Annotated in this window: 48 protein-coding genes and 2 tRNA genes (1 of these 50 cut by a window edge); 19 read left to right on the top strand and 31 right to left on the bottom strand. The window is 69.0% G+C overall.

Going from position 1 to position 57671, the window contains the following annotated elements:
• Together ACFRIC_RS12345 and pknB are read left to right on the top strand one after the other, a co-directional pair.
• Positions 1 to 130, top strand: partial view of a peptidoglycan D,D-transpeptidase FtsI family protein gene (locus tag ACFRIC_RS12345; RefSeq protein WP_382783370.1) — the end only. 1352 nt of this gene lie to the left of the window's left edge; only the last 130 of its 1482 coding nucleotides appear in the window; its start codon lies beyond the left edge, outside the window; it ends in the stop codon at positions 128 to 130.
• Positions 131 to 300: 170 nt separating this feature from the next.
• Positions 301 to 2295: a Stk1 family PASTA domain-containing Ser/Thr kinase gene (gene pknB, locus ACFRIC_RS12340; RefSeq protein ID WP_382783368.1), complete on the top strand. Its 1995-nt coding sequence runs from the start codon at positions 301 to 303 to the stop codon at positions 2293 to 2295.
• Positions 2296 to 2450: 155 nt separating this feature from the next.
• On the opposite strand, the gene ACFRIC_RS12335 is transcribed toward pknB, so the two are convergent.
• The 5 genes from ACFRIC_RS12335 to ACFRIC_RS12315 form a co-directional block, all read right to left on the bottom strand.
• Positions 2451 to 3212: a class E sortase gene (locus ACFRIC_RS12335; protein ID WP_382783366.1), complete on the bottom strand. Its 762-nt coding sequence runs from the start codon at positions 3210 to 3212 to the stop codon at positions 2451 to 2453.
• Positions 3213 to 3310: 98 nt separating this feature from the next.
• Entirely contained in the window at positions 3311 to 4657 is a 1347-nt protein-coding gene (locus tag ACFRIC_RS12330) for a class E sortase (RefSeq protein WP_382784245.1), read from the bottom strand.
• A 227-nt stretch (positions 4658 to 4884) separates the two neighbouring features.
• A complete protein-coding gene (locus ACFRIC_RS12325) occupies positions 4885 to 5523 on the bottom strand; it encodes an aminodeoxychorismate/anthranilate synthase component II (RefSeq protein ID WP_261703708.1) in 639 nt (212 codons plus the stop codon).
• A gap of 189 nt (positions 5524 to 5712) precedes the next feature.
• Complete coding sequence (locus ACFRIC_RS12320; protein WP_382783361.1) at positions 5713 to 6438, bottom strand: class E sortase; 726 nt, start codon at positions 6436 to 6438, stop codon at positions 5713 to 5715.
• A gap of 68 nt (positions 6439 to 6506) precedes the next feature.
• A complete protein-coding gene (locus ACFRIC_RS12315; protein ID WP_382783359.1) occupies positions 6507 to 7286 on the bottom strand; it encodes a DUF881 domain-containing protein in 780 nt (259 codons plus the stop codon).
• A 142-nt stretch (positions 7287 to 7428) separates the two neighbouring features.
• Here ACFRIC_RS12315 and crgA point away from each other — a divergent pair, with 142 nt between their 5' ends.
• Positions 7429 to 7683, top strand: coding sequence for a cell division protein CrgA (gene crgA / locus ACFRIC_RS12310; RefSeq protein ID WP_326786732.1), 255 nt, complete (start codon positions 7429 to 7431; stop codon positions 7681 to 7683).
• A 290-nt stretch (positions 7684 to 7973) separates the two neighbouring features.
• Here the strand turns inward: crgA and ACFRIC_RS12305 are convergent, their stop codons facing one another.
• The gene (locus ACFRIC_RS12305; protein ID WP_382783355.1) at positions 7974 to 8885 is read right to left on the bottom strand and encodes a rhomboid family intramembrane serine protease; all 912 of its coding nucleotides are present in this window, start codon (positions 8883 to 8885) and stop codon (positions 7974 to 7976) included.
• Between the two features lie 145 nt (positions 8886 to 9030).
• Positions 9031 to 9564, bottom strand: a complete 534-nt coding sequence (locus tag ACFRIC_RS12300) for a peptidylprolyl isomerase (RefSeq protein WP_382783352.1) — start codon at positions 9562 to 9564, stop codon at positions 9031 to 9033.
• 505 nt (positions 9565 to 10069) lie between these two features.
• On the opposite strand from ACFRIC_RS12300, the gene ACFRIC_RS12295 reads away from it, so the two are divergent.
• On the top strand, positions 10070 to 10771 hold the full coding sequence (locus tag ACFRIC_RS12295; RefSeq protein ID WP_382783350.1) for a DUF5324 family protein: 702 nt from the start codon (positions 10070 to 10072) through the stop codon (positions 10769 to 10771).
• Positions 10772 to 11263: 492 nt separating this feature from the next.
• On the opposite strand, the gene ACFRIC_RS12290 is transcribed toward ACFRIC_RS12295, so the two are convergent.
• Positions 11264 to 11336 (bottom strand) — tRNA-Ala (locus ACFRIC_RS12290).
• A gap of 181 nt (positions 11337 to 11517) precedes the next feature.
• On the opposite strand from ACFRIC_RS12290, the gene ACFRIC_RS12285 reads away from it, so the two are divergent.
• Both ACFRIC_RS12285 and ACFRIC_RS12280 read left to right on the top strand, forming a co-directional pair.
• Entirely contained in the window at positions 11518 to 12066 is a 549-nt protein-coding gene (locus ACFRIC_RS12285) for a transcriptional regulator (protein WP_037614940.1), read from the top strand.
• Positions 12067 to 12191: 125 nt separating this feature from the next.
• Positions 12192 to 14228, top strand: coding sequence for a protein kinase (locus ACFRIC_RS12280; RefSeq protein ID WP_382783347.1), 2037 nt, complete (start codon positions 12192 to 12194; stop codon positions 14226 to 14228).
• 29 nt (positions 14229 to 14257) lie between these two features.
• Here ACFRIC_RS12280 and ACFRIC_RS12275 read toward each other — a convergent pair whose 3' ends face one another.
• Both ACFRIC_RS12275 and ACFRIC_RS12270 read right to left on the bottom strand, forming a co-directional pair.
• Complete coding sequence (locus ACFRIC_RS12275; RefSeq protein WP_382783344.1) at positions 14258 to 15910, bottom strand: hypothetical protein; 1653 nt, start codon at positions 15908 to 15910, stop codon at positions 14258 to 14260.
• A gap of 237 nt (positions 15911 to 16147) precedes the next feature.
• Positions 16148 to 16276, bottom strand: a complete 129-nt coding sequence (locus tag ACFRIC_RS12270) for a DLW-39 family protein (RefSeq protein WP_003999697.1) — start codon at positions 16274 to 16276, stop codon at positions 16148 to 16150.
• Positions 16277 to 16603: 327 nt separating this feature from the next.
• Between ACFRIC_RS12270 and ACFRIC_RS12265 the strand changes: the two genes are divergently transcribed.
• Together ACFRIC_RS12265 and ACFRIC_RS12260 are read left to right on the top strand one after the other, a co-directional pair.
• Positions 16604 to 17026: a DUF6344 domain-containing protein gene (locus ACFRIC_RS12265; RefSeq protein ID WP_382783340.1), complete on the top strand. Its 423-nt coding sequence runs from the start codon at positions 16604 to 16606 to the stop codon at positions 17024 to 17026.
• A gap of 338 nt (positions 17027 to 17364) precedes the next feature.
• Positions 17365 to 17703: a hypothetical protein gene (locus ACFRIC_RS12260; RefSeq protein WP_382783337.1), complete on the top strand. Its 339-nt coding sequence runs from the start codon at positions 17365 to 17367 to the stop codon at positions 17701 to 17703.
• Here the strand turns inward: ACFRIC_RS12260 and ACFRIC_RS12255 are convergent.
• From ACFRIC_RS12255 to dnaA, 10 genes are all read right to left on the bottom strand, one after another.
• On the bottom strand, positions 17700 to 17867 hold the full coding sequence (locus tag ACFRIC_RS12255) for a hypothetical protein (protein ID WP_382783335.1): 168 nt from the start codon (positions 17865 to 17867) through the stop codon (positions 17700 to 17702). The two genes, ACFRIC_RS12260 and ACFRIC_RS12255, sit on opposite strands and share 4 nt — an antisense overlap.
• A gap of 71 nt (positions 17868 to 17938) precedes the next feature.
• Positions 17939 to 18015: transfer RNA gene (locus ACFRIC_RS12250), tRNA-Ile, on the bottom strand.
• Between the two features lie 101 nt (positions 18016 to 18116).
• On the bottom strand, positions 18117 to 18839 hold the full coding sequence (locus ACFRIC_RS12245) for a DUF3566 domain-containing protein (protein ID WP_382783333.1): 723 nt from the start codon (positions 18837 to 18839) through the stop codon (positions 18117 to 18119).
• An 18-nt stretch (positions 18840 to 18857) separates the two neighbouring features.
• Complete coding sequence (gene gyrA, locus ACFRIC_RS12240) at positions 18858 to 21449, bottom strand: DNA gyrase subunit A (protein WP_382783330.1); 2592 nt, start codon at positions 21447 to 21449, stop codon at positions 18858 to 18860.
• A 42-nt stretch (positions 21450 to 21491) separates the two neighbouring features.
• The gene (gene gyrB, locus ACFRIC_RS12235; protein WP_382783328.1) at positions 21492 to 23555 is read right to left on the bottom strand and encodes a DNA topoisomerase (ATP-hydrolyzing) subunit B; all 2064 of its coding nucleotides are present in this window, start codon (positions 23553 to 23555) and stop codon (positions 21492 to 21494) included.
• A 981-nt stretch (positions 23556 to 24536) separates the two neighbouring features.
• Positions 24537 to 25103: a DUF721 domain-containing protein gene (locus ACFRIC_RS12230; protein WP_382783326.1), complete on the bottom strand. Its 567-nt coding sequence runs from the start codon at positions 25101 to 25103 to the stop codon at positions 24537 to 24539.
• Entirely contained in the window at positions 25100 to 26224 is a 1125-nt protein-coding gene (gene recF / locus ACFRIC_RS12225; protein ID WP_382783322.1) for a DNA replication/repair protein RecF, read from the bottom strand. The genes ACFRIC_RS12230 and recF overlap by 4 nt, the downstream gene beginning before the upstream one ends.
• A 141-nt stretch (positions 26225 to 26365) precedes the next feature.
• Positions 26366 to 27241: a phosphogluconate dehydrogenase (NAD(+)-dependent, decarboxylating) gene (gene gnd, locus ACFRIC_RS12220; RefSeq protein ID WP_382783318.1), complete on the bottom strand. Its 876-nt coding sequence runs from the start codon at positions 27239 to 27241 to the stop codon at positions 26366 to 26368.
• Positions 27242 to 27431: 190 nt separating this feature from the next.
• Positions 27432 to 28562, bottom strand: coding sequence for a DNA polymerase III subunit beta (dnaN, locus tag ACFRIC_RS12215; RefSeq protein WP_037614956.1), 1131 nt, complete (start codon positions 28560 to 28562; stop codon positions 27432 to 27434).
• Positions 28563 to 29663: 1101 nt separating this feature from the next.
• On the bottom strand, positions 29664 to 31661 hold the full coding sequence (gene dnaA / locus ACFRIC_RS12210; protein WP_382783314.1) for a chromosomal replication initiator protein DnaA: 1998 nt from the start codon (positions 31659 to 31661) through the stop codon (positions 29664 to 29666).
• 398 nt (positions 31662 to 32059) lie between these two features.
• On the opposite strand from dnaA, the gene rpmH reads away from it, so the two are divergent.
• The 9 genes from rpmH (at position 32060) to ACFRIC_RS12165 (ending at position 39136) form a co-directional block, all read left to right on the top strand.
• Positions 32060 to 32197, top strand: a complete 138-nt coding sequence (gene rpmH, locus ACFRIC_RS12205) for a 50S ribosomal protein L34 (RefSeq protein WP_006381191.1) — start codon at positions 32060 to 32062, stop codon at positions 32195 to 32197.
• Positions 32198 to 32218: 21 nt separating this feature from the next.
• Positions 32219 to 32590 (top strand): ribonuclease P protein component, encoded by a 372-nt coding sequence (gene rnpA, locus ACFRIC_RS12200; RefSeq protein WP_382783311.1) that lies wholly within the window; start codon positions 32219 to 32221, stop codon positions 32588 to 32590.
• Entirely contained in the window at positions 32587 to 32940 is a 354-nt protein-coding gene (gene yidD, locus ACFRIC_RS12195; RefSeq protein WP_355768753.1) for a membrane protein insertion efficiency factor YidD, read from the top strand. Before rnpA ends, yidD begins: the two co-directional genes overlap by 4 nt.
• Before the next feature lie 3 nt (positions 32941 to 32943).
• The gene (gene yidC / locus ACFRIC_RS12190) at positions 32944 to 34242 is read left to right on the top strand and encodes a membrane protein insertase YidC (protein WP_382783306.1); all 1299 of its coding nucleotides are present in this window, start codon (positions 32944 to 32946) and stop codon (positions 34240 to 34242) included.
• A gap of 15 nt (positions 34243 to 34257) precedes the next feature.
• Positions 34258 to 34767: a protein jag gene (locus ACFRIC_RS12185; RefSeq protein ID WP_382783303.1), complete on the top strand. Its 510-nt coding sequence runs from the start codon at positions 34258 to 34260 to the stop codon at positions 34765 to 34767.
• 118 nt (positions 34768 to 34885) lie between these two features.
• A complete protein-coding gene (gene rsmG / locus ACFRIC_RS12180; RefSeq protein ID WP_382783300.1) occupies positions 34886 to 35602 on the top strand; it encodes a 16S rRNA (guanine(527)-N(7))-methyltransferase RsmG in 717 nt (238 codons plus the stop codon).
• 426 nt (positions 35603 to 36028) lie between these two features.
• Positions 36029 to 37102 carry a ParA family protein gene (locus ACFRIC_RS12175; protein WP_382784242.1) on the top strand — a complete coding sequence of 358 codons (1074 nt, stop codon included), beginning with the start codon at positions 36029 to 36031 and terminating at the stop codon, positions 37100 to 37102.
• The gene (locus tag ACFRIC_RS12170; protein ID WP_382783297.1) at positions 37099 to 38190 is read left to right on the top strand and encodes a ParB/RepB/Spo0J family partition protein; all 1092 of its coding nucleotides are present in this window, start codon (positions 37099 to 37101) and stop codon (positions 38188 to 38190) included. Before ACFRIC_RS12175 ends, ACFRIC_RS12170 begins: the two co-directional genes overlap by 4 nt.
• 328 nt (positions 38191 to 38518) lie before the next feature.
• A complete protein-coding gene (locus ACFRIC_RS12165; protein WP_382783294.1) occupies positions 38519 to 39136 on the top strand; it encodes a GNAT family N-acetyltransferase in 618 nt (205 codons plus the stop codon).
• A 97-nt stretch (positions 39137 to 39233) separates the two neighbouring features.
• On the opposite strand, the gene trxA is transcribed toward ACFRIC_RS12165, so the two are convergent.
• The 7 genes from trxA to ACFRIC_RS12130 all read right to left on the bottom strand — a co-directional run bounded on the left by trxA (position 39234) and on the right by ACFRIC_RS12130 (position 48953).
• Positions 39234 to 39566, bottom strand: a complete 333-nt coding sequence (gene trxA, locus ACFRIC_RS12160) for a thioredoxin (protein WP_326786756.1) — start codon at positions 39564 to 39566, stop codon at positions 39234 to 39236.
• A 45-nt stretch (positions 39567 to 39611) separates the two neighbouring features.
• Positions 39612 to 40571, bottom strand: coding sequence for a thioredoxin-disulfide reductase (gene trxB, locus ACFRIC_RS12155; RefSeq protein WP_382783291.1), 960 nt, complete (start codon positions 40569 to 40571; stop codon positions 39612 to 39614).
• Positions 40572 to 40694: 123 nt separating this feature from the next.
• Positions 40695 to 41630: an anti-sigma factor family protein gene (locus ACFRIC_RS12150; RefSeq protein WP_382783288.1), complete on the bottom strand. Its 936-nt coding sequence runs from the start codon at positions 41628 to 41630 to the stop codon at positions 40695 to 40697.
• Positions 41627 to 42358, bottom strand: coding sequence for an RNA polymerase sigma factor SigM (gene sigM, locus ACFRIC_RS12145; RefSeq protein ID WP_382783285.1), 732 nt, complete (start codon positions 42356 to 42358; stop codon positions 41627 to 41629). Before sigM ends, ACFRIC_RS12150 begins: the two co-directional genes overlap by 4 nt.
• Positions 42359 to 42387: 29 nt before the next feature.
• The gene (locus ACFRIC_RS12140; RefSeq protein ID WP_382783282.1) at positions 42388 to 44103 is read right to left on the bottom strand and encodes a protein kinase family protein; all 1716 of its coding nucleotides are present in this window, start codon (positions 44101 to 44103) and stop codon (positions 42388 to 42390) included.
• A gap of 118 nt (positions 44104 to 44221) precedes the next feature.
• Entirely contained in the window at positions 44222 to 46465 is a 2244-nt protein-coding gene (murJ, locus tag ACFRIC_RS12135) for a murein biosynthesis integral membrane protein MurJ (RefSeq protein ID WP_382783279.1), read from the bottom strand.
• A 46-nt stretch (positions 46466 to 46511) separates the two neighbouring features.
• Positions 46512 to 48953 (bottom strand): DUF6049 family protein, encoded by a 2442-nt coding sequence (locus ACFRIC_RS12130; protein ID WP_382783276.1) that lies wholly within the window; start codon positions 48951 to 48953, stop codon positions 46512 to 46514.
• A 222-nt stretch (positions 48954 to 49175) separates the two neighbouring features.
• Between ACFRIC_RS12130 and ACFRIC_RS12125 the strand changes: the two genes are divergently transcribed.
• Positions 49176 to 50642, top strand: a complete 1467-nt coding sequence (locus ACFRIC_RS12125; protein WP_382783273.1) for a CCA tRNA nucleotidyltransferase — start codon at positions 49176 to 49178, stop codon at positions 50640 to 50642.
• Positions 50643 to 50744: 102 nt separating this feature from the next.
• Here ACFRIC_RS12125 and ACFRIC_RS12120 read toward each other — a convergent pair whose 3' ends face one another.
• The 4 genes from ACFRIC_RS12120 to ACFRIC_RS12105 all read right to left on the bottom strand — a co-directional run bounded on the left by ACFRIC_RS12120 (position 50745) and on the right by ACFRIC_RS12105 (position 54501).
• The gene (locus ACFRIC_RS12120; protein WP_382783270.1) at positions 50745 to 51233 is read right to left on the bottom strand and encodes a hypothetical protein; all 489 of its coding nucleotides are present in this window, start codon (positions 51231 to 51233) and stop codon (positions 50745 to 50747) included.
• A gap of 114 nt (positions 51234 to 51347) precedes the next feature.
• The gene (locus ACFRIC_RS12115; RefSeq protein ID WP_382783268.1) at positions 51348 to 52610 is read right to left on the bottom strand and encodes an MFS transporter; all 1263 of its coding nucleotides are present in this window, start codon (positions 52608 to 52610) and stop codon (positions 51348 to 51350) included.
• Positions 52611 to 52690: 80 nt separating this feature from the next.
• Positions 52691 to 53773 (bottom strand): inositol-3-phosphate synthase, encoded by a 1083-nt coding sequence (locus tag ACFRIC_RS12110; RefSeq protein ID WP_382783265.1) that lies wholly within the window; start codon positions 53771 to 53773, stop codon positions 52691 to 52693.
• 44 nt (positions 53774 to 53817) lie between these two features.
• Positions 53818 to 54501 carry a PadR family transcriptional regulator gene (locus tag ACFRIC_RS12105; RefSeq protein WP_382783261.1) on the bottom strand — a complete coding sequence of 228 codons (684 nt, stop codon included), beginning with the start codon at positions 54499 to 54501 and terminating at the stop codon, positions 53818 to 53820.
• A 374-nt stretch (positions 54502 to 54875) separates the two neighbouring features.
• On the opposite strand from ACFRIC_RS12105, the gene ACFRIC_RS12100 reads away from it, so the two are divergent.
• Positions 54876 to 57629, top strand: coding sequence for a transglycosylase domain-containing protein (locus tag ACFRIC_RS12100; protein ID WP_382783258.1), 2754 nt, complete (start codon positions 54876 to 54878; stop codon positions 57627 to 57629).
• The last annotated feature ends 42 nt before the right edge of the window (positions 57630 to 57671 follow it).

Below are 57671 nucleotides of genomic sequence, written 5' to 3'. Positions count from 1 at the left end.
CAGCTCCCCGGTCGCCGTGGCGGTCGTCGTCGAGGACGGCAGCGCCAGCCGCGACGACATCACCGGTGGCGGTCTGGCCGCCCCCATCGCAAGGGACGTGATGAAGGCAGTCATCGACAGCAAGAAGTGACCCCGCTCACGTCCCCATCACATCGGTGCACGTTGCGATACCGGTCCTGTCACGGGTGACGGTCTAGGCCAGGTCACAGAAGCCGATCCGGGTACGGTATGCCCGGACAGCACACCGCCGGACCACACAAAGGTGCGGTCGGGACCGACGGAGAGGGCTGGTAGGTAGCTATGGAAGAGCCGCGTCGCCTCGGCGGCCGGTACGAGCTGGGCCACGTGCTCGGCCGTGGTGGCATGGCCGAGGTCTACCTCGCGCATGACACCCGGCTCGGCCGTACCGTGGCGGTGAAGACGCTGCGGGCCGACCTCGCACGCGATCCGTCGTTCCAGGCCCGGTTCCGCCGGGAGGCCCAGTCGGCCGCCTCGCTCAACCATCCCGCGATCGTCGCCGTCTACGACACGGGTGAGGACTACATCGACAACACCTCCATCCCGTACATCGTGATGGAGTACGTCGACGGATCCACGCTGCGCGAGCTGCTGCACTCGGGACGCAGACTGCTGCCCGAGCGGTCCATGGAGATGACCATCGGCATCCTCCAGGCCCTGGAGTACTCGCACCGCGCCGGCATCGTCCACCGCGACATCAAGCCCGCCAACGTCATGCTCACGCGCAACGGCCAGGTCAAGGTCATGGACTTCGGCATCGCCCGCGCCATGGGCGACGCCGGCATGACGATGACGCAGACCGCCGCGGTCATCGGCACGGCCCAGTACCTCTCTCCCGAGCAGGCGAAGGGCGAACAGGTCGACGCCCGCTCGGACCTCTACTCCACCGGCTGCCTGCTCTACGAGCTGCTGACCGTGCGCCCGCCGTTCGTGGGCGACTCCCCGGTCGCCGTCGCGTACCAGCACGTCCGCGAGGAGCCCCAGCCCCCGTCGGTCTTCGACCCCGAGATCACGCCCGAGATGGACGCGATCGTGCTGCGGGCCCTCGTGAAGGACCCGGACTACCGCTACCAGTCCGCCGACGAGATGCGCGCCGACATCGAGGCCTGCCTCGACGGCCAGCCCGTCGCGGCCAGCGCCGCCATGGGCTCGGTCGGTTACGGCGGCTACGGCGACGACCAGCCGACCACGGCCCTGCGCTCCACGGACGCCCAGGCCACGTCGATGCTGCCGCCCATGAACCCGGACGACGGCGGCTACGGCTACGACGACCGCCCCGACCGGCGCCGCCAGAAGAAGAACAACACCTCGACGATCCTCCTGGTCGTCGCGGGCGTCCTGGTGCTCATCGGCGCGATCCTGATCGGAAAGTACGCCTTCTCGGGCAAGGGAACGGCCAGCGACTCGTTCAAGGTGCCCAACTTCGTGAGCCAGACGTACAAAGACGCTCAGAAGATGGCGGACAACCGCGAGCTGAAGCTCGCCCCCACCCGCAAGCCGTGCGACGAGGAGCCCAAGGGCAACGTCTGCTCGCAGGACCCGGCCTTCGGCTCGACGGTGAAGAAGGGCGACACGATCAACATCGTCGTGTCCACGGGCGCGCCGAAGGTGGCGGTGCCCGACGTGACGGGCCTCACCTTCGAGAAGGCCAAGTCCCAGCTCGAGGCCAAGGGATTCACGGTCGAGAAGAAGACCGAGGAATCCGACCAGAAGCCGGGCGTGGTCATCTCCCAGGACCCCACGGGCGACACGGACGCGGAGAAGAAGTCGACCGTCACCCTGACCGTGGCCGCGGAGAAGAAGCAGTCCACCGTCCCGGACGTCACCGGGAAGAGCTGTGACGAGGCCAAGGCGCAGATGACGGCCAACAACCTCGTCGGTGAGTGCGTCGACACGGAGACCGACGACCAGAACCTGGTCGGCAAGGTCATCAAGACGACCCCGGCGGCCAACACGCAGGCGGACCCCGGCTCCACGGTGCAGATCCAGATCGGCAAGGCCAAGCAGCAGGCGACGGTGCCGAACGTCTTCGGCAAGACCGTGGCCGAGGCGAGGCAGATCCTGCAGCAAGCCGGCTTCAACAACATCCAGTTCGCCCAGGGCAGCGACGGAAGTGACGACGCCAAGGTCATCGGCCAGGACCCGCAGGCCAACAGCCCGGCCAACGGCAGCCCGGACAACACCACCGTCACGCTGACGACGATCAAGATCGGCGGCAACAACAACGGTGGTAACAACAACGGTGGCGGCGGCCTCTTCGGTGGCAACAACGGATAGGCCCCACCGGTAGCCGTACTCGGGCGACCGAACGGAAAGGGCCCCCGCACTCGAGAGTGCGGGGGCCCTTTCCGTCGTCTCGCCGTCACCCCGGTGCGGAGCGACGGTGTGGCGCGACGGCGGCTAAGACGTCAGAGCGGTTCCTGTCGGCGACATCAGCGCAGTTCCTTCGGCGGGGTGCGGGCGTTGTCGACCTTCTCCACTCGCTCCAGTTCGCCCCACACCACGTAGCGGTAGCGGGAGGTGTACACCGGGGTGCAGGTCGTCAGGGTGATGTAGTGGCCCGGCTTCGTCTTGCCGGACTGCTTCGGGACCGTCTGGAGAACCTTGACGTTGTACTTCGAGGTCTGCGGAAGGATGTCGAAGACCTTGTAGACGTACCACTTGTCCCGGGTCTCGAAGACGATCGCGTCGCCCTTGGCGATCTTGTCGATGTTGTGGAACTTGGCGCCGTGGCCGTCCCGGTGGGCGGCGAGCGTGAAGTTGCCGTCCTTGCCGGTCATCGGCAGGGACGACTTGACGGGTTCCGTGTAGTAGCCGGCGACACCGTCGTTGAGGATCTTCGTCGCCGTGCCCTTCTCGACCAGGACCTCGCCGTTCTTCATCGCCGGGACGTGCAGGAAGCCGATGCCGTCCTTGGTGTCCAGAGCGCCGGGACCGCTCGGCGACTGCGCCCAGTGGTCGCGGACCTTGTCGCCCTGCTTGTGCGCCTCGCGGTCGGCCACGACGTTCGTCCACCACAACGAGTAGACGACGAACAGGCCCAGCACCAGCCCCACCGTGATGAGGAGTTCGCCGAAGAAGCTGACCGTCGTCGCGAACCATCCCATGGGCCGGCGCCCGCCGCGCGCGTCACCGGAGACCGCGAATCCGGCGTCCGATCCGGCGCGTTCGTCGTGGTCGATCCTCGCTGCCACTGTTCATCTGCCCCGTCTGGTCTGTCTCAGGTTGTCTCTCGTGCACGTCCCGCCGACGCGGGTCCGCCCCCGTACGTACCGGGGGCCGGCGTCCGACCTCAGTCCATCAGCGCGTCGGGCTTGCCCTTGCTGCGCGGCCGGTCCTCGACCATCTTGCCCCAGACGATCATCCGGTACTTACTGGTGAACTCCGGTGTGCAGGTGGTCAGCGTGATGTAGCGACCGGGTCCGGTGAACCCCGAGCCCTTGGGGATCGGGTCGAGCACGCTCGTGTTGCTCGGACTCGTCACCGGCAGGATCGACGCCATCTTGTAGACGTAGTAGTCGTCCTGCGTCTCGACGACGATCTCGTCGCCCGGCTTGAGGCGGTTGATGTAGCGGAACGGTTCGCCGTGGGTGTTGCGGTGCCCGGCGAGCGCGAAGTTGCCGGTCTTGGCGTCCGGCATCGCCGTCTTGAGCGGCGCCTCGCCGTAGTGGCCGACCATGCCGCGGTCCAGCACCTTCGTCTTGCTGATGCCCTCCGCGATCGGCGCGACCACGTCCAGCTTCGGGATGTGCAGGATGGCGAAGCCCTGCCCGGGCGAGAACGTCCCCGGATTGCGCTTGCCGTTCGCCCAGTCCTGCTGAAGGCTGCTCGCCTCGCTGCCCGCCTGCTGGTGCGCCCGCACGTTCGACCACCAGAGCTGGTACGTCACGAACAGCAGCATCAGCACGCCGGTGGTGATGAACACCTCGCCGACCATCCGGCTCACGAGAACCGCCGCACCCGGTTTCGAGGCCCGTGCCGCGCGCCGGGCGTCCATCCGGCTCCGCGGGGTCCCAGCGGCCTCCTGAGCCGTCTCCTGGGGCTCGTGGGGGTCCTGTGGCCCTCCGGGCCGCCCGTGGCGTCTGGCGGCCTTACGGCGGGCCGCACGCCCCCCGACGGCGGAGCCGGTGCCGCCGTCGGCCGCACGCGCGCGGCGCTCCGCCCGCGCCGGCGAGCCGGGAAGGCGCAACGCGACCGTCTCGTCGTCGAACGGCAGGCCCGGCACGACCGGGTCCGGCGCGGGAGCCGCGACGGGCGCGGCCACCGGTCCACGCGTGTGGGGCACCGCGGGCTCCTGGTACGGCGGGGCGTAGGCCCGCTCGTACTCGTCCGCGTACGAGGGTGCCGCCGCCGGGGCGGAAGGCATCGCCTGCGTCTGCGCCTGTGCCCGGACCGCCTGCGCTCGGGCCTGAGCTGCCTGGGCCTGGGCATGCGCCTGGGCCTGCGCTGCCTGGGCTTGGGCTTGTGCCTGTGCCGCCTGGGCTTGGGCATGCGCCTGGGCCTGGGCCTGGGCCTGTGCCTGGGCCTGGGCCTGGGCCTGGGCCTGTGCCTGGGCCTGTGCCTGTGCCTGGGCCTGTGCCTGTGCGGCGTACGCCTGCGCCGCCTGGGCCTGAGCCGCCTGCAGGTGCGCCGCCTGCATCCGTGCGGCCTGCTCCTGCTGCTGCGCCGCGTACCAATCGGGGCCGTACCCGCCCTGGCCGTAGCCCTGCTGCGGGACTCCCTGCTGCTGTACGCCCTGTTCCTGGCCGGGGAGCGGATCCGTCAGGGGGTCCGCGAGACCTCCGACCGCCGCCTCGAACGCGCCGGCGCCCCCGTACGCGGCCTCGCCGCCGTAGGGGGAGCTGTCGCGCTCGGGGCGCAGCGCGGTCACGCCGTGGCCCTGCCCACCACCGGGGCGAGCCCCGCCGACCTCGCCACGGCCACCTTGTCACCGCACTCGAGCAGCCAGTTGGCGAGCATCCGGTGGCCGTGCTCGGTCAGCACCGACTCCGGGTGGAACTGCACGCCCTCGACCGGCAGTTCACGGTGTCTCAGCCCCATGATGATCCCGTCGTGGGTGCGGGCCGTGACCTCCAGCTCGGCCGGAACGGTCTCCGGCTCGGCCGCCAGCGAGTGGTAGCGGGTCGCCGTGAAGGGTGACGGCAGTCCGGCGAAGACGCCCTTGCCCTGGTGCTCCACGAGCGAGGTCTTGCCGTGCAGCAGCTCGGGCGCCCGGTCGACCACGCCTCCGTACGCCACCTGCATCGACTGCATCCCGAGGCACACGCCGAAGACGGGGACCCCGGTCGCGGCGCAGTGGCGGACCATGTCGATGCAGACACCGGCCTGTTCGGGAGCACCGGGCCCCGGGGACAGGAGCACACCGTCGAAGCCGTCCTGGGCGTGCGCCGTCGACACTTCGTCGTTGCGCAGCACCTCGCACTCCGCGCCCAACTGGTAGAGGTACTGGACCAGGTTGAAGACGAAGCTGTCGTAGTTGTCCACGACGAGGATGCGCGTGCTCACTGGCTGTCCACCGTCACATCGTTGAAGGGCAGCAGTGGTTCGGCCCACGGGAAGACGTACTGGAAGAGCACGTAGACCACCGCCAGGACGAGGACGAGTGCGATCAGCGCCCTCACCCATACGCTCCCCGGCAGATGCCGCCAGATCCAGCCGTACATGCCGTCCCTTCCGTCGCCGTACGCCAACAGACTAACGGCGCAGAGCCGCCGGTTTCCCTGCCTCCACAGGCTGTGTGGAATCAAGATGTGCCCAGACGATCAACCGATGGCTGTGCCCCCACTCCGGATCGCACGTGGTCAGCGTGAGATAGCGTCCCGGACGCGTATACCCGGACTTACGTGGCACAGGGTCGATCACCTCAACGTCGGAGGGCACTGTTTTGTAAGGGCCTTTGTCGATCCGATACGTGAACCAGGTCGTCCCGTCCGTCAGCACCACCGCGTCACCCCGCCGGAGCTCGGGAAAGTCCTTGAACGGATCGCCGTACGTACGCCGGTGGCCCGCGACCGAGAAGTTGCCCTCCTGGCCGAGCTGCGCGGTCCCGCGGTAGTGACCGAGCCCCTTCTTCAGGACCTGCGTGGCCGTGCCTTCGAGCACGGGCTTGTTCCACGTGAAACCAAGACGCGGGATGTACATGACCGCGAACGGGCCGCCGTACTTGTAGGGACCCGGCGCCTTCGGGCTTCCGGCGGCGGTCCCGCCGCCGCTGCCGGCGCCCCCCGACGCGTCCGGGCCGGACTCCGGCGACCGGGCAGCCGCACCCTTCGACCACTGTTTCTGGAGCACTTCGATCTGGTGGTCCATCGCGCTGTCGGCCTTGACCCCCGTCCAGAACAGCACGTAGACCACGAAGAGCACGATCAGGGTGCCGACGGTCAGGCACAGCTCACTGATCGTCCTGACGAACACTCGCACCGACACAAGGCCCCCCGGCGGCAGTTCGCTCCACGGGCTTCGCCCCCTGCTCCGCGAGGTCCGGGCGCCTACTCCACGGGCTTCGCGTAGTGGAGATCCACTGTGCCCGAGTAGCCGGGAAGAGTCACCGTCCCGTTCTCCTCGACTTTCCAGCCGAGCCCGTAGACGTTGACGTACACCATGTAGTTCTGGATCGCCGGGGAGGCGGCGAGCGACTTCTGGAGCTTCGCCGGGTCCCCGATGGCGGTGATCTTGTAGGGGGGCGAGTAGACGCGGCCCTGGAGGATCAGGGTGTTGCCGACGCAGCGCACGGCGCTGGTGGAGATCAGCCGCTGGTCCATCACCTTGATGCCCTTGGCGCCGCCCTGCCACAGGGCGTTCACCACGGCCTGGAGGTCCTGCTGGTGGATGACGAGGTAGTCGGGCTGCGGCTCGGGATAGCCGGGAAGCTTGGCCGTCGCGTTCGGCGGGGCGTCGTTGAGCGTGACCGTGACGGCCTCGCCCTTGAGCTTCTGGGTGCCCGCGTTCTTCTCCAGCGCCGCGAGCCGGGCGTCGCCGGCCGCGCTGCTGCCGTCCTCGCTGCCGGCGAGGGTGTCCACGTCCCGGCGCAGGGCGCCGTTGGACTCGTCCAGCGTCGCGTTCTTGTGACTGCGCTCCTGGATCAGGTCGGACAGCTTCAGCATCGACGAGTCCGTACGGATGTTCGTACCCTTGGCCGTGTCGAAGCTCGTGAAGAAGATGAGGCCCGCGAGGGCGAAGACGGCCACCGTGAGCACACGTACAGGCCGAAAACGGTGAGTACCGCCAGGACTGGAATTCGTCCCGGGGGAGTCGGCAGAATTGCTCAACGTACCCTTATCTCCTTCGGCGCCGCGGAAGCACTACGCTAACGGACGCCCGGGGGAGCGCTCAGTGTCCCCTTGTACGCTGCCCCGGAGCCCGCCCCAGTTCCCTGCGCGGCCACGCAGCGCATCGACAGGAGAGACCCTCGTGCCGAAGTCACGTATCCGCAAGAAGGCCGACTACACGCCGCCCCCGGCGAAGCAGGCGACCAACATCAAGCTGACCAGCAACACCTGGGTCGCACCGGCCATGCTGGCCATGTTCCTCATCGGCCTCGCCTGGATCGTCGTCTTCTACGTGACGGACGGCACCCTGCCGATCGACGCGCTCGACAACTGGAACATCGTGGTCGGCTTCGGCTTCATCGCGGCCGGGTTCGGCGTCTCCACGCAGTGGAAGTGACGGTCTTCCGGCACCCGGAAGCGCCGCGGGCACGAGCTCTGCCCACAGCTCTCCACTGAGTTATCCACAAGAGTTGTCCACAGGTGGAAAAGAAAGACGATCTGTGGATAACTAATGGGCGGTTGACGCCGGTGTGACTGGTCCACCAGCCCCCGCAAACCTGTTCGCCCCCTGTCCGACCTGGGAAAACCCGGGTCAGTGACAGGGGGCACAGCTGTTCCCGCAGCGCATGCACAAGATCCACCGTGATCTGTGGACAACATCACTTCTCAGGTGAGCCCGGCGCTCTCTCAGGTGAGCTGAGCCGTCCTGAGCAGGGTCGTGACGACCACCGCGGCCAGCATCAGCCCGGCCACCCCGTACTGGACGAGGTTCCTCCGCTCGCGCGGGGCGTGGACCATGGCGTAGCCGACGACCACACCGCCGATCAGCCCGCCGACGTGCGCCTGCCAGGCGATGTTGAAGCCGGGCGAGAAGCTGATGATCAGGTTGACCACCAGCAGGCCGATGACCGGGCGCATGTCGTAGTTGAGCCGGCGCATCAGCACCGCGGTGGCGCCGAACAGCCCGAAGATCGCCCCGGAGGCGCCGAGCGACGGCTGCTGGGGGCCGGCGAGCAGATAGCTGAGCGCGCTGCCCGCGAGGCCGGAGACGAAGTACAGGGTGATGTACCGGGCGCGGCCGAGCGCGGCTTCCAGGGGACCGCCGATCCACCACAGGCTGACCATGTTGAACAGGATGTGCATGACGCCGCCGTGCAGGAACATCGACGTCACCATGCGGTACCACTGGCCTTCGGCCACGCCCTGGACCTCGCCGGAGAGCCAGGCACGGCCGAAGAGGTCGAAGCTGTTGGTGAAGGCGTCGCCCACCGCGACCTGGACGAGGTAGAGGGCCAGGTTGAGGCCGATCAGCACCTTGGTGACGAGCCGGGGGTCGGACGCGACGGTACCGCCGGCGAGGGTGCGGGGCTGGTTGGCCGCCGGGGCGTGGCCGGTGCCGGAGCCGCCGCGGACGCAGTCGGGGCACTGGAAGCCGACGGACGCGCTGACCATGCATTCGGGGCAGATCGGACGCTCACAGCGGGTACAGCGCACGCCGGCCTCGCGGTCCGGGTGCCGGTAGCAGCCGGGCAGGCTCCGGGCGTCCTGCGGTCCCTGATCCGGCGGGCCCTGCGGGCTGCCGGGCGGCTGCTGGTCCATGGGGTCCCCTCATTCTCCGTACGGCTCGCACACGGTCTCGGCGGGTCCGGGTGCAACGCACCGCCCCGTCCATCCTTACGGATGAACGGGGCGTTTGGTTCCCTGCGGGATGCTTCGGACTCACGGAAGGGAGCCCGGCGCGGACTCAGCGTTCGCGGGTCTCGACGACGACCGATTCGATCACGATGTCCTGGACCGGGCGCTCCGTGCGCGGATTGGTCGGGGCACCGGCGATGGCGTCCACGATCTTCTGGCTGGCCGCGTCCGTGACCTCGCCGAAGATGGTGTGCTTGCGGGTCAGCCAGGCCGTCGGGGCGACGGTGATGAAGAACTGCGAGCCGTTGGTGGCGGGACCGGCGTTCGCCATGGCCAGCAGGTAGGGCCTGTCGAAGCGGAGGTCCGGGTGGAACTCGTCCTCGAACTGGTAGCCCGGGCCCCCGGTGCCGTTGCCCAGCGGGTCTCCGCCCTGGATCATGAAGCCGCTGATCACCCGGTGGAAGACCGTGCCGTCGTACAGCTTCTCCATGGATGTCACACCCGTCTCCGGGTTGACCCACTCGCGCTCACCCGTGGCGAGTTCGACAAAGTTCCGGACCGTCTTCGGCGCGTGGTTCGGCAGGAGCCGGATGTCGATGTCGCCTTGGCTGGTCTTCAGGGTGGCGTAAAGCTGCTCGGCCACGATCCGCCTTCCGTTGCCTTCTCTTGACGGCCCGATCCTCGCACGGACCGGGCCGCTCGGTCCCCGACCGCCACCCCCGGACGCACGTACGGATACGGGCTCCCGGCGGAACGTCACACGGCCGGAACTCCGTGCGCACGGAAGGTCGCGCATACGGAAGGCCGCCCATAGGGAAGGCCACGCACACGGAAAGCCGCCCGTACGGAAGGCCGTCCCTACGGAAATCACGTCGAGTCGCGCCGGACGGGGGCGGGCCGGGGCGATCCGTGGCATTGTCGACGACAAGCTCCCGTTGCCCCGTATTGATCCGCTATCTCACTTGATCGACACCTGACCGGCTCCGCCCCGGAGTCTCCGGGAGTCGGTATCCGTGACACGGATGCCCGCCCTCACATGCCCCGGACCCCATCGGCGGGCATGATCCCCCTAGGGGTGGAAAGGTGAACTGTGTGTCTTTGGGGGTACCTGGTACCCCCGACGTACGCCACCGAGGAGGAGGAAACCCGTGACCCGCATCGACAGCGTGCGCGCCGCGACCGGCTCGGCGAAGGACAGCGTGCTGCACGCCGCGGAAGTGGTGGCGCCTTACGCCGACACGGCCAAGGACAGGGCCTCGTACTACGCGACCGAAGCACGTGTACGGCTCGCGCCGAAGGTGTCGCAGGCCGCCGAACAGGCCCGCGTCCAGTACGACGCCCATCTCGCCCCGCGCCTTGAGCAGGCCCGTACCCATGTGCCGCCGAAGGTCGACCAGGTCGCTCAGGAGGCGGCCATCCGTACCCGCAAGGCGGCTCGTCAGGCCGCCGACTACTCGAAGCCGAAGATCGAGCAGGCGGTGGCCGCGACCCAGCCCGTCATGGACGAGGCCGCGGCCCGCAGTGTGGCGGCCTTCGCCGCTCTGCGCGGCCAGGTCACACCGCAGGAGATCCAGAAGCTTCTTCGCAAGCACGACCGCCGGGCCAGGGCCGGCCGTGTCGTGAAGACGCTGGCGGTGCTGGGACTTCTGGCGGGCGGCGCCTTCGCCGCCTGGAAGTGGTGGGACAAGCAGGCCAACCCGGACTGGCTCGTCGAGCCTCCGGCGGCGACCGAGGTGCCCGAAGGTGGGCACCTGTCGGCGGTCGACGGCAGCGGCCAGTCCGATCTGGACCCCGAGGTCCAGGTCAAGGAAGCCGAGGAGAAGGCGGCCGAGCGCGACGACCGCCACTGACCGGCCCAACATCGCGGCGGGGCAGGAGACTTGAAGGTCTCCTGCCCCGCCGCGATGTTTCACGTGGAACATCGGCGCGGGCGACCGTGCCACTCCGCGGAGATTTACCCACACCGCTCACGATGACGTTTGCAACGGCTCGCGTGTGCAGCATCCATGGAGATGTTGTTGACGGAATGCGTCGATCCGATCACCCGGCAGCCGGTGTGGCAGCTCACACAAGGGTCCCGACAGCCCCGGCACCCCCGCGGCCCCGCGTCGGCCGCACGCACGGCGGCGCCGCGGGCCGTACGTCACCCCGATCGTTTGCGCAAAGAACTGCAACCCCTGCAAAGTCACTTCTGTGACTCAGGTCACTGGGGTCACCTCGCGAGCCACTCCCCGACGGCCCCGGCCGGCCCAAGAGCCGCTCCACCAGGGCCGCGCGCTCGGGCACGAGGGCATGCAAAAACCGGCCAGCCGCCGCTGTGGGCGTCTGACCGGTCCGGTGTGTGGAGCCTAGGGGAGTCGAACCCCTGACATCTGCCATGCAAAGACAGCGCTCTACCAACTGAGCTAAGGCCCCGTAAGAGGAGCGTCCGACCACAGGAACCATCCGTCGACGGGCGCCGCAGACCAGAGTACCGGGTCACGCGGGGGATCTCGCAAAATATTGGGGGTCCCCGTGGACGACCACTCTCCGTAAGATGCTCGACGTGGTTCGCTGTCGCGAACCGCGGTACTTGGGGAAGCGATGGGGAGACGCAATGGACGCCGCACAGCAGGAAGCAACCGCGAGAGCCCGGGAGCTGCAGCGGAACTGGTACGGGGAGCCGCTGGGGGCGCTCTTCCGTAGGCTCATAGAGGACCTGGGTCTGAACCAGGCGCGTCTTGCCGGGGTGCTGGGGCTGTCCGCGCCCATGTTGTCGCAGCTGATGAGCGGTCAGCGGGCCAAGATCGGCAATCCCGCTGTGGTCCAGCGCGTCCAGCTTCTGCAGGACCTGGCGGGGCAGGTCGCCGACGGAAGCGTCAGCGCCGCCGAGGCGACCGAGCGGATGGACGAGATCAAGAAGTCCCAGGGGGGATCGGTGCTCAGCAACACCACGCAGTCCACGACCAGTTCGGGAGCCCCGACGGTCAAGCGGGTGGTCCGCGAGATCCAGTCACTGCTGCGGTCGGTGGCGGCGGCCGGAGACATCATCGACGCGGCGGACACCCTCGCCCCGACCCACCCGGAACTGGCAGAGTTCCTCCGGGTCTACGGTGCCGGCCGTACGTCCGACGCGGTCGCGCACTACCAGTCCCACCAGAGCTGAGCCGAGCCCGGCCGCCGACCGCCCGGCGCTGGAGGCAGTGACACCTCCGGCCGCCGCACGTGATGCAGCCGGGCACCTCGGAAGAGGTCTCCGGACCGACCGCCGAAGGGGAGCGACGTACGACCATGGGTGAGGTCTTCGCAGGCCGGTACGAACTGGTCGACCCGATCGGGCGCGGGGGAGTCGGTGCCGTGTGGCGCGCCTGGGACCACCGGCGGCGCCGTTACGTGGCCGCCAAGGTGCTCCAGCAGAGCGACGCACACGCCCTGCTGCGGTTCGTGCGGGAACAGGCGCTGCGCATCGACCATCCCCATGTGCTGGCTCCCGCGAGCTGGGCCGCCGACGACGACAAGGTCCTGTTCACGATGGATCTGGTCGCCGGGGGCTCCCTGGTCCATCTGGTCAACGACTACGGCCCCTTGCCCCCCGCCTTCGTCTGCGTGCTGACCGACCAGCTCCTCGCGGGTCTCGCCGCCGTGCACGCGGAGGGGGTGGTGCACCGTGACATCAAGCCCGCCAACGTGCTCCTTGAAGCCACCGGCACCGGGCGGCCCCGGTTGCGCCTGTCCGACTTCGGCATCGCCATGCGGCTGGGTGAACCCCGGCTCACCGAGACCAACTACGTCGTGGGGACGCCGGGTTACTTCGCGCCCGAGCAGATGCTGGGCTCCGAGCCCGACTTCCCCGCCGACCTGTTCGCTGTCGGCCTGGTCGCGCTGTACCTCCTGGAGGGCAGCAAGCCGGACGCCAAGGCACTGATCGAGTACTTCGCCGAGCACGGCACGCCGTCCGCGCCCCGGGGCATACCCGAGCCGCTGTGGCAGGTCCTGGCGATGCTGCTCCAGCCGGATCCGCACGCGCGGTTCCGGACCGCCACGGGGGCGCGCAAGGCCCTGGCCGCCGCCGTCGAGCTGCTGCCCGAGCCCGGGCCCGACGACGAACTGATCGAGGTCTTCGACCAACTCGGTCCGCTGCCCGAGGGTTTCGGACCCACGGGCCCGTCGGGACGGGGGTCCGATGCGACGGGCGGTTCACGGACCCTGTCCTCCCAGGGGTTTCCGGACACCACCGAGGCCGCCGACTCGCAGTTCGACGCGGACGACTCCGGCCGCTCCCTGTTCCATCCCGCCTCGACGTCCACGAGCGGCCCGCAGGAGGCTTCGCGCTCCGGGTACGGCTCAGGGACGAACACCCCCGAGGAGTCAGGGGAGTTGCGGGAGCGGAGGCAGGACGGGGCGGGAAGCGTCCGGTCCGCTCCCGACACCGAGGACGGCCTGTCGGCTCCAGAGGACCCCGAGGAAGCGGGAGTTGAGCCCGCCCGGGAGCGAATACGGCCTCCGGCCGGCTTCGGCGACGTGGCCACCGGACCGACCTCCGGTGGCGTGCGGGCTCGCCCAGCCCCCGACGACGTACAGGCCGGGCCCGCCCCCGACAACGTACAGGCCGGGCCCGCCCCCGACGACGTACAGGATCGGCCCGCGTCCAGCGGCACGCGGCATCGCGCCGACTCCGAGGACGTACAGGCTCGCGCCCTCCCCGACGGCGTACCGCCGCGGCCCGCGGACGACGGCGTACAGCCCGGGGCCCTCGACGGCCGGTCCCCCGCAGTGGACGCCACACCCCGGGACCCGGCCCCGGCGGTCTCCCCACGGCCGTCCTCGATGTCGGACACCGGAAGTTTTCACCTGCCTCCGCCGCGGCCCGCGCCCCCCGCCGACCCCCGGCGGCAACCGCAGACCGGGCCTTCCGGCGACCGGTCCTCGTCCGTGCGGACGCCCCACCTCCAGGCAGCGCGGCCGGACCAGGGGACTCCCACTCCCCCCACCTCGGTGCCGTTCCCCCCGTCGTCCGCGCCGTTCTCGCCGCCGGCTTTCGACCCGACCCCGACCCCGACTCCCCCGACCGCGCCCCTTCCCGTGTACGCGTCCTCCCCGCACCGGTCCCCCGTCCCGCCCGCCGCGATGCCGCAGCACACCTACGCCTCCACCGCTTCGTACACCGCCCGGTCCGTCCAGGTCCCGGCGAAGGCCGCGGCCCGTCCGGACCACCGCAGGAGACACACACGGCCGCGCCCGGGGCCGCCCGCCACGGTCGCCGTGCCGATGCTGCTGCTCGCACTGGCCTGTTTCGCGGTGGGGTTCTGGGCGCTGAGCCAGATCTGAGGGCCGAGAGCCGACGAGCGAGCCGGGGCCTACCGGCCTCGGGTCGCCCCGTGCTCCCAGGGGGCCGGAGCCGGCATCGGCAGGGAGGCGGAGGCCGTGTCCGCGTCCTCGGGTGCGGGCCTGAGTGTCCGCACCGCACGGCGGCGCGCGATCACGGTCCACAGCACCAGGGTGAGCGAGAGCAGGGTTCCGGCGCCGATGCCGCCCGCGGCGATCAGTTTCATGACCCCGTCGCCGTGGGTGTCGCCGCCGCTGTTCCCGGTGCCGGCCGGACCGTCCGCCGTCTCGTCGCCGGCCGCGTCGTCGGAACCGGCCGCCGGGACGGCGAACACGTCCCGGGGCGTCGGTGTCCCGTCGTAGGCGGGCCCGTTGCCTGCCGCCAGCGCCACGCGCACCCGCAGTGTCAGCCCGAACGGCCCCTCGCCGAAGCGGTCGGCGACCTGCGCGGCGAGATGGACCACGAGGTAGTAGGAGCCGGCGAACCGCATGCCGCTCACGCGGTCGTTGAGCGCGTAGCGGTTCTCGTAGGCGACGGGAGGCATGGGGGCGAGCGCGGCGGACCGCTGGCTGCCGTCGTACCCGGAGCCGACGTCCTCGACGAAGCCTCGTACCGGGTTGTAGAGGGACATGACCAGGGCCGTGCCGACAGAGCCCTCCCCGCCGCTCGCGCTGCCCAGGTCGGCGGTGGCGGAGATCTGCTGTCCCCAGTCGACGGGAACCTTGTAGAAGCGGGTCTCTCCCGGGCTGATGCCGTCCTTCCAGACTCCCTGTCGCAGCGTGGCGGCGGCGCTGAATCCCGCGCCGCCGACGCGGTGCCGCGCGTCCCCGACCACTGCCTCGGGCGACGCGGAGTTCCAGCCCTCCGGAGCGCTCGTGGAGCCGGAGGCGTTCTTCAGACCGGGCTCCGACACATAACCGAGCTCCAGGTCCCAGGGACGCGACGCGGACGACTCCGTGCCCGAGGGACCCGCCGTACCGCTCGTCGCGCCCGCCGCTCCGGTGCGTTGGACGACCGCGTAGTACGTTCCCGCCGCCTGGCACGCGTACTGCTCGCCGCTCGTCTCGCGGGACGCCCAGGCGGCGATGGGGTGCGGGCTCTGGGTGGCGCCGAAGTGGACGGTGCCGCTGAAGGAGCAGTTGCGGCCGTTGGCGTCCTGGAGGGAGACCTTGAGGCCGTCCGAGTAGGAGACGGTCGCGCCGGGCCGGGGGACGGCGGTCACGGAGACGTACGCGTCGGAGACGGCGTCGAGTTCGAGGCGGTAGTACAGCCTGCCGTCCCTCCCCGCGACCCCGACCGAGCTCCTGTACGTCCGGCCGGGCCGCAGGAGTTCGGAGTCGGTCGTGTCGGACGTGCCCTTGACGGTGATGGCGTCCCGGGCGAAGGCGTACGGCCCGGAGGGACCGTCGGCGGCCGTGCTCGCGCCCTCCACGGCCGAGCTCGCGCCCTCCGCCGCCGTGTTCGTGCCTTCAGCGGTGGTCCGCGCGTCGACGGCCTGCGCTTCGGCGGTCCGCGCGTGGGCGGTTGTCCCAGGGGCGCTCGTCCCGGGGGCGGCGGCTGCCGGGCCCGCGGGTGCGAGGGTCACGCACAACGCGGCCGACGCTGCCGTGACGGCAATGATCCGGCCGTGCCACGACCTCGCGCACCGGCCCCCGGCCCGCCGGCCCTTCGTGCGCCGCCCCATCACGCGCCACCCCTCGTCGAAGCCCCCCTGGCGCGCCCCATCCTGCCCCGTCGGCCGCCGTGGCACCCGGGCTATCCGCGGGAGCGGCCGAAAGGAAGCGGCCGAACCCCCACCGGTCTCACCCCCGCAACCGATTCGCTCCGGTTCGCTTGCCTTCGTGAACCGGCCCCGGTGCCGGGAAACACAAAACCCCGACCGCGAGGCGGCCGGGGTCTGCTCCGAGACTGTTGTCGATCCTCACGAACCCGTGGGCACGGAGTCGGTCGCCTCCGTCCACAGATCCTGCTCGGCGCGATCCGCCTGGATCTGGCGGTACACGAGGAGCCCGCCGATGGCGGCCAGTGCGACCAGGAGAAGCTTCTTCACCGCGCGACCTCGTCTTTCGTTGACGTAGGGGACTTCTGGCGCCCGACTATACACACCGACCGATATCGATCGGTGACCTGGATCGGCCCTCAACTGCGGCCCCGCGCCCGGCGGTAGAGAGGGAGACGACCGCTCCGATCTCACGGTGATCACACGTCACAGACTGTGACTTTTACGGTCGCCTGCGGACTTTTCCGAGCACTTGCGGCCATCCGGGTGGTGTTCATCTGAACATCAACGCGCCACGGGCGCAGGTCCACCACTTCGCGGCCCGCATACACATCATGAGGAAAGTACGCAAATCGCCCGACCCGAAAGTGAGGGGCCGTGACCCAGAACAAGGTCATGAAGCTGTGGAGCGCGATCGTCACCGCCTTCCTGGCGCTGTGCACGACGCTCGGACTCGTCACCACCACCGCGGCCGCCGCGGTACCGCAGGCCGCGCCGACCCGCAACACCGAGACCTCGGTGGCGGCTCCGGCGATCGCCCCGGCCCCGGCCTCCTGGGCCTGGTCCTTCAGTCGGGCCCTGCCCCCCACGATGAAGCAACGCATCCGCGCCGAGGCGCACGGTTCCTCGCCGAGCTGCCGCCACCGCGCACCCGCTGACGAGGCCACGGCGGACGCCGCCGCTCTCGGCAGTCTGGAAGGCCTCGCGGAACCCGACGCCTGTTCAGGGCCGGAGGCCCTCGCGGCGCCCGGCACGGAGCCGCTGGGGGCCCTCACGCCGGTGACACAGCTCCAACGCTGAGCAAGGCACCGAGCGGGCGACTCCACGAAGCTCCCGAAGACCGTGAAGCTCCGGCTCCGTACAGCTCCGTACAGCTTCGTAAGGCCCCATGAAGCCCCGTGAAGCCCCGGGATGCTCCGGAAAGATCTCGGAAGCCCCGTGAAGCTCCGTGAAGCTCCAGCTCCGTAACGCTCTCTGAAGCTCCGTAACGCCCCGGCAGGTCCGGGACCCGACGGTGCTCAGCCTCTCTCCTCCTGCTGTTCCACCCGGCTGCCCACGCGGCCCGTCGCGCACTGCGCGGCGTGTGGCCCGTGACCCAGCCCGTGCCCCCTCACAGACACCCTGAAGTAGCGGCGAACTTGCGTACAAAGCACCCAGGGCAAAGGCCCGGCGACTCGAAAGAGCCGCCGGGCCTTCGACATGCGCGGCTCCGGCGGCACCGCACGGGACCGGTCGAGCTTCCCGCGCTCGAAGGGATCGCCGTCGCCACGGTGCCGGTAGGGGCGTCGGTGCCGGTCCCGGTGCCGATGTCAGCTCCGGTGCCGGTCCCGATACCGGCTCCAGCACCGCGGCTGTGGCTGTGGCTGTGGCTCCAGATCAGCATGACCATGGACGTCTACACGCACGTGGTGGGCTCCGACGAACGGGATGCCGTGGTGCTTCTGGCTGAGCTGCTGGAAGACCCACTCATCGGTTAGCGCTGGGCACCCATCGCCGCCGCGAACCCCACCATCATCACGATCGACGCGAGCACCACGAGGAGGCATCCACCCATGAAGATCCAGCCGCAGGATGCCCGATCGAGCTTCCCGCGTTCATACGGATCGTCGTAGCGGGGATCGACTTCATCGGGATCCGTCATCGCGCCTCTTGGTTGATGTCAGCCGTAGATGTCAAAGGCCCCCGGTCCGAGTGGACCGGGGGCCTTTGCACTGGTGGGGCTAACAGGATTTGAACCTGTGGCCTCATCCTTATCAGGGATGCGCTCTAACCAACTGAGCTATAGCCCCGCCGCGCTTTGCGGTGTGTGTCCCGCGCGCTGACCTCTGAAGATTAGCGCACGACGCGGCCAGTCCCAAAATCGATAGTCGGAGGGCGTTTGAACGCGCCCTCACTCGTCCTCTGCGAGGGTCAGCTCCACGCCGCCGACGAAGCCGGCGGAGAGGTTGTAGATGAACGCCCCCAGGGTCGCCAGAGCGGTCGCGAGGACCACGTCGATGACCGCGATGACCGACGTGAACATCAGGACGTGCGGGAGCGAGAGGAACGACTGGAGGTCGAAGCCGTTGGACTCGTTCGACCCGGTCGCCTCGGAGATCGTGCCGCCGACGGTCGAGAAGACGCCCATCGCGTCCATGACCATCCACAGCACCGCCGCCGCCACGATCGTGCAGATGCCGAGCGCGATGGACAGCAGGAAGCTGACCTTCATCACCGACCACGGGTCGGCCTTGGCCACCCGCAGCCGTGCCTTGCGCACCCGCGGCGTCGTGCGCGCGCCGGTGCGGGGCCGGCGGACCGCGCCCGCCGGCTGCTGCTGCGCCGGGTACGCCTGCGGCGGGTGATACGGCTGCGCGGGCTGCTGCGCGTGGCGCTCGCCCGGCAGCGGTGAAGCCGCCGCCGGCGGTGTCACCGGCGGCGTGCCCGGGGCCACCGGGGCCCCGGCCGGGGCCGCCTGCCCGCCCGCGTGCTGCTGGGCCTGCTGGCCTCGGGTGTCCGTCACAGTTCCCCCCTGGGATCCATGAGAGTCATGGGAGTCAGTCCCGTCCATGGCGGTGCCACGGCCGCCGTCCGTTTCCGTACCGGTCGATCCGGCGCCCGTGGCTCCACTCACGACGACTCACTCCTCGCGCTACTCGGCCGAGGACGGCTCGCCCTCTTCCGTACCGACGGCCTCGACGCCTTCGGCGGTCTCGTCCACGGCTTCGTCACCGTCGACCTCCTCCGCCTCCCGGCCGGCCTCGGCGTTACGAGCGATGCCGACCACGGCATCGCGCTTGCCCAGGTTGATCAGTTGGACGCCCATGGTGTCACGGCCCGTCTCCCTGACCTCGTTGACTCGCGTACGAATCACACCACCGGACAGTGTGATGGCGAGGATCTCGTCGGTCTCCTCGACCACCAGCGCGCCGACGAGGGACCCGCGGTCCTCGACGATCTTGGCGGCCTTGATTCCGAGGCCGCCGCGACCCTGGACGCGGTACTCGTCGACGGCGGTCCGCTTCGCGTACCCACCGTCTGTGGCAGTGAACACGAACGTACCGGGTCGAACAACATTCATCGAGAGAAGCTCGTCGCTCTCGCGGAAGCTCATCCCCTTGACGCCCGAGGTCGCACGGCCCATCGGTCGCAAGGCGTCATCCGTCGCCGTGAACCTGATCGACTGCGCCTTCTTGCTGATCAGAAGCAGATCATCCTCTGCGGAGACCAGCTCGGCTCCGATCAGTTCGTCGTCGGATCCGTCCTCCGTCTCGCGCAGGTTGATCGCGATGACACCCCCGGCACGGGGCGAATCGTAATCCTTGAGCGGCGTCTTCTTGACCAGTCCGCCCTTGGTGGCGAGCACCAGATACGGCGCGGCCTCGTAGTCGCGGATCGCGAGGATCTCGGCGATCGCCTCGTCCGGCTGGAAGGCCAGCAGGTTGGCGACGTGCTGTCCACGCGCGTCACGGCCGGCGTCCGGGAGCTCGTAGGCCTTGGCGCGGTAGACCCGGCCCTTGTTCGTGAAGAACAGCAGCCAGTGGTGCGTCGTCGACACGAAGAAGTGGTCGACGATGTCGTCCTGCTTCAGCTTCGTGCCGCGGACACCCTTGCCGCCCCGCTTCTGCGAGCGGTAATCCTCCGTCTTGGTGCGCTTGATGTAGCCACCGCGCGTGATGGTGACGACGATGTCCTCTTCGGCGATCAGGTCCTCGATGGACATGTCGCCGTCGAAGGGCACCAGCTTGGAGCGGCGGTCGTCGCCGAACTTCTCGACGATCGCGGCGAGCTCCTCGCTGATGATGCCGCGCTGGCGCACCGGCGAGGCGAGGATCTCGTTGTACTCGCGGATCTTGGCCTGGAGCTCGTCGTGCTCCTGGATGATCTTCTGACGCTCCAGGGCGGCCAGCCGGCGGAGCTGCATCTCGAGGATCGCGTTCGCCTGGATCTCGTCGATCTCCAGGAGGCCCATCAGGCCCTCTCGAGCGATCTCCACGGTGTCGCTGCGCCGGATGAGCGCGATGACCTCGTCGATGGCGTCCAGGGCCTTCAGGAGGCCGCGCAGGATGTGCGCGCGCTCCTCGGCCTTGCGCAGCCGGAACTTCGTCCGGCGGACGATGACCTCGATCTGGTGCGTCACCCAGTGGCGGATGAACGCGTCCAGGGAGAGGGTGCGCGGCACGCCGTCGACGAGCGCCAGCATGTTCGCGCCGAAGTTCGTCTGCAGGTCGGTGTGCTTGTAGAGGTTGTTCAGGACGACCTTGGCGACGGCGTCCCGCTTGAGGACGATCACGAGCCGCTGGCCGGTGCGCGAGCTGGTCTCGTCCCGGACGTCCGCGATGCCGCCGACCTTGCCGTCCTTGACGAGGTCGGCGATCTTCTGGGCGAGGTTGTCGGGGTTGACCTGGTACGGGAGTTCCGTGACCACCAGGCACTGGCGGTTCTGGATCTCCTCGACCTCGACGACCGCGCGCATCGTGATGGAGCCACGGCCCGTGCGGTACGCCTCCTCGATGCCCTTGCGGCCGACCACCAGGGCGCCGCTCGGGAAGTCGGGGCCCTTGATGCGCTCGATCAGCGCGTCCAGGAGCTCCTCGTGGGAGGCCTCGGGGTTCTCCAGGTACCACTGGGCACCGGCCGCGACCTCGCGCAGGTTGTGCGGCGGGATGTTGGTCGCCATGCCCACGGCGATACCGGCGGAGCCGTTGATCAGCAGGTTCGGGAAGCGGGCCGGCAGGACGGTCGGCTCCTGGGAGCGGCCGTCGTAGTTGTCCGTGAAGTCGACGGTCTCCTCGTCGATGTCGCGGACCATCTCCATGGACAGCGGCATCATCTTGCACTCGGTGTACCGCATCGCGGCCGCCGGGTCGTTGCCGGGAGATCCGAAGTTGCCGTTGGAGTCCACCAGCGGCATGCGCATCGACCACGGCTGCGCGAGGCGGACCAGCGCGTCGTAGATCGAGGAGTCGCCGTGCGGGTGGTAGTTGCCCATGACGTCGCCGACGACGCGGGCGCACTTGTAGAAGCCCTTCTCGGGCCGGTAGCCGCCGTCGTACATCGCGTACAGGACGCGGCGGTGGACGGGCTTGAGACCGTCCCGTACGTCGGGCAGGGCGCGCGACACGATGACGGACATCGCGTAGTCGAGGTACGAGCGCTGCATCTCCGTCTCGAGCCCGACGGGCTCGATGCGCAGGGCGATATCGCTCTCTTCGGGAATGCTGGGAATGTTCTCGTCGGCCATTGCTGGTGAAGATCCTTTCTGACGCGGTCAGCTGAGACCGACTCAGATGTCGAGGAAGCGGACGTCCTTGGCGTTGCGCTGGATGAACGCGCGGCGGGCCTCGACGTCCTCGCCCATGAGGACGGAGAAGAGGTCGTCGGCCTGGGCGGCGTCGTCGAGCGTGACCTGACCGAGGACGCGGTGCTCCTGGTCCATGGTCGTGATGCGCAGCTCCTCGGCGTTCATCTCACCGAGACCCTTGAACCGCTGGATCGAGTCCTCGCGGACGCGCTTGCCCGCCTGGCGGCCGAGTTCGATGAGGGCGTCGCGCTCGCGGTCCGAGTACGCGTACTCGAAGTCGTCCCGGCCCCACTTGATCTTGTAGAGCGGCGGACGGGAGAGGAACACGTGCCCGGCCTCGACCAGGGGCCGCATGAAGCGGAACAGGAAGGTCAGCAGCAGGGTGTTGATGTGCTGGCCGTCGACGTCGGCGTCCGCCATCAGAATGATCTTGTGATAGCGGAGCTTCTCGATGTCGAAGTCCTCGTGGACTCCGGTGCCGAAGGCGGAGATCAGCGCCTGGATCTCCTGGTTCTGCAGGATCTTGTCGATCCGCGCCTTCTCGACGTTGAGGATCTTTCCCCGGATCGGGAGGATCGCCTGGTACTGCGGGTTGCGGCCGGACTTGGCCGAGCCGCCGGCGGAGTCACCCTCGACGATGAAGATCTCGCACTTGGTGGGATCGTTCGACTGGCAGTCGGAGAGCTTGCCCGGCAGGGACGCCGACTCCAGGAGGCCCTTGCGGCGGGTGAGGTCACGCGCCTTGCGGGCCGCCACGCGCGCGGTGGCCGCCTGGATGGACTTGCGGATGATGTCCGCGGCCTCGTTCGGGTTGCGGTCCAGCCAGTCGTTGAGGTGTTCGTAGACCGCCTTCTGCACGAAGGTCTTGGCCTCCGTGTTGCCCAGCTTGGTCTTCGTCTGGCCCTCGAACTGAGGCTCGCTCAGCTTGACCGAGATGATCGCGGTCAGACCCTCGCGGATGTCGTCGCCCGTGAGGTTGTCGTCCTTCTCGCGGAGCAGCTTCTTGTCGCGCGCGTACTTGTTGATGAGCGAGGTCAGCGCCGCACGGAAGCCCTCCTCGTGCGTACCGCCCTCGTGGGTGTGGATGATGTTGGCGAAGGAGTACACGCCCTCGCTGTAGCCGCTGTTCCACTGCATCGCGACCTCGAGGGACAGGCTCTTGTCCTTGTCCTCCGCCTCCAGGTCGATGACGGTGGGGTGCACCGCCTCTCCCTTGCGGGAGTTGAGGTACTTCACGAAGTCGACGATGCCGCCTTCGTAGTGGTACGTGACGGTCTTGACCTCGGCCTTCTCGTCGGCGCCCGCCTCGTCGGCGCCGGAGGTGGCCTTCGCCGACTCGCGCTCGTCGGTGAGCTTGATCGTCAGGCCCTTGTTGAGGAACGCCATCTCCTGGAAGCGCCGCGAGAGCGTCTCGAAGGAGTACTCCGTGGTCTCGAAGATGTCCGCGTCGGCCCAGAAGGTGACCGACGTGCCGGTGTCGGCGATCGCCTCGTGCTGGGCCAGCGGGGCGGTCGGGACGCCCATCTTGTAGTCCTGCGTCCAGCGGTGGCCGTCCGTCCTGACCTCGACGGAGACCTTGCTCGACAGGGCGTTGACGACGGAGACACCGACGCCGTGCAGACCGCCGGAGACCGCGTATCCGCCGCCGCCGAACTTGCCGCCCGCGTGCAGCACGGTCAGCACGACCTCGAGGGCCGGCTTGCCCTCGGAGGCGACGATGCCCACCGGGATGCCGCGGCCGTTGTCGACGACGCGCACGCCGCCGTCCGGGAGGATCGTGACCTCGATCGTGTCCGCGTGGCCTGCCAGCGCCTCGTCGACCGAGTTGTCCACCACCTCGTACACCAGGTGGTGAAGTCCACGCTCACCGGTCGAGCCGATGTACATGCCAGGTCGCTTGCGGACCGCGTCCAGACCCTCGAGGACGGTGATGGCACTGGCGTCGTACGAGGATGTGACCTCGCCGTTCGCGCCGGCGTCGGTGGACGGGATGTTCTCGTTGGGGTTGCCGGAATCGGCCACGAAGCGCCCTTTCTGGCACAGCACAAGCCGAACTCCCGGCGGGTGGCCGGAGCGGCTGCGGCGTGTTGCGGTGGTAAGCCTTAGTCAGCGTTGCTCGGTGCGTCCCACTAGTGGGGCGGGATTAGCTTCCAGTCTACCGGTAGCGCTGACAGTGATGGGGGTTTGCCGGTACCTGAGTCCGCATGTGCCGCCCTGAACCGGTCTCGCCCGACTCCCCATATGCGGACCCGGGCCCAAAGAGGCTTACAGCGGCACTCAGCCCTTCCGAGTGTCAACCCCCGACTACTGACGGGTCAGGTCGCCGTCGACGGTCGCGCGCGGGCACCGGAGAAGGCCCGCCGGAGCCCGCCGAGCGGCGTCCCACCAGGTGGGGAACACCGCCTCCGGGCGGGCATGGACAGGCCTCTGACCAGCGATTATGGGTGGTTTTCCGGGACACAGGGGAGAGGGTGCCGGGGAGGCTCGTGCCCTTCGGGCGAGGGCCGGCGAGCAGCCGCGCGAACATGGGGCCGACCACGGGCCGGTTCGGCGAAACGTTCGGGCGCGCGGTGGTCGGCCGCCTCCCGTGCCGCGCGGCGGCGGCACATACCGCGGAGCGGGGCGCGGCACGGCTCGGCCCGGCATCGGACGACGGCCGGAAATCGTCCATCGTCGACGGCCCGGGGCGGCCACGATCTCCCGGACGGGCAGGCGGACGGGCAGACGGGCAGACGGACGGACAGACAGACAGACAGACAGACAGACAGGCGGTCACCCGGATCGGCCGATCACCCGGCCTCGGCGGTCACCCGGCTCGGTCGATTGCCCGGCCTCGGCGGTCACCCGGCTCGGTCGATTGCCCGGCCTCGGCGGTCACCCGGCTCGGTCGATTGCCCGGCCCCGGCGGTCACCCGGCTCGGTCGATTGCCCGGCCCCGGCGGTCACCAGCCTCCGCGCACTGCGCGGCCTGGGTGGTCGCCCGCCTCGGCGGACCGCGCGGTCCGACCGCTCACCCGGCGCCGCCGGTCACCCGTAGGTGTCGCCTGGCCCCTTGCTGCCCGGGGCGCGCAGCGGCCCGTAGCGGCGGGTGGGGCCCGTGGGCCCCTGGACCTTGATCAGGCGCACGGTGCCGTGCCCGAGGTCCTGGTTGAGCCGCGCGACGAGCTGCGGCGCCAGGAGGCGGAGCTGGGTGGCCCACGCGGTCGAGTCGCACTGCACGGTGAGCACCCGCTCGGACGGGTCGTCGTCGTAGCGCAGGGGAACGCAGTGCTTGGCCAGGTCGTCGCCGACGATCTCGGGCCAGCGGCCCATCACGCCGCCCACCGCGGCCGGGGTCTCCCAGCCGCGCTCGGTGAGCAGCCGGTTGATCGCGGAGCCGAGCGCCATGGGGTCGCGCCCGTCGGCTCCCGAACCGGAGCGCAGACCGCCGCCGCGACGCGCCTGCTTCTTCTGCTGGGCCGCGTCCCCACGCGCGCGTGCCTGTTCCTTCGCGGCCCGCAGCGCCACGCGCGCGAGGTCGACGCCGGACGGCTCCGGGGTCTTCTTGCGGGGCGCGGCGCCCTCGGCACCGGCTCCCGGTGTGTTCTCCGTCATAGGCGCTCCACCGTGCCTTCGGACACGGCGTACCGCGCCCCGGTCAGGACATCCGGTACGTCGTCGTCCACGGCGGCGGTCACGAGGACCTGCTCACCGGGGGCGACGAGCTCCGCGAGGCGCTCGCGTCGGCGGCTGTCCAGCTCCGCGAACACGTCGTCGAGGACCAGCACCGGCTCGTTGCCCTCGGCCCTGAGCAGGTCGTACGAGGCGAGGCGCAGCGAGAGCGCGTAGGACCAGGACTCGCCGTGCGAGGCGTACCCCTTGGCGGGCAGCTGGCCGAGCTTGAGGACGAGATCGTCCCGGTGGGGACCCACGAGCGTCACCCCGCGTTCGATCTCCGCCTTGCGGGCCTCCTCCATGGCGGTCATGAGCTGTCCGTGGAGCTCCTCGCGGGCGTGGCCGACGACGCCGGGCGAGGACGCCCTGTACTCCAGGGCGAGGGGCCCGCCGCCGGGCGCGAGCTGCTCGTACGCCTTGTCGGCGAGCGGCTGGAGCGCGGCGACCAGGTCGAGCCGCTGGGCCATCAGCTCGGCGCCCACGCGCGCGAGGTGCTGGTCCCACACGTCGAGCGTGGACAGGTCCATGGTGCGGCCGCCGTGCCGGCGGGCCAGCGCGGCGGACTTCAGGAGGGTGTTGCGCTGTTTGAGGACCCGGTCGTAGTCGGACCGGACACCGGCCATGCGCGGGGAGCGGGCGGTGATCAGTTCGTCGAGGAACCGGCGGCGCTCCCCGGGATCGCCCTTGATGAGGGCGAGGTCCTCGGGCGCGAACAGGACGGTTCGTACGATGCCGAGGACGTCACGGGGCCTGACCTGGGAGGACCTGTTGATGCGGGCACGGTTGGCCTTGCCCGGGTTCAGCTCCAGCTCGATGAGCTGCTGGCGCTCTCCCTGGCGGACGTTGGCCCGGATGATCGCCCGGTCGGCGCCCATGCGTACCAGCGGCGCGTCCGAGGAGACGCGGTGGCTGCCGAGGGTCGCGAGATAGCCGACGGCCTCGACCAGGTTCGTCTTGCCCTGTCCGTTGGGCCCCACGAACGCGGTGACGCCCGGGTCGAGCGGGACCTCGACCCGGGCGTACGAGCGGTAGTCGGCCAGCGACAGATGCGTGACGTGCATGGTCGTTCGCCGACCTCCCCCAGCGTGGTGTTTCGGGTGTTGCGGGTTCTCCCCGGGGTCCGTGCGGACCCCGGTCCTCAGGTTCTTCCCCCGGCTGTGGACAACCGGGTCACCCCGGGTGTGGAGAACCCGGGGCCTCGATCAGGCCTTCTCGACGGCGTGGCCGCCGAACTGGTTGCGCAGTGCCGCGATCATCTTCATCTGCGGCGAGTCGTCCTGCCGCGAGGCGAAGCGGGCGAAGAGCGACGCGGTGATCGCGGGCAGCGGCACCGCGTGGTCGATGGCGGCCTCCACCGTCCACCGGCCCTCGCCGGAGTCCTGCGCGAAGCCCTTGAGCTTCTCCAGGTGCTCGTCCTCGTCCAGGGCGTTGACGGCGAGGTCGAGCAGCCAGGAGCGGATGACCGTGCCTTCCTGCCAGGAACGGAAGACCTCGCGCACGTCCGTGACGGAGTCGACCTTCTCGAGCAGTTCCCAGCCCTCGGCGTAAGCCTGCATCATCGCGTACTCGATGCCGTTGTGGACCATCTTCGCGAAGTGGCCCGCGCCGACCTTGCCGGCGTGCACGGCTCCGAAGTCGCCCTCGGGCTTGAGGGCGTCGAAGATCGGCTGCACCGCGGCGACGTGCTCGGCGTGGCCGCCGTACATCAGCGCGTAGCCGTTCTCCAGGCCCCAGACACCGCCGGAGACACCGCAGTCGACGAATCCGATGCCCTTGATGCCCAGCTCGACGGCGTGCTTCTCGTCGTCCGTCCAGCGCGAGTTGCCGCCGTCCACGACGACGTCACCAGGCTCCAGCAGGGCGGCCAGCTCGTCGACGGTGGACTGGGTCGCGGCGCCCGCGGGGACCATGACCCACACCACGCGCGGGCCCTTGAGCTTGCCCACAAGTTCTTCCAGGCTGTGGACATCGGCGAGGTCCGGGTTGCGGTCGTATCCGATGACGGTGTGACCTGCGCGGCGGATCCGCTCGCGCATGTTGCCGCCCATCTTGCCGAGGCCGACGAGACCGAGCTCCATCAGTTGTTCCTTAGGGGTTGCGACGTGGCGTGAGGGCACTCTCGTACCTGGGTCCGAGCCTAGACCGGGGGGTACCACCCACGCCTTTCGGGCACCGGTGGAAACTCACGCACATCTGTGGGCATACCCGCTCAGACGTATGCCCGCCCGCGGTGTGCCCGCCGGCCCCGAGGACCGGCGGGCCGCGAGGTCAGCCGGACAGGCGCACCGGCATGATCAGGTACTTGTAGGCCTCGTCCGCCTCGGCGTCCACGGCGGGCTTGCCGCTGAGCAGCGCCGGCTTCGTGGACGTCGTGAAGGAGAGCTGGGCCACCGGGGAGTCGATGGCGCTCAGGCCGTCGAGCAGGAACGTCGGGTTGAAGGCGATCGAGACGTCGTCGCCCTCGAGCTGGGCGTCGACCCTTTCCACAGCCTGTGCGTCGTCGCTGGAACCGGCCTCCAGGATCAGCACGCCCTGCTCGAAGCTCAGCCGCACGGGGGTGTTGCGCTCGGCGACCAGGGCCACACGCTTGACGGCCTCCACGAAGGGGGCGGTCTCGATGACGGCGACCGAGTTGAACTCCGTCGGGAACAGCGAGCGGTACTTCGGGAGGTCGCCTTCGAGCAGACGGGTGGTCGTACGACGCCCGGCGCCCTCGAAGCCGATGAGTCCCTCGCCCGCGCCGGAACCGGACAGCGCCAGGATCACGCTGTCGCCGCCCGTGAGGGCCTTGGCGGTGTCCAGGAGCGTCTTGGCGGGCACCAGGGCGACCGCGGACGCCTCGGGGTTCTCCGGCTTCCACAGGAACTCACGGACCGCGAAGCGGTACCGGTCGGTGGACGCCAGGGTGACCTTGTCGCCCTCGATCTCGATGCGCACACCGGTGAGCACGGGGAGCGTGTCGTCGCGCCCGGCGGCGATGGCCACCTGGGCGGCGGCGGAGGCGAAGACCTCACCGGGGACGGTGCCGGTCGCGGACGGCATCTGGGGCAGTGCCGGGTACTCCTCCACAGGCAGGGTGTGGAGGGTGAACCGCGAGGAGCCGCAGACCACGGTCGCCCGTACACCGTCTGTGGAAATCTCCACCGGCCGGTTGGGGAGCGCGCGGCAGATGTCCGCGAGGAGGCGGCCGGACACGAGGACCGTGCCCTCCTCGTCGATCTCCGCGTCCACGGAGACCCGGGCCGAGACCTCGTAGTCGAAGCTGGAGAGGCTCAGCGCGCCCTCTTCGGCCTTCAGAAGGAGGCCGGCGAGGACAGGAGCCGGCGGACGGGCCGGGAGGCTGCGTGCCGCCCAGGCCACTGCCTCCGCGAGTACGTCGCGTTCCACCCGGATCTTCACCGTTGCCGCCTCCGTCTGTTGCCGGCGCTCTCGCCCTGCTGGCCTTCGTCGTCTGACTCGGTGTCGTCCCGACTGGTTCGGGGAAGGACACCGGGGACCAGTCTGACGCACCGCGCTGACAGTCGTTGCCCCTCGGGGTCAAGTCGTGCCGAGCGGCAGTCGAGCCGCCGAGGGCAAGTTGTGCACAGCCCCCACTTCGAAACGATTCCCAGGCTCTCTCTAGTTGGTCTTAGTAGTAGGGCCTGTGGATACCGTGGATAACCCCGTTTTCGCAGCTCAGAGGCGATTTTTTGTCCACCGACCCTGTGGGTGGAGGCGGTGGACAACTCGGGGTCTCTGTGGAGAACAAAAAGTTCTGCACACTCGGTCCACAGCCGGGGGCGACTTCTCCCCAGCATCGTCCCCAGCTTTACCCCCGTTCCCCACAGGCCAATCCGGCACCTCGGTGTGACGCCTTTCACTCGACGCGGTGAGATGGCGCGGCGGGTTGCCGAACAGTGGACAGGCATGTGGAGAAGCTGGGGATCGCTGGGGACAACCGGCCCCAGCCTGTGGGTCGCCGGTGGACAACTTGGTGCACAGCCTGTGGATCTTCTCTTCGTCCACAGCCTGTGGAGAGTCTTCATCCACGAATCCACAGGCGGCTGACCTGGTCTGATGACCTTTCAACAGTGCTACCTGTGGAAACGATCTGGACAACTTCCCAGTCCCCAGGATGTGGAAGGAAAAAAGTCACCACATCTGTGGAGAGTGGCCGTAACCCGGCTCGGATTCGAACAGCAGATGTCGGATCGGTAGCGCCGATGACGGGCCCGGAACCCCGGAAAGCGGCTCCAGAGCCCCCTGAACCCGGCCCCGGAGCTCTCGTGAGACGGCTGCGGAGCCCTCGGGAGGCGGCTCCGGAGCCCGCGGAGAGAACCCTGGGCACCCTCGGCGAGCGTGTGAACCGGTGCGGAACAGGGGCGTGAGCCGAGGGCGGGACGGCGGAACCGAGCGGGAAACAGGAGCCGGAAGCGACCGAGGGAACGGCGAAGGGGGCCAAGGACGATGTCCCTGGCCCCCTTCGGGCGGTCTTGCTCCGTCGGCCTGCGCCGGCCCGCGTCAGCCGTTCTTGATGCGGTTCGTGAGCTCGGTGACCTGGTTGTAGATGGAGCGGCGCTCGGCCATCAGCGCGCGGATCTTGCGGTCCGCGTGCATCACGGTCGTGTGGTCGCGGCCGCCGAACTGCGCTCCGATCTTCGGCAGCGACAGATCCGTGAGCTCACGGCACAGGTACATGGCGATCTGCCGCGCCGTCACCAGCACCCGGCTGCGCGAGGACCCGCACAGATCGTCCACCGTGAGCCCGAAGTAGTCGGCGGTGGACGCCATGATCGCGGTCGCCGTGATCTCGGGGGCCGAGTCCTCGCCGCCGGGGATCAGGTCCTTGAGGACGATCTCCGTCAGACCGAGGTCCACCGGCTGCCGGTTGAGCGACGCGAACGCCGTCACCCGGATCAGCGCGCCCTCCAGCTCGCGGATGTTGCGCGAGATCCGGGACGCGATGAACTCCAGCACCTCCGGCGGGGCGTTGAGCTGCTCCTGGACCGCCTTCTTGCGGAGGATGGCGATACGGGTCTCCAGCTCGGGCGGCTGGACGTCGGTGATCAGACCCCACTCGAAGCGGTTGCGCAGCCGGTCCTCCAGGGTGACGAGCTGCTTGGGCGGCCGGTCGCTGGAGAGCACGATCTGCTTGTTCGCGTTGTGCAGGGTGTTGAAGGTGTGGAAGAACTCCTCCTGCGTCGACTCCTTGTCCGCGAGGAACTGGATGTCGTCGACGAGCAGGATGTCCATCTCCCGGTACCGCTTGCGGAAGCTGTCGCCCTTGCCGTCGCGGATGGAGTTGATGAACTCGTTGGTGAACTCCTCCGAGCTCACGTACCGCACCCGGGTGCCGGGGTAGAGGCTGCGCGCGTAATGCCCGATCGCGTGCAGCAGGTGCGTCTTGCCGAGCCCCGACTCCCCGTAGATGAAGAGGGGGTTGTACGCCTTCGCCGGCGCCTCGGCGACGGCCACGGCGGCCGCGTGCGCGAAGCGGTTCGAGGCGCCGATCACGAACGTGTCGAAGAGGTACTTCGGGTTCAGCCGCGCGGTGGGCTCGCCCGGGGCCGACGCGGGCTGCCCGGACTTCGAGCCGGGGGCACCGCCCGTGGACGGCAGCGAGGGGACGCCCCTGCGGCCCTGACCGCCGTCGGCGGGGTCCTGCAGATCGCGGCGGTCGGAGCGCTGGTCGTAGTCGGGGCGCTGCTGCTCGTAGGACGGGCGCTCCACCGACTGCGGCCGGTAGTCCTGCTGCGGCGAGGCGTAGGGGTCGCGCTCGGGGAAGCCGAGGCGCTGCTGCTGCCAGCCGTAGTCGTCCTGGGAGTGACGCGGCCACGCGCCCGGCTCCGGACGCTGGTAGTCCGGGTACGCGGGACGGGCGGTCGGGAGCTGGTCGCCGGGGGCACCGGGCAGCGGCTCGGCGCGCCCGCCGCGGTGGTCGTCGGCGCGGTGGCGGCCGTAGCCCTCGTAGCCGTCGCGACGGGAGTTGTACGGAGCACGCTCCTCGCGGCCCTGCGGTTCGTACCCGCCGCGGTCGTCACGGCCCTGGCCGGCGTCGTAGCCGCCCCGCTCGTCCCGTCCCTGGCCCTCGTAGGCCCCGCGGTCGTCCCGGGACTGTGCGCCGCCGTCGTAGCCGCCGCGGTCCTCGCGGCCCTGGTTCTCGTACGGGTCGCGGCCCTGGGCCGGTCCGGCGGGGAGCTCGGGCTCCTCGTAGCGGGGCGGTGCGGGCACGGAGGGCTCGCCCGCGGAGTCGTCGACGGTGATGGCGATCCGGATGGGGCGCCCGCACTCGCGGCTCAGCGACTCGCTGACGATCGGGGCGAGCCGGCCTTCCAGTACGTTCTTGGCGAACTCGTTGGGGACGGCGAGCAGGGCGGTGTCCGCGACGAGGGCCAGCGGCTGGCACCGCTTGATCCAGTGCTCGTCCTTCCCCTCGACACCCTGCCCGCGGCCCTCACCCAGCAGTTGTTCCAGTACGCGTGGCCACACTGCGGCAAGATCGGCAGGTACGTCAGCCACGGGGCACGCTCTCTCACGGGTCCCACGAACGTGTGGTTCTGGGAACAGGTTGGGAAGTCAGTCGCTTGGGGCGGGGGGAACAAAACCGCTGGGGCGGCGAGAAGGGAACGAATCGGAGTTCAGCCACGGTAGTCAGGGCGACGGGTGCGGTTCAAGTTGTTGTCCCCAGCCTGTGGATAGTGTCCCCCGCCGGAGGTTGGTTTGACCGGATGGCGTAGCCGCGCGTACCGTAACCAGGTCGAGTTGTCGATGGCTGCTGCCGCCTGCCTCCGATGGGCACAGATCGCGAAGAGCGATCGGGAAGCGGTGCACTCGGGCGTAATGCGAGTTTCCTCGTGGGCGCACGGTGACAGCCAGGACGGCACCCCGCCACCACCGATTCTTTCTGGAGCCCCCGAGTGAGCAAGCGCACCTTCCAGCCGAACAACCGTCGTCGCGCCAAGACCCACGGCTTCCGCCTGCGGATGCGCACCCGTGCCGGCCGCGCGATTCTCGCGAACCGCCGTGGCAAGGGTCGCGCCAGCCTGTCCGCCTGATTACTCACAGGTCATGATCTCGTGCTGCCTACCGAGCATCGGCTGAGGCGGCGCGAGGACTTCGCGACCGCGGTACGCCGAGGACGCCGGGCCGGACGCCCGCTTCTCGTCGTCCATCTACGTAGCGGTGCAACGGACCCGCACGCGCCTGGGGAGAGCGCTCCCTCGACGCGTGCGGGTTTCGTCGTGAGCAAAGCCGTGGGAGGAGCGGTCGTCCGCAACAAGGTGAAGCGCAGACTTCGCCATCTGATGCGCGACCGAGTCGCCCTGTTGCCCCCCGGTAGCCTGGTAGTCGTACGAGCGCTGCCCGGTGCGGGTGACGCCGACCATGAAGAGCTGGCCCGAGACCTGGATGCCGCCCTGCAGCGGCTGCTGGGAGGGGGCGCGCGATGAAGTACCCACTGCTTGCGCTCATCAAGCTGTACCAGTGGACGATCAGCCCGTTGCTCGGGCCGGTCTGCAAGTACTACCCGTCGTGCTCCCGATACGGCTACACAGCCATCGACCGGCACGGTGCGATCAAGGGAACGGCACTAACCGCCTGGCGCATCCTCCGGTGCAATCCGTGGTCGCTCGGCGGTGTGGACCATGTACCGCCACGCAAGCGTCCGCGGTGGCACGAATTGCTGCGTAACGCCTGGCGTGCACGCAGGGGCGGGACCTCCGCCGCCGAACCGGCCATCGGGGAGCCCACTGCCCCGAGCCCGGCCGCCGAGACCCCGTCCCATGCTCAAGGAGCTTGATTAGTGGACACGATTGCCAGTCTTTTCAGCTTCATCACGACACCCGTTTCCTGGGTCATCGTCCAGTTCCACACGGTGTACGGCCACATTTTCGGCCCTGACACCGGGTGGGCCTGGGGCTTGTCCATCGTGTCCCTGGTGATTCTGATCCGCATCTGCCTGATCCCGCTCTTCGTGAAGCAGATCAAGGCGACCCGGGCCATGCAGACGCTGCAGCCCGAGATGAAGAAGATCCAGGAGCGCTACAAGAACGACAAGCAGCGCCAGTCCGAAGAGATGATGAAGCTGTACAAGGACGCGGGCACCAACCCGCTCTCCTCGTGCCTTCCCATCCTGGCGCAGTCGCCGTTCTTCTTCGCCCTGTACCACGTGCTCAACGGCATCGCGTCGGGCGAGACCGTGGGTGTCATCAACCAGAGCCTCCTGGAGAGCGCGCAGAAGGCGCACATCTTCGGCGCCCCGCTGGCCGCGAAGTTCCTGGACAGCGCGGCGACCGTCGAGAAGCTCGGCGCCTCGCTGACCGACGTCCGTGTCGTCACCGCGATCATGATCGTGCTGATGTCGGGGTCGCAGTTCTACACGCAGCGCCAGCTGATGACCAAGAACGTCGACACGACGGTGAAGACGCCGTTCATGCAGCAGCAGAAGATGCTGATGTACGTCTTCCCGATCATGTTCGCCTTCTTCGGTATTCGCTTCCCCGTCGGTGTCCTCATCTACTGGCTGACCACCAACGTGTGGACCATGGGCCAGCAGATGTACGTCATCCGCAACAACCCGACCCCGGGCTCGAAGGCTCAGGCCGCGTACCTGGAGCGCCTGCAGAAGCACGTCACGACGCACGGCAAGACGCGTGGCCGGGGTGAGAAGGCCATCGTGAAGGCCATCGTCGCCAAGGGCCGCGACCGCAACGAGTTCGAGCGCAAGTTCATCACCGGCCTCACCAAGGCGGGCCTCGTGGCCCAGCCCGACGGCGCCGTGCTGGTCGGCGAGAACACGACGGTCATCGAGTCCGAGGACGGCACCACGACCACCGCGGCCGCCGTTCCCAAGCGTCAGCAGCCCAAGCGCCAGACCAAGGCGCAGCGTCAGTCGGGTGCGGCGTCCAGCAGCGCGCCGGCCGACGACGCGGAGCCGAAGACGTCGCTGAGCAAGTCCGAAGAGCCGCAGGACGCCAAGCCCTCCGCCGCTGCCAAGCCGGCCTCCGGGGGCGGCAACAAGCCCGGTACCGGCGCCCGCAGCAAGGCCCAGTCCGGACAGCGCAAGGGCCCGCAGCGGCCCAAGTCCCCGTCCAAGAAGTAAGAAGGAGTCCATCCCGTGACGGAAGGCACCACCTCCGCCGCCGCTGAGGGCGACACCCTGACCCGCCTGGAGCAGGAGGGCGAGATCGCGGCGGACTACCTCGAGGGTCTGCTCGACATCGCCGATCTCGACGGCGACATCGACATGGACGTCGAGGCCGACCGCGCCGCTGTCTCGATCATCAGCGACTCGGGCGGCCGCGACCTGCAGAAGCTGGTCGGCCGGGACGGCGAGGTGCTGGAGGCGCTCCAGGAGCTCACGCGTCTGGCCGTGCACCGGGAGACCGGGGACCGCAGCCGGCTGATGCTGGACATCGCGGGTTTCCGGGCCAAGAAGCGCGAGGAGCTCTCCGAGCTGGGTGCCAAGGCCGCCGCCGAGGTCAAGAGCTCCGGTGAGCCGGTGCGGATGGACCCGATGACGCCGTTCGAGCGCAAGGTCGTGCACGACGCGGTCAAGGCCGCGGGCCTGCGCAGCGAGTCCGAGGGCGAGGAGCCGCAGCGCTTCGTCGTCGTGCTTCCTGCCTGATCGGTACGTACGTTCCTTCGGCCCCGTCTGTTGCGCAGACGGGGCCGAATTTTGTCAGCCTGATAGTCCTGGTGAACAGCGCTCAGTGCGCTCAAGCGGTACGGAAGGACGGTCCCCCGTGACGGAGGCAGCGGAGCTTCCCCCCGCGCCCGAGCAGGCGCGCGAGGTATTCGGTGATCGCTTCGCGGACGCGGTCCGGTACGCGGAACTGCTGGCCGAGGCGGGTGTGCAGCGTGGGCTGATCGGCCCCCGGGAAGTGCCCCGGCTCTGGGAGCGGCATCTGCTGAACTGCGCGGTGCTCTCCGAGGTCGTGCCCGAGGGCGTGACCGTGTGCGATGTCGGCTCCGGTGCGGGGCTGCCCGGCATTCCCCTGGCGCTCGTCAGGGAGGACATCAAGATCACTCTGCTCGAACCCCTGCTGCGCCGGACGAACTTCCTCACCGAGGTCGTGGAACTGCTCGGTCTCGACCACGTGACCGTCGTCCGTGGCCGGGCCGAGGAGGTCATGGGCAAGCTCCAGCCGGTTCACGTGGTGACCGCCAGGGCGGTCGCTCCGCTGGACCGGCTGGCGACGTGGGGCATCCCGCTGCTGCGCCCGTACGGCGAGATGCTGGCCCTGAAGGGCGACACCGCCGAGGAGGAGCTGAAGGCCTCCGCCACGGCGCTCAGCAAGCTCGGTGCCGTGGAGACGTCCATCCTGCAGGTCGGTGAGGGCATCGTGGATCCGATGTCCACCGTGGTGCGGGTGGAGGTGGGCGAGAGCCCCGGCGGTGTGCGCTTCGCGGCGAAGCGGGCCAAGGCCGCCAGGACGGGCCGGACGCGTCGTCGACGCTGATCCCGGTCGACACGAGCACCGCGACTCCCGGTTCCCCTGTGAGGGGGCCGGGAGTTCTGCGTTCGGCTCCGGGAAAGGGGCCGGAGCTCTCCGCGTGAAGTCGGGGTACGGCGGGGAGTTTCTCTGTTCGGAGCCAGGAGTTGTTTCTCACTCCTGGCGGAATGATCCCGATGATGCGACCTATTGCGCAAAAGCTGCCAAACCTGCGCATATCGGAGTGTCGTGCCGTGATGATCCAGACGGCTCGGCATCGTGTTTCACGTGAAACGTCGCTCACTGTTGCACGGCATCATCAGTCGCGGCCGAGCTGCGGCCGAACCCCGCGATCGGAAGCCTCTCGGGTCGCTCGGAAGGGGCCCGGAGTTGTCCACAGAGGTGGATTTCTCCACAGAACAACGGGCCTCGCTGGTTCGCGACCCCAATGGCATGGGAGGCTCTGTTCATTGCGAGCCTGAAGTCGAGGAGAGTGAATCCTTGCGGTCCGACGCCAACATCGCGGGACCGATGACCGATCCGGTCCCCGGTCCCCGTACCGAGTCGATGGGGGACGATGTTTCACGTGAAACACCGCCCCCGATGGACGACACTCCCATCGGTCGTGCTGCCCAACTGGCTGTGGAGGCGCTAGGTCGCGCCGGCGAGGGCCTGCCACGGCCTGAGCAGACCCGAGTCATCGTGGTCGCCAACCAGAAGGGTGGGGTGGGTAAGACCACGACCACGGTCAACCTTGCCGCCTCGCTGGCACTGCACGGCGGCCGGGTCCTGGTGATCGACCTCGACCCTCAGGGCAATGCCTCCACGGCGCTGGGTATCGATCACCATGCCGAGGTCCCGTCGATCTATGACGTGCTGATCGACAGCAAGCCGCTCTCCGAGGTCGTCCAGCCGGTCCCTGATGTCGAGGGTCTCTTCTGCGCGCCCGCCACCATCGATCTCGCCGGTGCGGAGATCGAGCTGGTGTCGTTGGTGGCCCGTGAGAGCCGGCTGGAACGAGCGATCCTGGCGTACGAGCAGCCGCTGGACTACATCCTCATCGACTGCCCGCCGTCGCTCGGTCTGCTGACGGTCAACGCGCTCGTGGCCGGCGCGGAGGTGCTCATCCCCATCCAGTGCGAGTACTACGCACTCGAAGGCCTGGGGCAGCTCCTGCGCAACGTCGACCTGGTGCGCGGTCACCTCAACCCCGACCTCCACGTCTCGACGATTCTGCTCACCATGTACGACGGTCGGACCCGCCTCGCGTCCCAGGTCGCCGAGGAGGTGCGCAGCCACTTCGGCAAGGAGGTGCTGCGAACGAGCATTCCGCGCTCGGTCCGAATTTCGGAGGCCCCGAGTTACGGTCAGACGGTTCTGACCTACGATCCGGGTTCGAGCGGTGCTCTCTCCTACCTCGAAGCGGCGCGCGAGATCGCCCTGCGAGGAGTCGGAGTGGCGTACGACGAGCAACATGCCCACCTGGGCGGACAGAACGATCAGAACATGGTGGAGGGGATCCAGTGAGCGACCGACGACGGGGTCTGGGGCGGGGCCTGGGCGCGCTGATCCCTGCGGCTCCCACAGGTGACCGGCCGGGTGTTTCGGCGAGTGGGACACCCTCCTCGCCGTCTGCCGGACCGGTACTCACCGCGGAGCGCGGGGTCGCGGTGGCGAAGGTGACCACGCTGCCGTCTGTTTCACATGAAACGGAGGACGGGGCCAACGCGTCGCTGGAGACGCTTCAGGCTCCCGTCGGTGCCCACTTCGCCGAGCTGCCCCTCGACGCCATCACGCCGAATCCGCGCCAGCCGCGTGAGATCTTCGACGAGGACGCTCTCTCCGAGCTGGTCACCTCCATCAAGGAGGTCGGACTCCTCCAGCCCGTCGTCGTACGCCAGGTGGCTACCGGGCGCTACGAGCTCATCATGGGCGAGCGCCGTTTCCGGGCCTGCCGTGAGGCGGGGCTCGAGGCCATTCCCGCGATCGTGCGCGCAACGGAGGACGAGAAGCTTCTCCTGGACGCGCTCCTCGAGAACCTCCACCGGGCTCAGCTGAACCCGCTGGAAGAGGCGGCGGCCTACGACCAGCTCCTCAAGGACTTCAACTGCACGCATGACCAGTTGGCGGACCGGATCGGACGGTCGCGTCCCCAGGTCTCCAACACCCTGCGGCTGCTGAAGCTCTCCCCGTCGGTCCAGCGTCGTGTGGCGGCCGGGGTTCTCTCCGCCGGACACGCGCGGGCACTGCTCGCGGTCGACGACTCGGAGGAGCAGGACCGGCTCGCTCACCGCATCGTCGCGGAGGGGCTCTCGGTGCGGGCCGTGGAGGAGATCGTGACCCTCATGGGGTCCCGTCCGCAGACGGCTCAGCGCTCCAAGGGCCCGCGGGCCGGCAGCCGGGTCTCCCCGGCGCTGAGTGATCTGGCGACGCGTCTCTCCGACCGCTTCGAGACTCGGGTGAAGGTCGACCTGGGGCAGAAGAAGGGCAAGATCACTGTCGAGTTCGCTTCGATGGAAGACCTTGAACGCATCCTCGGCTCCCTCGCCCCGGGAGAAGGACCGGTCCTTCAGAAGAGCCTTCTGGACGACGACTCGGACGACACGGAAGCCTGAGTCGGCTTCCTGGTGGTCCGATGTCCGATCGGGTTCACCTGGAGAGCGGGCCGTGTCCGGCGTGTGCCGGAATACGGCCCGCTCTTTGCTTTCCGGCGGTATCGAGGCAATCGCTTCGTGGATACGATGCGATGGGTATGGCGCATCCACCTGGCAGCACCTTCATCGGGGAGGCGGGGGTCATGCAGACCGTGAGCCGTACCGGACTGGTGACCGCAGGTCTGGGTCTGGGAGCGGTCGGCGGGTTCGTCGGCAGCCTGCTCAGAGAGCGGAGCCATCTGACAGCCGCCCGTGACGCCGCGGGCGAAGGAAGCGAGGAACAGCCTTCATGGGGCGTCGGCTCGTACCGCTCACGCTGGACAACCTTGCGGACCTTCCCCAGCACTGTCGCACGTGCGTCTTCTGGGAACTGGATCCTGTCCGCGGTGAAGCCGCGCTGAAGGCGGGCACGAGCGCCATGGAGAAGGAGGCGTGGATCTCCTCGGTGCTGCTGGACTGGGGGTCGTGCGGCCGGGTCGCCTACGTGGACGAGGTGCCGGTGGGCTACGTGCTCTACGCGCCGCCCGCCTATGTCCCCCGTTCCACGGCGTTCCCCACAAGCCCCGTGGCGCCGGACGCGGTTCAGCTCATGACCTCGTTCATCACGCCGGGCTACCAGGGACAGGGACTGGGCCGGGTCCTGGTCCAGACGGTGGCCAAGGATCTGCTCCGTCGTGGATTCAAGGCGATCGAGGCTTTCGGGGACGCCCGGTGGAAGGAACCCGCTTGCGTTCTCCCCGCCGACCATCTCGTCGCGGTCGGCTTCAAGACCGTCCGCCCTCACCCCAGATACCCCCGCCTGCGGCTGGAACTGCGGACCACGCTTTCCTGGAAGGAAGACGTGGAGTTGGCGCTGGACCGTCTCCTCGGAGCGGTGCAGAAGGAGCCTGCGCTCCGTCCTCTGTGACGACGGCCCCCTTGGGCAAAGCGAATGGGCCAGCCCGACCGGGCTGGCCCATTCGTGTTTCACGTGAAACAGGCGCCGCATGCGCGGCGGTCACCGACTACTCGGCGATGAAGTCCTCGAGGTCCCGCACGATCGCGGCCTTCGGCTTCGCACCGACGATGGTCTTGGCGACCTCGCCACCCTGGTAGACGTTCAGGGTCGGGATCGACATGACGCCGTACTTGGCGGCCGTCGCCGGGTTCTCGTCGATGTTGAGCTTGACGATCTCGATCTTGTCGCCGTGCTCGGCGGCGATGGCCTCGAGCGACGGAGCGATCTGGCGGCACGGACCGCACCAGGCGGCCCAGAAGTCCACCAGGACGGGCTTGTCGCTCTTGAGGACGTCCTGCTCGAAGGAGTCGTCGGTCACGTTCTTGAGGGTGCCGGCCACGGCGGGCTCCTTAACTTGTTGGTGCGGTGGGGAGGAGGGAGGTGATCAGACGGTGGCGGCCGCGGTCTCGCTGTCCGCCAGGGCGGCGAGGTAGCGCTCGGCGTCGAGGGCGGCGGAGCAGCCGGTACCGGCCGCGGTGATCGCCTGGCGGTAGGTGTGGTCGACGACGTCACCGGCGCCGAAGACACCCGTCTGGTTGGTGCGGGTCGAAGGCGCGGCGACCTTCAGGTAACCCTCGCCGTCCAGGTCGAGCTGACCCTTGAAGAGCTCGGTGCGCGGGTCGTGGCCGATCGCGATGAACAGACCGGTCACCGGGAGCTCCGAGGTCTCGCCGGTCTTCAGGTTGCGCAGCGTCAGACCGGCCAGCTTCGGGTCACCCTTGATCTCGGCGACCTCGCTGTCCCAGATGAACTTGATCTTCGGGTCGGCGAAGGCACGCTCCTGCATCGCCTTGGAGGCGCGCAGGCTGTCCCGGCGGTGGACGATGGTGACGGACTTGGCGAAGCGCGAGAGGAAGGTCGCTTCCTCCATCGCGGTGTCGCCACCACCGATGACGGCGATGTCGTGGTCCTTGAAGAAGAAGCCGTCACAGGTCGCGCACCAGGAGACGCCGCGTCCGGAGAGCGTGTCCTCGTTCGGGAGACCGAGCTTGCGGTGCTGCGAGCCCGTCGTGACGATGACGGCCTTGGCGCGGTGCACCGTGCCGGCGGTGTCCGTGACGGTCTTGATCTCGCCCGTCAGGTCGACGGCGACGACATCGTCCGGGACCAGCTCGGCACCGAAGCGCTCAGCCTGGGCGCGCATGTTGTCCATGAGCTCGGGGCCCATGATGCCGTCCTGGAAGCCGGGGAAGTTCTCGACCTCGGTGGTGTTCATCAGCGCACCGCCCGCGGTGACGGCGCCTTCGAAGACCAGCGGCTTCAGCGACGCGCGCGCGGTGTAGAGCGCCGCCGTGTAGCCGGCGGGCCCAGACCCGATGATGATCACGTTACGGACGTCGCTCACGGCTTGATTCCTCGTCTCTGGAGACTGCAGCGTTCCGGTGGGAGCATCTCTCAGTACTCTCACCCCACCCAACGGATCCTAAGGGGCTTCAATTCCCGCTGTGTCGGGGCACACGGAGACCGTTCAGGAACGCCCGTAGGACCGGGTCAGGAGGAGCTTGCCCGGCGACGGGGCGGACTGCTTCTCACAAGCGGCGTCGACGAGGTAAGCGGTGACCTTCGTCTTGTCGGCGGCGTCGGACACCACGAGGAGATAGACGTTCTTCCCCTGGAACGAACCTGCCTTGGCGGCGAGGAGCACCCCGGGGTCTCCGGTCCCCTGCTGGACGCACTCGGGGACCGCGGGCGTGGGGGTGATCAAGGTCTTCACCCCGCCCGAGTCGGTTCCGGCGTCCTGCGACTCGGCACTCCAGGGCTTGGCGCTGGGAGAGCCGTCACCCGAGGTCTTCTTCTTGGTGAGAAGGGCCGAGACCTCGCCCTTCAGCGTCCCCTCGGAGAAGGCCGTCGGTGATCCCGAAGCGTTCTGGGTCGCCGTCTGGGCCGTCTTGCCTGAGCCGTCGCTGTCCAGCGACTGCACGAGGATCGCGCCCAGCCCCAGGGCGGCGGCTGCGAAGGCGGCGGTGAGGAGGACCGTCCTGCGACGGCCGTGACGGGCCCGATGGGAGCGGCCGGGGCCGGTGGCCCCACGAGGACGTCCGGAAGGACTGCCGGCGGGCGACGGGGGAGGCGGGGGCGATGCGGGCGATGTTTCACGTGAAACATGAGCCGCGTCGGCATCGGCGTCGGCCGTCTCGTCGGGAGCCGTGGAGCTCAGCAGCGCTTCCGCGGCCAGAGCGGCGTCGATGCGTCCGGCGACATCGTCCGGCATGCGCGAGGGGCCCGGGAGGGTGCCGAGAAGGCCGCGGATCTCCTCCAAGGAGTCGTAGACCTCGGCGCAGAGCTCGCAGTCGTCGAGGTGCCGGCGCACATCCTCGGTACGGGAAGGCGAGAGAAGACCTTCGGCGAGGTCGGAGATCTCCGCGACGTCCGGGTGTCCGGCCTTGTCCGTCGTGGATGTCACGCCCGCCCACCTCCGCCCTTCACAGCCGCTGAATCGCTTGGCCCCGCCTCGCGGGCACCCGACGAGCGAGGTCCCGCTGCGGGTGGGACGGATGTCCCCTGCGTCCGGTTCCGTCCGCCGCCCGACTTCTTCTTCTCCTCGTCACCCGGGTTCTCCGTGCGGAGATGGGTGAGCAGGGGGAGGAGTCTGGCTCTGCCGCGCGCGCAGCGGCTCTTCACGGTGCCGGTCGGCACGTCGAGCATGCGGGCCGCCTCCGCCACGGGGTAGCCCTGCATGTCCACCAGGACGAGGGCGGCGCGCTGGTCGGCGGGGAGGGTGCCCAGGGCGCCTATGAGCTCACGGTGGAGGTCGTTGCGTTCGGCGGGAGCGGCGGCGGACTCGTGCGGTTCGAGAAGCTGCTCCAGGCGCTGGGTGTCGTCCACGGGGGACGTCTTCCTGGAGGCCGCCTTGCGGGCGCGGTCCAGGCAGGCGTTCACCGTGATGCGGTGCAGCCAGGTCGTGACGGCCGACTGGCCCCGGAAGGTGTGGGCGGCCCTGTAGGCCGAGACGAGCGCGTCCTGGACCGCGTCAGCGGCCTCCTCGCGGTCTCCCAGCGTCCGCAGGGCCACGGCCCACAGGCGGTCGCGATGGCGCCGCACAAGCTCACCGAAGGCGTCCGGATCGCCTTCGACGTGGCGGGCCAGGAGGTCCTGATCGCTTGCTTCGCCGTGTTCGGCTTCATCGGCCATCGGACCCCCCTCCCCTCCGTCGACGAGCGTCAGCCGCTGAACTTCACATCCGTGATCGCCTGCTTGAAGCCGGCGCCGCTGTAACCGTCGCTGGGAGCGTTCGGCACATCGGTGATCCACAGCAGCACGTACTGCGTCTTCACGGACTTGGACGCCTTCACGTTCAGGCTGGTGCCGCTCGTGGTGGCGGTGCCGATCTCCTTCATCCCGTCGACGGACGTCGTGGGCGACAGCGCGTCGGCGGCGTAGAGATGGATCGTGGTGTGGTCGCCCGCATAGCGAAGCCCTATCGAGGCGTTCTTGAGCGACTGGGCCGAACCCAGGTCGTAGACGATGCCCACGCCGGGCTTGTACGGCGCCAGCTTGGGGCCGGCGTTGTACCGCTTCGTACGCCAGAACGTGGTGCTGTTGCCGTCGAAGGTCTTGTCGACGTCGTCGGCCGCCTGGGGAGAGCCTTCGACCACGTACTCCGAGGCACCCTTGATCGCGATCGGCTTGAGTGGCACGGGCTTGGTGCCGCCTTTCTCGTTGCCGTCCGTCGTCTGGGTCTTCTTGGTGTCCTCGGGCTTGTCGTGGTCCATGAGCGCGTCGGCGAGCTGCCAACTGCCCAGGCCCAGTGCGGCGATGAGGAGAGCCGACACGGCCCACTTCAGGGCTGTGCCGGTACGGCTCTGCAGCGGGGGCGGCGGAGCCGGCAGGACCTGGGTGGCGCCCGGACGCGGCGACTGACGGCCGTAGGTGCCCTGCTGGTACGTCGTGCGCTGGTACTCGGGCGGTGCGGTGAACGCGGGCTCCGGCGGGCGGATGCGGGGCATCTCGCCGATCGCCTTCACCAGCTCCTCCGGCGTGGTGCAGGGGGACTCGTGGCGGGAGGCGGTCGCGCCGTCGTTGGCGAGCGCGCGCATGGCGAGCTCCGACAGGCCGCGGTGGACGCCGGCACGCACCTGGTCGGGTGCGATCAGGCCGACGCCCTTGGGCAGCCCCGACAGGCCGTAGGCGTCGCTCTCGTACGGCCAGCGCTGGGTGAGGGCGGCGTACAGGAGTGCGCCGATCGCTTCCGTGTCGGTGCGCTGCGGGGTCTCCGAACTGATGCCGCGCAGCGCCGCGTTCACGGCCAGTCCGCGGATGCGCCACTGGCCGGTGGACGTGCGCAGCACGGCGCCCGGGGTCAGCTTGAGATGCGCGAGGCCCTCGCGGTGCGCGGCGGCCATGGCCCCCGAGACCTGACTGACCATCTGGTAGGCCTCGTGCACCTCGAGGGGGCCCGAGGCGAGGAGGGCGGTGAGCTCCGTGGCGTCGGGCAGCCACTCGTGCACCACGTACACGAGGTCGTTCTCCTCGACCGCGTCCAGGACCTGGACGAACCGGGGATCGCCCAGCAGGGCGGAGGAACGCGCCGCCGCCAGGACGGAGCGGGCTCGCGGATGATCGGCGGGCAGCAGATGCACCCCGACGGCACGACGGAGCTTCTCGTCCATCGCGCGCCAACTGCTGAAACCGTCCAGTCGGGTGACGCACTCTTCGAGGCGATAGCGCCTGGCGAGTTTGTGACCACTGTGCAGTTCGGGCGGTGAGGCCTTTCCGGGACCCTCGGTCCCGCCGCTCCCCTGTGCCTCTTCGCTGTCCGTTTCCCGCTCCCGGTTGAGGGCCACCCCGTCGGACGTGGTCTGGTCCGCCTTGGCGGTCAGCGGCTCGTCACCGCTGTTGTCTGCCACGTCGACGGCAGCCGTGCTCCGTTCCGCCACCGTCGTCCCTGCCTCCCCATCCATTGCGCGCTGTCCGACGCAGAAACCAATTGTGCCCACAGTCCGGCGCTATGCACGACACACGGCGACGGACGATGGTTGTGCGCGTACCCCCGCCTCAGCGCCCCAGGCGCCCGCGGACCATTCCGACCATTGAGTTGAGTTCTTCGATGCGCATCTTGCGCGCCGCGACGTAGAAGACACCGAGCAGGGCGATCGATCCGAGGACGAGCGCCGCGATCGAACCGAACACGCCGTACCCGAGGACTCGGGTGATCGCGAAGCCTACGGCGCCGCCCACGACGGCGCCAGGGACCGAGGCCAGGCACAGACGGGCGTACGTGCGCAGCACGCGGGCACCGTCCAGGTCGCCGCCCAGCCGCCTGCGCAGTCGCTGCCAGGCCACACCGACGCCCACCGCGTACGCCAGCCCGTAGGCGCCGGCCATGCCGACGACCGCCCACTGCGCGGGCAGGACCATGTAACAGGCGGCCGAGGCCGCCGCGTTGACGGCGGCCACGATGACCGTGTTGTAGAACGGCGTGCGGGTGTCCTCGTAGGCGTAGAAGCCGCGCAGGATCACGTACTGCACCGAGAACGGGATCAGGCCGAGGGCGAAGGCCATGAGGACGTAGCCCTGGGACTGGGCGGACTGAAGGCCGCTGGAGCCGAAGAGCAGGGTGCACATCGGGATGCCCAGGGCCAGGAACATGAAGGCCACCGGGACGATCGCGACGGCCGAGGTCCGCAGCCCCTGCGAGATGTCGTCGCGGACGGCTCCCGGGTCTCCGTCGTGGGCCGCTCGCGAGATCCGCGGAAGCATGGCCGCCATGACGGAGACCGTGATGATCGCCTGCGGCATGCCCCAGATGAGCTGGGCGTTGGCGTAGGCCATGATGCCCGCGCCGCTCTTGCCCGAGGCCTTGCCCGCCGCCGTGGCGAGCTGGGTGACGACGAGGACGCCGGCTTGGTTGGCGAGGACGAAGAGCACGGTCCACTTGGCGAGCTTGATGGCCTTGCCGAGGCCGTGGCCCCGCCAGTCGAAGCGCGGACGGAACCGGAAGCCGGCCTCGCGCAGGTACGGAACCATCGCCGTGGCCTGGACGACCAGGCCCAGCAGGGTGCCGATGCCCAGCAGGCGGACGCCGTCCGGCGGGATGTTGGTGACCGTCATCCCGGAGTGGCGGGCGGTGCCGTAGACCCAGAGGAACATGCCGAACGTGAAGATCATGACGATGTTGTTCAGGACCGGGGTCCACATCATCGCGCCGAACTTCCCGCGGGCGTTGAGGATCTGGCCCATGACCACGTGCACGCCCATGAAGAAGATCGTGGGCAGGCAGTAGCGGGCGAAGGTGACGGCCACGTTGTTGGCCGCGGGGTCGTCCGCGATGGGCGACGACATCAGCTTGATCAGCAGCGGCGCGATGAAGACCGCGGCGGTGACGATCACGCCGAGGGCGACCATGACGAGGGTCAGCAGGCGGTTGGCGTACGCCTCGCCCCCGTCGTCGTCCTCCTTCATGGACCGCACGAGCTGGGGCACGAAGACCGAGTTGAGGCCACCGCCGACGGTGAGGATGTAGATCATCGTCGGCAGGGTGTAGGCGACGGTCCAGGCGTCACCGAGGGTCGCCGCACCGAGTGCGGCGGTGATGATCATGGTCCGTACGAAGCCGGTGAGACGGGACACCAGCGTGCCCGCCGCCATCACGGCGCTCGACTTCAGCAGCCCGGAGGCACGGCCGCCGGACTTCGCCGAGGCGGCCGCGGGCGGCTGAGGGGCTGCCGGAGCCGGCTCGGGGGCCGGTGCCGGGACCGCGGCGGAGGCGGAGGGGGCGTAGCCATGGCGGGCGCCGCCCTGCTGCTGGTCGCGGAAGAGATGAGCGAAGGCGTCCGGCTCGTGCTGTTGCTCGCCGGCCTGGGTGACCAGATCGTCAACGCCCACGTACTGGGTGGTCCGGGCGTCGTCGCCGTACGGCAGGTGACGCGTCGGCCCGGCCGGCTCCGGAGGGGGCGTCTGGGCCCAGAGCCGCGGGTCGGGCGCGTACTGCGCCGCGGGCGGCTGTCCGTAGAGCGGCTGCTGGGGGGCGTAGGAGCCCGGCGGCGGCGGAGGGTGCGCGGCGCGGTCGTAGAGCGCCTCCGTCACCGGGTCCTGGGCCGAGAGGTCCTGAGCCCGGTAGGGATCCTGGTCGTAGGCGTCCTGGAGGTACATGTCGGCGGGAGAACCCTGGGGCGTCCGAGCGTTCTCAGGCGTGCCCTCGGGGTGGCCGGAGCGGCCCGCGGCATGGTCCGGGTAGTCCTCGGGGTAGCCCGAGGATCCCGCGCCCTGGCCGCGGTCACCGTCGTACGGCGCGTTCATGGTTACCCCACCTCATCGTCCCCGGGCCCACCGGCCACGACATCGCTCAACGGTCCACTCTCTCACCCGTGCCGGACGGGTCGGCGCTTTCCGGTGCGGTGTCCGGTGTCGGGTCACTCGGCTGCTCCGGGTCGTCTGCCCCGGACTCCGGGGCGGAAGCCCGTTCGGGACCGGCCTCGGAATCCTCGGTGGAGTCAGTGTCCACGGTGGCTCCGGCGTCCTCGCCGTCGCCCCCCGTCTCGGGACCGTCCTCCGCGTCCTCCCCGGCCTGCCGGGCCGCCGCACGCTTACGCTGCGTGTACATACGGAAACCGGCGAGCACGAGAAGCAGGACACCGCCGCCGATGACGAGCATCACGGTGGAGGTGATCTCGGTGACCTTCACCTCGAAGGGGACCGGGTCCCCGTAGGGCTGACCGTCCTCCGTGTAGAGCTGCGCGACGACCTGTACCGGGCCGTTGGCCTTGGTGGACGTCGTGAACTTGACCGACTGGCTGTGCTCGCCCGCGACCTGGATCGGCTGCTCGTCGTACGGGCCGTTGCCGATCTTGAGGCGGGTGGGCTGCTGCGAGGTGAGCCGCAGCATCAGATGGCCGACGCCCTGCACGAGGTTGTTCTGGACCGTCACGGGGATCGTGGCGCTGCGCCCGGACAGCTTCGCGTCCGACTTCTGGATGAGATGCACCAGGCCCATGAGCCCGTCGAGGTAGGTCTCCACCCCCTGCCGGAACTCAGCCGCCTCGGCGGTCCGGCCGCGCCAGGACGAGGACATCCCCCGCTCTATGGCCCGTCCGAACGGTGTGACCACACGGGACTCGTCGGTCAGGATCACGCGGAACTTGTCGAGCTTGGCCTGGGTCGCCTGGATCCGCTCGAACGCCGAGCGCGGCAGCTCCCGGTGGCGCAGCGCCGACGGGTACGAGGACGAGGAGGGCACCTTCGTGGTGGCGCCGGGGTCCGGCTTGGCCTTGGCGGCCTCGGTCAGCCCCTGGGACTGTGACCAGTTGCCCTGCTGGAGCGCCCGCAGTGCCTCGGCCATGGACTGCGCCTGGCTCGCCGTTGGCACCCGCTGCGGAGCGACGACGATGCTGCGCTCCTTCTTCGGCTCCTGCAGGTTGATCATCAGGCTCTGCGCGAGGAACCTCTGGACGGCGAGGGTCGAGGTGTCGGCCTTCATCATGTCGCCCTGGAACGCGGTCGACATCCGCTCGTCCGCGACCACCGCGGTGGTCCCGCCGCCGATGGGGCGGGCGGCGCTGGGCGTGTAGGACAGGCCGCCGGTCTCGCGGAGGCTGTCGCTGCGGGCGATCACCTTGTCCGCGCCGGCCGACGTGGCCACCTTGACGATCGACGGGTCCACCGCGCCGTCCGCGGGCCAGGCGAACTCCGTGCTCGGCTTCACGTGGACGATCGTCTCCACCGTGTCGGCCGCCACATCGGTGGCGTCCTTGAGGTGGCTCAGGGAACCGGTGACGTCCTTGCCGTGGTGGGCCAGCGACGCGAGATCGGGGTCGGCGAACGGGAGGGCGACCAGGCTCTGGCCCTGGACCGTCTTCTCCAGCTTGTCGAGCCAGGCGTTGGCCACCGCCTGGTTCTTCCCGGCGACGGTGGTGCCGTTCTCCTGCTGGATGCGGTAGCCGCCCCTCATGGCGTCCACGGAGGCCAGCAGGTCCGGGTCGAGGACCCAGGTGACGTCGAGCTGGCTGCCCAGCGACAGGAGCTGGTCCAGGCGGCCGCCCGGGGCGATCTCCTTGGCCAGGTCGTCGTTCTTGAAGACCGGCGTCTGCTGCGCGTCCGAACCCGTCTCCGCCGTGAGGTGGACGGTGGAGATGAGGGGCCAGAGGTAGGTGGTCTTCGTCTTCGTGTCCGCGGCCTCGGGCTGCCAGGGCAGGAAGGTCCGCTCGATGCCGAGGACCTGGTCCCACGGCTGCGCGGTGGTCCGGCCCGTGATCGACACCCCGAGCTGGTAGACCCCGTCGGAGCCGAGGTCGAGATCCTTGACCGGGACCGAGATGGAGAAGTGCTGCGAGCTGCCGCCGGCGAGCTTGGTGACCTTCGCGACGTACTTGCCGCCGATCTCCAGCGGGTCGACACCCGGCTGGAAGCTGCTGCGCTTCGCGACCGTGTCGATGGCGGTGCGGGTGTTCAGGGACGGTCCGACCCGGACGCCCACGTGGGCGTCGGTGACCGTCTGCTTGCCCGTGTTGGTGACCGAACCCGAGACCGTGACCGTGTCGCCGTCGGTGGGAACGCTGGGCGTCAGCGAGTCGAGACGGACGTCCACGGGGCCGGAGGACCCCGAGGCGGTGGTCGCGGACTCGGCGGCGGTGGTCGCGGAAGCCTTCTCGGCGGCCTGTGAGGGCGTACTCAGGGGGAGCTGGAGCAGCCCTGCCAGCAGCGGCGCCCCGGCCAGCAGTGCACCGCTGCGCCGGAGCCACCGGCGGGCAGGTGAGGGACTGGTCCCTTGGAAGTCTGCCGCCTCGGCCACGCGCTCGCCCGTCCCTCGTCGTCGTCAGTGGTCGTCGGAATGTGCGTCCACGCATGGTAACGAGGTGCGCTGAGAGTAAGTGCCGCGGAGTGGTCCACAAGATCAGGGATGAGGACCGACTGTCCTGTATGTGCGTCTATTCTGCCGCGAAAAGATGTGAGGCACTGGTGTGGGATTTATCCGGGCGCCCCCCACCGCCTCGGCCACGTACCCTTTTCTGTTGTGCCGAACGCCAACGAAGACAATTCCAGTGCCCTGAGCCAGGTGCAGCGCCGCGCGGTGAGTGAACTGCTGCGGGTGTCCCCTGTCGCCGACGAGCTCGCCCGCCGTTTCCAGGAGGCCGGGTTCTCGCTCGCCCTGGTCGGCGGCTCGGTCCGGGACGCGCTCCTCGGCCGGCTCGGCAATGACCTGGACTTCACGACGGACGCCCGGCCCGAGGACGTACTGAAGATCGTCCGGCCCTGGGCGGACGCCCTGTGGGAGGTCGGGATCGCCTTCGGCACCGTCGGTGCGCAGAAGGAAGCCCGTGTGGGCGATGTGGAGCAGTCGTTCCAGATCGAGATCACGACGTACCGCTCCGAGGCGTACGACCGGACCTCCCGCAAGCCGGAGGTCTCCTACGGCGACTCCATCGAGGACGACCTCGTGCGTCGCGACTTCACGGTGAACGCGATGGCCGTCGCACTGCCGGAGAAGGAGTTCATCGACCCGTACGGCGGTCTGGACGACCTCGCCACCCGCGTGCTGCGCACCCCCGGCACCCCGGAGGCGTCCTTCTCCGACGACCCGCTGCGGATGATGCGGGCCGCGCGGTTCGCCGCACAGCTCGACTTCGAGGTGGCACCCGAGGTCGTCGCCGCCATGACGGACATGGCCGGGCGTATCGAGATCGTCTCCGCGGAGCGGGTGCGGGACGAACTGAACAAGCTGATCCGGTCCGCCCACCCGCGCAAGGGTCTGACGCTGCTCGTGGACACGGGGCTCGCCGATCACGTGCTCCCCGAGCTTCCCGCCCTGCGTCTGGAGCGGGACGAGCACCACCGGCACAAGGACGTCTACGAACACACGCTGATCGTTCTGGAACAGGCGATGGCGCTGGAGGAGAACGGGCCCGATCTGACGCTCAGGCTCGCCGCGCTGCTCCACGACATCGGCAAGCCGCGGACGCGCCGCTTCGAGCAGGACGGGCGGGTCTCCTTCCACCACCACGAGATGGTGGGCGCCAAGATGACCAAGAAGCGGATGACGGCGCTCAAATACTCGAACGATCTCGTCAAGGACGTCTCACGTCTGGTCGAGCTGCATCTGCGCTTCCACGGGTACGGCACGGGCGAGTGGACCGACTCCGCCGTCCGCCGCTATGTGCGTGACGCGGGCCCGCTCCTCGACCGTCTGCACAAGCTGACGCGTTCCGACTGCACCACGCGCAACAAGCGCAAGGCGACCGCCCTGTCCCGCGCCTACGACGGGCTGGAGGAACGCATCGCCCAGCTCAAGGAGCAGGAAGAGCTCGACGCGATCCGTCCGGACCTCGACGGCAACGAGATCATGGGAATCCTGGGCATCGGTCCCGGCCCCGCGATCGGCCAGGCCTACAAGTTCCTGCTGGAGCTGCGGCTGGAGAACGGGCCCATGGAGCACGACGCCGCGGTCGCGGCCCTGAAGGAGTGGTGGGCCGAGCAGGGCTGAGAGACGGGCGGCCCGCCATGTTTCACGTGAAACATTGAGCCGGGCCACGCGAAGGGGCGGTGTTTCACGTGAAACACCGCCCCTTCGCGTCTGTGCCGGGTCCTACTTGGAGGCGAGCTCCTCCAGGCAGAGGGTGAAGTCGTTCTTGCCCGTCTCGGTGTACTCGGCGTACTTGGTGCGGTCGCAGCCGGAGTTGTCGGTCTTCTTCTGCGCGACCTTGTACTTCGCCTTGGCGTCGCCGCAGCCCACGACCTTCAGGCCCGGGTCCGTGGTGCTGTCCGGGTTGCTGATGCTCATGCAGTCGCCGACCTTGGCGGTGTCCGGGTCGTGCCGGCTCGCGAGGTAGCCCACGCCGGCGGCTATCACGGCAACGACTACGACGGCGCCGCGCAGGTACTGCTTGATGCCGCGCTTCGGGCGCTGCGGCGGGACCGGGGCGAAACCGGCGGCCGGCTGCTGCGGGAACCCGGGCTGACCCGGCTGCTGCGGGTATCCCTGCGGGGCCTGGCCCTGCGCGAACGGGTTGCCACCCTGGGGCGGCTGCCCCTGCGCGTAGGGGTTCTGACCCTGAGGCGGCGGCGGAGTTGTCACTGGAGGTTCCCCCTGGAACGTAGGTGCGTGACGCGAACGTAAGACGCACGTAAGTTATCGGTCCCCTGTGACAACGGAGTAGTCAGAAGTGGCTCTGTGGCATTGATGTGACACTTACTGAAGCTCAAAGCGGGCCATAGCAGCCGCAATTGATGCGTAGACCGCCGCCACGGTGAGGACGAGGGAAACGGACCGTCCGTCAGAAGGCAGCATCAGTGCGGCGACCGCGGCCGCGCCGACGAACGCGACGTTGAACAGGACGTCGTAGACGGAGAAGATCCGGCCGCGGAAACCGTCGTCCACGGCGGACTGCACGATGGTGTCCGTGGCGATCTTCGCGCCCTGGGTGATCACGCCCAGCACGAAGGCGGCGCCCAGTGTGGGCGCGGGGGCGAAGGGCAGACAGAGCGCCGGCACCAGAACGGCGGCGGCGCCGGCGCAGACGGCGATCCAGCGGCCCGGACCCAGCCGTCCGGCCGCCGAGGGCGTCACCACGGCGGCGACGAAGAAGCCGGCCCCCGAGACGCCCACGGCCAGCCCCAGGAGCGCGAGCCCGTCGTCCGAGCCGGACGCCCACGCGTAGCGGCAGAGCATCAGCACCATGACCGTCAGCGCGCCGTAGCAGAAGCGCATCAGGGTCATGGTCATCAGAGCCCAGGCCGCCTCCCGCCGCGGGAGCTCCGCGAGATGGCGGACTCCGCCGGCAAGGCCCCGCGCGGTACCGGCGAGAGCCGTGCCCACGTACGGGCGGACCAGGTCCTGGTCGGGTCCGAGGATCTCCGGGGCGATACGCAGCGAGGCGAGGGCGGCGCACAGGTACAGCCCCGCCCCCACGAGGACCACCGCCGCGTCGGAGTCCGCGACGAGGAGTCGTACGGCGAACGCGAGCGCCGCGCCCGCGGTGGCCGCGAGCGTTCCGGCGGTCGGTGAGAGCGAGTTGGCCACCACCAGCCGGTCCGTGTCGACGACGCGCGGCAGGGCTGCCGACAGCCCGGCCAGGACGAAGCGGTTGACGGCGGTGACACAGAGCGCGGAGGTGTAGAAGAGCCAGTCGGGTGCCGGGCTCAGCATCAGCAGGGCCGTCACGGACGCCAGCGCCGCGCGCAGCAGATTGCCGTACAGAAAGACCTGCCGCCGCCGCCACCGGTCCAGCAGGACGCCCGCGAAGGGGCCGACGAGGGAGTACGGGAGCAGGAGCACCGCCATGGCGGAGGCGATGGAGGCCGCCGAGGTCTGCTTCTCCGGTGAGAAGACCACGTAGGTGGCCAGCGCGACCTGATAGACGCCGTCGGCGCCCTGGGACAGCAGCCGTACACCGAGCAGGCGTCTGAATCCCTGGAAGCGCAGGAGGACGCGCAGGTCACGCACGACGGCCATGGGGCACAGCCTCACATACGAGGAGGGTCCCCGGGCAGTAAGCCCGGGGACCCTCCTCAGCGGTGCGCACGGAATCGTGCTTAGCGCTCGACCTCGCCCTTGATGAACTTCTCGACGTTGGCGAAGGCCTCGTCGTCGAAGTACTGGACCGGCGGGGACTTCATGAAGTAGCTCGACGCGGAGAGGATCGGGCCGCCGATACCGCGGTCCTTGGCGATCTTCGCGGCGCGCACGGCGTCGATGATGACACCGGCCGAGTTCGGGGAGTCCCAGACCTCGAGCTTGTACTCCAGGTTCAGCGGGACGTCGCCGAAGGCACGGCCCTCGAGGCGGACGTACGCCCACTTGCGGTCGTCGAGCCAGGCCACGTAGTCCGAGGGACCGATGTGGACGTTCTTCTCGCCCAGCTCACGGTCGGGGATCTGCGAGGTGACGGCCTGCGTCTTCGAGATCTTCTTGGACTCGAGGCGGTCGCGCTCCAGCATGTTCTTGAAGTCCATGTTGCCGCCGACGTTGAGCTGCATGGTGCGCTCAAGACGGACACCGCGGTCCTCGAACAGCTTCGCCATCACACGGTGCGTGATGGTCGCGCCGACCTGCGACTTGATGTCGTCGCCGACGATCGGGACGCCCGCCTCGGTGAACTTGTCCGCCCACTCCTTGGTGCCGGCGATGAAGACCGGGAGAGCGTTGACGAAGGCGACCTTGGCGTCGATGGCGCACTGGGCGTAGAACTTCGCCGCGTCCTCGGAACCGACGGGCAGGTAGCAGACGAGGACGTCGACCTGCTTGTCCTTGAGGATCTGGACGACGTCGACCGGCGCCTCGGCGGACTCCTCGATGGTCATGCGGTAGTACTTACCGAGACCGTCCAGGGTGTGACCGCGCTGGACCGTGACGCCCTTGTTCGGGACGTCGCAGATCTTGATGGTGTTGTTCTCGCTGGCACCGATGGCGTCGGAGAGGTCGAGGCCGACCTTCTTCGCGTCGACGTCGAACGCGGCGACGAACTCGACGTCACCGACGTGGTAGTCGCCGAACTGGACGTGCATCAGGCCGGGCACCTTGGTCGCCGGGTCGGCGTCCTTGTAGTACTCGACGCCCTGAACCAGCGAGGCGGCGCAGTTGCCCACGCCGACGATGGCTACGCGAACCGAACCCATTCCGGTTGCTCCCTGTGTCTATCGGTGAAACCCCGTGCGGGGTCTCACGTGGCGGTGTCGTCGGACGGATCCGGCCGGGGGCTGTCCCGGTGCCGGGGCAGGCCGCCCGTCTCTCCAGATGTGTTGTCCTGCTGAGCGGTGCCTTCGAGGCCGGGACGTTTGACGTCCCGGCCGGCCCGCTCACTCTCGATGAGCTCGTTCAGCCAGCGCACTTCGCGCTCCACGGACTCCATTCCGTGGCGCTGGAGCTCAAGCGTGTAGTCGTCGAGGCGCTCCCGGGTGCGCGCCAGCGAGGCGCGCATCTTCTCGAGGCGCTCCTCCAGACGGCTGCGGCGACCTTCCAGTACGCGCATGCGTACATCGCGTGACGTCTGCCCGAAGAAGGCGAAGCGAGCCGCGAAGTGCTCGTCCTCGTACGCGTCGGGACCCGTCTGCGCGAGAAGCTCCTCGAAGTGATCCTTACCTTCCGCCGTCAACCGGTAGACGATCTTGGCGCGACGCCCCGCGAGTGTTGCCGACAGGGCGTCTTCGGGTGTGGATCCTGTTTCCTCGATCAACCAGCCGTTGGCGACCAGCGTCTTGAGGCAGGGATAGAGCGTTCCGTAGCTGAAGGCACGGAACACACCCAGTGACGTATTGAGTCGTTTGCGCAGCTCATAGCCGTGCATCGGGGACTCGCGGAGCAGACCGAGGACGGCGAACTCGAGGATCCCGGCACGCCGGCTCATCGTCGCCTCCTCTCTGTCGCTGTCCCGTCGGCACGGTCTTTATGCCGCACTGATGTATCGACTCGATACATCAGCACGATAGAACGGCCCTGCGGATGCGACAAGAGGGAGCAGAGTGAACGGCGTCACATCACCGATTCATACGAAGCAAGTTGCCTGATTTGGGGTGAACTTCGACGCTCGGTGGGTTTTGGCGGTGCGTACTCTGTGCGGGATGGACACCACCGGGAACCGAGTGACGTCTGAGAACGTCAACGTCTTTGGTGCAGTACGGGTGAATGCGCGATCGACCGCATCCGTACTTCGGGGGGACCGGAAACCAGCCGCCGTTTCCAGGCGCGCAAAGGTGCGCCTGCCCGAGGAGTAATCGTTCGATGAGCGAGCACCGTCGCAAACCGACGCAGCCGCAGGGCGGCGGACGTGCCGCGGCCCGGCGCGGCCAGCCGCAGGCAGGCCCGTCCGCAGGCCGCCGCGATGCACCGCGAGACGCCACCGGGTCTCCTTCCGCTCCGTATGGGCCGGGAGGTGAAGAGAGCCCGTTCGGCAGCCGTGCCGAGGCGCGGCGTGCCATGCAGCGCGGAAACGGCGGAGGCCGGCGCAGAGCCGCCGACGGCGCGGGTCACGGCGGCGGCCCCGGTGGAGGGGGTGGCCGACGCGGTGGTCCCCAGGGCCCGGGCGGTCCCGGACGCGGCCGTGGCCGCGCTCCCGAGCCCGCCAAGAAGCGCATCATCGACTACCCGCGCGCGGGCCGGTACGGCGCCGCGCGCTGGGTGCCGTCCTGGAAGCTCGTGACGGGCGTGTTCATCGGCTTCTGCGGCAGCATGGTCGCGGCCGCCGGTGTCGGGTACGCCCTCGTGGGCATCCCGGACATCGGCAAGACCGCCAAGGCGCAGAACAACGTCTACTACTGGGCCGACGGCAGCGAGATGGTCGCCACGGGCGGTGAGGCCAACCGTCAGATCATCAGCTACGCGCAGATCCCCAAGGAGATGCGCTGGGCGGTGATGTCGGCCGAGAACAAGACGTTCGAGACCGACAGCGGCGTCGACCCGACGGGTATCGCCCGCGCCTTCGTGAACATGGCCAAGGGCGGCCAGACGCAGGGTGGCTCCACCATCACCCAGCAGTACGTGAAGAACGCGATGCTGGAGGACCAGTCGCAGACGGTCTCCCGCAAGCTCAAGGAGCTGTTCGTCTCCATCAAGGTCGGCGCCAAGGTTCCCAAGGAACAGATCATGGCGGGCTACCTGAACTCCGCCTACTACGGGCGCAACGCCTACGGCATCCAGGCCGCGGCCCACGCGTACTTCGACAAGGACGCCACCGACCTGAACCCGAGCGAGTGCGCGCTCCTGGCGGCGGTGCTCAAGGGCGCCACTTACTACGACCCCGCGGGCGCCGCGTCGATCGACGCGGTCGGCGCCACGCCGCAGAAGAACCGCGCTCGTGCCGAGGAACGCTGGCGCTGGATCCTCGACGAAGAGGTCAAGGACGGCCGTCTGGACGCGGCCACGCGCGGCAAGTACACGAAGTTCCCCGCGACCCAGCCGCCGCGCTCGAACGCCGCGCTGGGCGGCCAGGTCGGCTATCTCGTCGACCTCGTCAACTCGTACCTGGTCAACAACAGCAAAGACACCGGGATCACCGAGACCAAGCTCCGGCAGGGCGGCTACCAGATCCACACGACCTTCGAAAAGAAGAAGGTCGACGCTCTCGAGGCCGCGGTAAAGAAGGTGCAGAAGGCCAACATCAAGCCCAAGCTGCGTCCGAAGAACGACAAGTACGTCCAGTTCGGCGGTGCGTCCGTCAACCCGGACAGCGGCGCGATCGAGGCCATCTACGGCGGTGAGGACGCGACCAAGCACTTCACCGACAACGCCGACCAGACCGGTGCCCAGGTCGGTTCGACGTTCAAGCCCTTCGTGCTGGCCGCGGCCATGTCCTGGGGCGTCCGGGATCCCGAGGGGCTCCCGGATCAGGCGCAGGACGAGCGGACGAAGGTCTCTCCGAAGAGCTTCTACAGCGGCAAGAACAAGCTCAAGATCAAGGACTACGACGGAACCGACTGGAGGGACGACAAGGGCAAGGAGTGGCTGCAGACGAACGACGGCGGCCAGTCCCTCAACCCGCCCACGTACAAGATCGACCTGCGTGAGGCCATGCGGGAGTCCGTGAACTCCGCCTATGTCCAGCTCGGCATGGACGTGGGTCTGGACAAGGTCAAGGACTCCGTCCTGCGCGCGGGCATCAAGGAGTCGAGCCTCGCCAGCTCCAGGTTCCCGTCGTTCTCCCTGGGCACCTCCTCCCCGAGCGCGATCCGTATGGCCGGCGCGTACGCCACCTTCGCGGCCAGCGGCAAGCAGCGCGACCCGTACTCGGTCGAGAAGGTGACCAGCAAGGACGGCACCGTCTTCCAGCACGACAAGATCGCCAAGGCGGTGGAGGCCTTCACCCCCGCGGTCGCCGACAACGTCACCGACGTGCTGAAGACCGTGGTCGAGAAGGGCACCGGTACGAACGCCCAGCTCCCGGGCCGCGAGGTGGCCGGCAAGACCGGTACCACCGACGGCAACAAGTCCGCCTGGTTCGTCGGCTACACCCCGCAGCTCTCCACGGCGATCGGCATGTACCGCCTGGACGACGACGAGACCAAGAAGAACCGCGAGTTCCTGCAGATGTACGGCACGGGTGGCGAGAAGACCATCCACGGTGCCTCGTTCCCGTCGCAGATCTGGCGGGACTACATGATGGTGGCGCTCAAGGGTGAGAAGGCGGAGTCCTTCCCGGTGCCCGAGGAGATCGGCGAGGTCCTCAACGACACCCCGAGCCCGACGCCGACGCCCTCGGCCACCGAGAGCGCGACGGAGAGCCCGAGCCCGACCCCGAGCGCGACGCTGACGTCTCCCACGCCCTCGGCGACCGAGACCTGCCGGAAGTTCGACTTCAACTGCAACAACAACGGTGGGACGGACAACGGTGGGACCGGCACCGGTGGCACGGACACCGGCGGCCTGGACACCGGCGGCACGGACGGTGGTGTGAGCACCTCACCATCGGCCACCACCAGTACCGGCAGCAGCAGAGGAAACGGCAACGGCAACGGAGGCCTCTTCGGAGGCTCCGGCTGACGGTCGCCGACCACGGCTTCGCGCGTGCGCACCCTCGGGGCG

Source organism: Streptomyces sp. NPDC056738 (assembly GCF_042790435.1).
Classification (GTDB): Bacteria; Actinomycetota; Actinomycetes; order Streptomycetales; family Streptomycetaceae; genus Streptomyces.
This window is presented reverse-complemented; position numbering and strand designations above follow the sequence as displayed.

What these genes read in the sequence shown, in the direction of transcription:
- yidD (WP_355768753.1), top strand. Translation starts at nt 32,587, where the DNA reads ATGAAGTACCCACTGCTTGCGCTCATCAAGCTGTACCAGTGGACGATC.
- gnd (WP_382783318.1), bottom strand. Translation starts at nt 27,241, where the DNA reads ATGGAGCTCGGTCTCGTCGGCCTCGGCAAGATGGGCGGCAACATGCGC.
- gyrA (WP_382783330.1), bottom strand. Translation starts at nt 21,449, where the DNA reads ATGGCCGACGAGAACATTCCCAGCATTCCCGAAGAGAGCGATATCGCC.
- pknB (WP_382783368.1), top strand. Translation starts at nt 301, where the DNA reads ATGGAAGAGCCGCGTCGCCTCGGCGGCCGGTACGAGCTGGGCCACGTG.
- ACFRIC_RS12105 (WP_382783261.1), bottom strand. Translation starts at nt 54,501, where the DNA reads ATGAGCCGGCGTGCCGGGATCCTCGAGTTCGCCGTCCTCGGTCTGCTC.
- ACFRIC_RS12285 (WP_037614940.1), top strand. Translation starts at nt 11,518, where the DNA reads ATGGACGCCGCACAGCAGGAAGCAACCGCGAGAGCCCGGGAGCTGCAG.
- ACFRIC_RS12110 (WP_382783265.1), bottom strand. Translation starts at nt 53,773, where the DNA reads ATGGGTTCGGTTCGCGTAGCCATCGTCGGCGTGGGCAACTGCGCCGCC.
- ACFRIC_RS12230 (WP_382783326.1), bottom strand. Translation starts at nt 25,103, where the DNA reads ATGACGGAGAACACACCGGGAGCCGGTGCCGAGGGCGCCGCGCCCCGC.
- ACFRIC_RS12255 (WP_382783335.1), bottom strand. Translation starts at nt 17,867, where the DNA reads ATGACGGATCCCGATGAAGTCGATCCCCGCTACGACGATCCGTATGAA.
- murJ (WP_382783279.1), bottom strand. Translation starts at nt 46,465, where the DNA reads ATGAACGCGCCGTACGACGGTGACCGCGGCCAGGGCGCGGGATCCTCG.
- ACFRIC_RS12280 (WP_382783347.1), top strand. Translation starts at nt 12,192, where the DNA reads ATGGGTGAGGTCTTCGCAGGCCGGTACGAACTGGTCGACCCGATCGGG.
- ACFRIC_RS12305 (WP_382783355.1), bottom strand. Translation starts at nt 8,885, where the DNA reads ATGGACCAGCAGCCGCCCGGCAGCCCGCAGGGCCCGCCGGATCAGGGA.
- ACFRIC_RS12330 (WP_382784245.1), bottom strand. Translation starts at nt 4,657, where the DNA reads ATGCAGGCGGCGCACCTGCAGGCGGCTCAGGCCCAGGCGGCGCAGGCG.
- recF (WP_382783322.1), bottom strand. Translation starts at nt 26,224, where the DNA reads ATGCACGTCACGCATCTGTCGCTGGCCGACTACCGCTCGTACGCCCGG.
- sigM (WP_382783285.1), bottom strand. Translation starts at nt 42,358, where the DNA reads ATGGCCGATGAAGCCGAACACGGCGAAGCAAGCGATCAGGACCTCCTG.
- ACFRIC_RS12115 (WP_382783268.1), bottom strand. Translation starts at nt 52,610, where the DNA reads ATGGCCGTCGTGCGTGACCTGCGCGTCCTCCTGCGCTTCCAGGGATTC.
- ACFRIC_RS12165 (WP_382783294.1), top strand. Translation starts at nt 38,519, where the DNA reads ATGGGGCGTCGGCTCGTACCGCTCACGCTGGACAACCTTGCGGACCTT.
- ACFRIC_RS12100 (WP_382783258.1), top strand. Translation starts at nt 54,876, where the DNA reads ATGAGCGAGCACCGTCGCAAACCGACGCAGCCGCAGGGCGGCGGACGT.
- ACFRIC_RS12175 (WP_382784242.1), top strand. Translation starts at nt 36,029, where the DNA reads ATGGGAGGCTCTGTTCATTGCGAGCCTGAAGTCGAGGAGAGTGAATCC.
- ACFRIC_RS12275 (WP_382783344.1), bottom strand. Translation starts at nt 15,910, where the DNA reads ATGGGGCGGCGCACGAAGGGCCGGCGGGCCGGGGGCCGGTGCGCGAGG.